The sequence below is a fragment of the Nitratireductor arenosus genome (genome assembly GCF_009742725.1).
GTDB classification, from domain to species: Bacteria; Pseudomonadota; Alphaproteobacteria; order Rhizobiales; family Rhizobiaceae; genus Mangrovimarina; species Mangrovimarina arenosa.
Genome location: NZ_WPHG01000001.1, coordinates 809399 through 863401, shown reverse-complemented (window position 1 = coordinate 863401; position 54003 = coordinate 809399). Strand labels below are relative to the sequence as shown.

General features: G+C 65.0%; 55 protein-coding genes and 1 riboswitch (1 of these 56 running past the window's edge). Of the genes, 29 read left to right on the top strand and 26 right to left on the bottom strand.

Annotated features, from left to right (window positions below):
* Positions 1-105: 105 nt before the first annotated feature.
* A complete protein-coding gene (gene ispG, locus GN330_RS04110; RefSeq protein ID WP_156711369.1) occupies positions 106-1359 on the top strand; it encodes a flavodoxin-dependent (E)-4-hydroxy-3-methylbut-2-enyl-diphosphate synthase in 1254 nt (417 codons plus the stop codon).
* Positions 1360-1398: 39 nt separating this feature from the next.
* Here ispG and GN330_RS04105 read toward each other — a convergent pair whose 3' ends face one another.
* Together GN330_RS04105 and GN330_RS04100 are read right to left on the bottom strand one after the other, a co-directional pair.
* Positions 1399-3930 carry a response regulator gene (locus GN330_RS04105; RefSeq protein ID WP_246188490.1) on the bottom strand — a complete coding sequence of 844 codons (2532 nt, stop codon included), beginning with the start codon at positions 3928-3930 and terminating at the stop codon, positions 1399-1401.
* A gap of 184 nt (positions 3931-4114) precedes the next feature.
* The gene (locus tag GN330_RS04100; RefSeq protein ID WP_156711368.1) at positions 4115-5032 is read right to left on the bottom strand and encodes a polyprenyl synthetase family protein; all 918 of its coding nucleotides are present in this window, start codon (positions 5030-5032) and stop codon (positions 4115-4117) included.
* 160 nt (positions 5033-5192) lie between these two features.
* Here GN330_RS04100 and mtgA point away from each other — a divergent pair, with 160 nt between their 5' ends.
* From mtgA to GN330_RS04085, 3 genes are all read left to right on the top strand, one after another.
* Entirely contained in the window at positions 5193-5894 is a 702-nt protein-coding gene (gene mtgA / locus GN330_RS04095; protein ID WP_156711367.1) for a monofunctional biosynthetic peptidoglycan transglycosylase, read from the top strand.
* A gap of 164 nt (positions 5895-6058) precedes the next feature.
* Positions 6059-6241 carry a 50S ribosomal protein L32 gene (gene rpmF / locus GN330_RS04090; protein WP_106570231.1) on the top strand — a complete coding sequence of 61 codons (183 nt, stop codon included), beginning with the start codon at positions 6059-6061 and terminating at the stop codon, positions 6239-6241.
* Positions 6242-6393: 152 nt separating this feature from the next.
* Positions 6394-6795, top strand: a complete 402-nt coding sequence (locus GN330_RS04085; RefSeq protein WP_156711366.1) for a hypothetical protein — start codon at positions 6394-6396, stop codon at positions 6793-6795.
* Between the two features lie 4 nt (positions 6796-6799).
* Here GN330_RS04085 and GN330_RS04080 read toward each other — a convergent pair whose 3' ends face one another.
* Together GN330_RS04080 and phaR are read right to left on the bottom strand one after the other, a co-directional pair.
* A complete protein-coding gene (locus tag GN330_RS04080; protein WP_156711365.1) occupies positions 6800-7231 on the bottom strand; it encodes a GlcG/HbpS family heme-binding protein in 432 nt (143 codons plus the stop codon).
* A gap of 231 nt (positions 7232-7462) precedes the next feature.
* On the bottom strand, positions 7463-8077 hold the full coding sequence (gene phaR / locus GN330_RS04075; protein ID WP_343040243.1) for a polyhydroxyalkanoate synthesis repressor PhaR: 615 nt from the start codon (positions 8075-8077) through the stop codon (positions 7463-7465).
* Positions 8078-8312: 235 nt separating this feature from the next.
* Here phaR and GN330_RS04070 point away from each other — a divergent pair, with 235 nt between their 5' ends.
* Positions 8313-9500, top strand: coding sequence for an acetyl-CoA C-acetyltransferase (locus GN330_RS04070; protein ID WP_156711364.1), 1188 nt, complete (start codon positions 8313-8315; stop codon positions 9498-9500).
* A gap of 129 nt (positions 9501-9629) precedes the next feature.
* Positions 9630-10352, top strand: a complete 723-nt coding sequence (gene phbB, locus GN330_RS04065) for an acetoacetyl-CoA reductase (protein WP_156711363.1) — start codon at positions 9630-9632, stop codon at positions 10350-10352.
* 52 nt (positions 10353-10404) lie between these two features.
* Here phbB and GN330_RS04060 read toward each other — a convergent pair whose 3' ends face one another.
* Positions 10405-11001, bottom strand: coding sequence for a DUF922 domain-containing protein (locus tag GN330_RS04060; protein ID WP_156711362.1), 597 nt, complete (start codon positions 10999-11001; stop codon positions 10405-10407).
* Positions 11002-11195: 194 nt separating this feature from the next.
* Complete coding sequence (locus GN330_RS23390; RefSeq protein ID WP_197435079.1) at positions 11196-11420, bottom strand: hypothetical protein; 225 nt, start codon at positions 11418-11420, stop codon at positions 11196-11198.
* Here GN330_RS23390 and GN330_RS04055 point away from each other — a divergent pair.
* The 8 genes from GN330_RS04055 to GN330_RS04020 all read left to right on the top strand — a co-directional run bounded on the left by GN330_RS04055 (position 11397) and on the right by GN330_RS04020 (position 20705).
* Positions 11397-14666: a helicase-related protein gene (locus GN330_RS04055; protein ID WP_156711361.1), complete on the top strand. Its 3270-nt coding sequence runs from the start codon at positions 11397-11399 to the stop codon at positions 14664-14666. The two genes, GN330_RS23390 and GN330_RS04055, sit on opposite strands and share 24 nt — an antisense overlap.
* Before the next feature lie 3 nt (positions 14667-14669).
* Entirely contained in the window at positions 14670-15047 is a 378-nt protein-coding gene (locus tag GN330_RS04050; protein WP_156711360.1) for an RNA-binding S4 domain-containing protein, read from the top strand.
* 130 nt (positions 15048-15177) lie between these two features.
* Positions 15178-15516, top strand: a complete 339-nt coding sequence (gene fdxA / locus GN330_RS04045; protein WP_156711359.1) for a ferredoxin FdxA — start codon at positions 15178-15180, stop codon at positions 15514-15516.
* A 361-nt stretch (positions 15517-15877) separates the two neighbouring features.
* On the top strand, positions 15878-16450 hold the full coding sequence (locus GN330_RS04040) for a CarD family transcriptional regulator (RefSeq protein WP_156711358.1): 573 nt from the start codon (positions 15878-15880) through the stop codon (positions 16448-16450).
* A gap of 173 nt (positions 16451-16623) precedes the next feature.
* Complete coding sequence (locus GN330_RS04035) at positions 16624-18024, top strand: adenylate/guanylate cyclase domain-containing protein (RefSeq protein ID WP_156711357.1); 1401 nt, start codon at positions 16624-16626, stop codon at positions 18022-18024.
* A 119-nt stretch (positions 18025-18143) separates the two neighbouring features.
* Positions 18144-18686, top strand: a complete 543-nt coding sequence (locus tag GN330_RS04030) for a Spy/CpxP family protein refolding chaperone (protein WP_156711356.1) — start codon at positions 18144-18146, stop codon at positions 18684-18686.
* A 42-nt stretch (positions 18687-18728) separates the two neighbouring features.
* Entirely contained in the window at positions 18729-19427 is a 699-nt protein-coding gene (locus tag GN330_RS04025) for a response regulator (RefSeq protein ID WP_156711355.1), read from the top strand.
* A 30-nt stretch (positions 19428-19457) separates the two neighbouring features.
* Positions 19458-20705, top strand: a complete 1248-nt coding sequence (locus GN330_RS04020; RefSeq protein WP_156711354.1) for a sensor histidine kinase — start codon at positions 19458-19460, stop codon at positions 20703-20705.
* A 49-nt stretch (positions 20706-20754) separates the two neighbouring features.
* Here the strand turns inward: GN330_RS04020 and GN330_RS04015 are convergent, their stop codons facing one another.
* Positions 20755-22545, bottom strand: a complete 1791-nt coding sequence (locus GN330_RS04015) for an acyl-CoA dehydrogenase family protein (RefSeq protein WP_156711353.1) — start codon at positions 22543-22545, stop codon at positions 20755-20757.
* Positions 22546-22710: 165 nt separating this feature from the next.
* Between GN330_RS04015 and GN330_RS04010 the strand changes: the two genes are divergently transcribed.
* On the top strand, positions 22711-23580 hold the full coding sequence (locus GN330_RS04010; RefSeq protein ID WP_156711352.1) for an RNA polymerase factor sigma-32: 870 nt from the start codon (positions 22711-22713) through the stop codon (positions 23578-23580).
* Between the two features lie 39 nt (positions 23581-23619).
* Here GN330_RS04010 and GN330_RS04005 read toward each other — a convergent pair whose 3' ends face one another.
* The 4 genes from GN330_RS04005 to thiB all read right to left on the bottom strand — a co-directional run bounded on the left by GN330_RS04005 (position 23620) and on the right by thiB (position 28689).
* Positions 23620-25080, bottom strand: coding sequence for a M48 family metalloprotease (locus GN330_RS04005; protein WP_156711351.1), 1461 nt, complete (start codon positions 25078-25080; stop codon positions 23620-23622).
* 248 nt (positions 25081-25328) lie between these two features.
* Positions 25329-26078, bottom strand: a complete 750-nt coding sequence (gene thiQ / locus GN330_RS04000) for a thiamine ABC transporter ATP-binding protein (protein ID WP_425487155.1) — start codon at positions 26076-26078, stop codon at positions 25329-25331.
* The gene (thiP, locus tag GN330_RS03995) at positions 26069-27670 is read right to left on the bottom strand and encodes a thiamine/thiamine pyrophosphate ABC transporter permease (RefSeq protein WP_156711349.1); all 1602 of its coding nucleotides are present in this window, start codon (positions 27668-27670) and stop codon (positions 26069-26071) included. Before thiP ends, thiQ begins: the two co-directional genes overlap by 10 nt.
* The gene (thiB, locus tag GN330_RS03990; RefSeq protein WP_156711348.1) at positions 27670-28689 is read right to left on the bottom strand and encodes a thiamine ABC transporter substrate binding subunit; all 1020 of its coding nucleotides are present in this window, start codon (positions 28687-28689) and stop codon (positions 27670-27672) included. Before thiB ends, thiP begins: the two co-directional genes overlap by 1 nt.
* Positions 28690-28731: 42 nt before the next feature.
* Positions 28732-28853, bottom strand: a riboswitch (TPP riboswitch).
* A gap of 134 nt (positions 28854-28987) precedes the next feature.
* On the opposite strand from thiB, the gene GN330_RS03985 reads away from it, so the two are divergent.
* The 3 genes from GN330_RS03985 to GN330_RS23680 are packed head-to-tail and all read left to right on the top strand — an operon-like array spanning position 28988 to position 31947.
* A complete protein-coding gene (locus GN330_RS03985; protein WP_156711347.1) occupies positions 28988-29635 on the top strand; it encodes a thiamine diphosphokinase in 648 nt (215 codons plus the stop codon).
* 6 nt (positions 29636-29641) lie between these two features.
* Positions 29642-31471: an ABC-F family ATP-binding cassette domain-containing protein gene (locus GN330_RS03980; RefSeq protein ID WP_156711346.1), complete on the top strand. Its 1830-nt coding sequence runs from the start codon at positions 29642-29644 to the stop codon at positions 31469-31471.
* A gap of 5 nt (positions 31472-31476) precedes the next feature.
* Positions 31477-31947, top strand: a complete 471-nt coding sequence (locus GN330_RS23680) for a GNAT family N-acetyltransferase (protein WP_343040239.1) — start codon at positions 31477-31479, stop codon at positions 31945-31947.
* Here GN330_RS23680 and GN330_RS03970 read toward each other — a convergent pair.
* Entirely contained in the window at positions 31944-32252 is a 309-nt protein-coding gene (locus tag GN330_RS03970; protein ID WP_156711344.1) for a DUF1244 domain-containing protein, read from the bottom strand. The two genes, GN330_RS23680 and GN330_RS03970, sit on opposite strands and share 4 nt — an antisense overlap.
* 14 nt (positions 32253-32266) lie before the next feature.
* Complete coding sequence (locus tag GN330_RS03965; RefSeq protein ID WP_156711343.1) at positions 32267-33064, bottom strand: N-formylglutamate amidohydrolase; 798 nt, start codon at positions 33062-33064, stop codon at positions 32267-32269.
* A gap of 283 nt (positions 33065-33347) precedes the next feature.
* Here GN330_RS03965 and GN330_RS03960 point away from each other — a divergent pair, with 283 nt between their 5' ends.
* The gene (locus GN330_RS03960) at positions 33348-33791 is read left to right on the top strand and encodes a DUF1036 domain-containing protein (protein WP_197435073.1); all 444 of its coding nucleotides are present in this window, start codon (positions 33348-33350) and stop codon (positions 33789-33791) included.
* Positions 33788-35224, top strand: coding sequence for a pyruvate kinase (gene pyk / locus GN330_RS03955; protein ID WP_156711342.1), 1437 nt, complete (start codon positions 33788-33790; stop codon positions 35222-35224). The genes GN330_RS03960 and pyk overlap by 4 nt, the downstream gene beginning before the upstream one ends.
* Positions 35225-35245: 21 nt before the next feature.
* Here pyk and GN330_RS03950 read toward each other — a convergent pair whose 3' ends face one another.
* The 6 genes from GN330_RS03950 to GN330_RS03925 all read right to left on the bottom strand — a co-directional run bounded on the left by GN330_RS03950 (position 35246) and on the right by GN330_RS03925 (position 39206).
* Positions 35246-36313, bottom strand: coding sequence for an alpha/beta fold hydrolase (locus GN330_RS03950; protein WP_156711341.1), 1068 nt, complete (start codon positions 36311-36313; stop codon positions 35246-35248).
* A gap of 71 nt (positions 36314-36384) precedes the next feature.
* Complete coding sequence (locus GN330_RS03945) at positions 36385-36975, bottom strand: tetratricopeptide repeat protein (RefSeq protein ID WP_246188489.1); 591 nt, start codon at positions 36973-36975, stop codon at positions 36385-36387.
* Positions 36976-37085: 110 nt separating this feature from the next.
* The gene (ykgO, locus tag GN330_RS03940) at positions 37086-37211 is read right to left on the bottom strand and encodes a type B 50S ribosomal protein L36 (RefSeq protein ID WP_156711340.1); all 126 of its coding nucleotides are present in this window, start codon (positions 37209-37211) and stop codon (positions 37086-37088) included.
* 104 nt (positions 37212-37315) lie between these two features.
* A complete protein-coding gene (locus GN330_RS03935) occupies positions 37316-38407 on the bottom strand; it encodes a 5-(carboxyamino)imidazole ribonucleotide synthase (protein ID WP_156711339.1) in 1092 nt (363 codons plus the stop codon).
* Positions 38404-38868, bottom strand: coding sequence for a 5-(carboxyamino)imidazole ribonucleotide mutase (gene purE / locus GN330_RS03930; protein ID WP_246188551.1), 465 nt, complete (start codon positions 38866-38868; stop codon positions 38404-38406). Before purE ends, GN330_RS03935 begins: the two co-directional genes overlap by 4 nt.
* Before the next feature lie 134 nt (positions 38869-39002).
* Positions 39003-39206 (bottom strand): YdcH family protein, encoded by a 204-nt coding sequence (locus tag GN330_RS03925; protein ID WP_156711337.1) that lies wholly within the window; start codon positions 39204-39206, stop codon positions 39003-39005.
* 217 nt (positions 39207-39423) lie between these two features.
* Here GN330_RS03925 and GN330_RS03920 point away from each other — a divergent pair, with 217 nt between their 5' ends.
* On the top strand, positions 39424-39603 hold the full coding sequence (locus tag GN330_RS03920; protein ID WP_156711336.1) for a YdcH family protein: 180 nt from the start codon (positions 39424-39426) through the stop codon (positions 39601-39603).
* A 60-nt stretch (positions 39604-39663) separates the two neighbouring features.
* Here GN330_RS03920 and GN330_RS03915 read toward each other — a convergent pair whose 3' ends face one another.
* From GN330_RS03915 to GN330_RS03905, 3 genes are all read right to left on the bottom strand, one after another.
* Positions 39664-39927 (bottom strand): ArsR/SmtB family transcription factor, encoded by a 264-nt coding sequence (locus GN330_RS03915; RefSeq protein WP_156711335.1) that lies wholly within the window; start codon positions 39925-39927, stop codon positions 39664-39666.
* 180 nt (positions 39928-40107) lie between these two features.
* Positions 40108-41379, bottom strand: coding sequence for an MFS transporter (locus GN330_RS03910; protein ID WP_156711334.1), 1272 nt, complete (start codon positions 41377-41379; stop codon positions 40108-40110).
* A 136-nt stretch (positions 41380-41515) separates the two neighbouring features.
* A complete protein-coding gene (locus tag GN330_RS03905; RefSeq protein ID WP_156711333.1) occupies positions 41516-41707 on the bottom strand; it encodes a DUF1192 domain-containing protein in 192 nt (63 codons plus the stop codon).
* Between the two features lie 99 nt (positions 41708-41806).
* Here GN330_RS03905 and GN330_RS03900 point away from each other — a divergent pair, with 99 nt between their 5' ends.
* Positions 41807-42811, top strand: a complete 1005-nt coding sequence (locus tag GN330_RS03900) for an NAD(P)H-quinone oxidoreductase (RefSeq protein WP_156711332.1) — start codon at positions 41807-41809, stop codon at positions 42809-42811.
* A gap of 114 nt (positions 42812-42925) precedes the next feature.
* On the opposite strand, the gene GN330_RS03895 is transcribed toward GN330_RS03900, so the two are convergent.
* The 3 genes from GN330_RS03895 to GN330_RS03885 form a co-directional block, all read right to left on the bottom strand.
* Positions 42926-43189, bottom strand: coding sequence for a DUF2312 domain-containing protein (locus GN330_RS03895; RefSeq protein ID WP_106570110.1), 264 nt, complete (start codon positions 43187-43189; stop codon positions 42926-42928).
* A 191-nt stretch (positions 43190-43380) separates the two neighbouring features.
* Positions 43381-43755 carry a cell division protein ZapA gene (locus tag GN330_RS03890; RefSeq protein WP_156711331.1) on the bottom strand — a complete coding sequence of 125 codons (375 nt, stop codon included), beginning with the start codon at positions 43753-43755 and terminating at the stop codon, positions 43381-43383.
* A gap of 13 nt (positions 43756-43768) precedes the next feature.
* On the bottom strand, positions 43769-44041 hold the full coding sequence (locus GN330_RS03885) for a DUF4164 domain-containing protein (protein WP_156711330.1): 273 nt from the start codon (positions 44039-44041) through the stop codon (positions 43769-43771).
* 271 nt (positions 44042-44312) lie between these two features.
* Between GN330_RS03885 and tkt the strand changes: the two genes are divergently transcribed.
* The 6 genes from tkt (at position 44313) to GN330_RS03855 (ending at position 52876) form a co-directional block, all read left to right on the top strand.
* Positions 44313-46307 carry a transketolase gene (gene tkt / locus GN330_RS03880; protein WP_156711329.1) on the top strand — a complete coding sequence of 665 codons (1995 nt, stop codon included), beginning with the start codon at positions 44313-44315 and terminating at the stop codon, positions 46305-46307.
* A 211-nt stretch (positions 46308-46518) separates the two neighbouring features.
* A complete protein-coding gene (gene gap / locus GN330_RS03875) occupies positions 46519-47529 on the top strand; it encodes a type I glyceraldehyde-3-phosphate dehydrogenase (protein WP_156711328.1) in 1011 nt (336 codons plus the stop codon).
* A 171-nt stretch (positions 47530-47700) separates the two neighbouring features.
* Positions 47701-49596: a potassium/proton antiporter gene (locus GN330_RS03870; protein ID WP_156711327.1), complete on the top strand. Its 1896-nt coding sequence runs from the start codon at positions 47701-47703 to the stop codon at positions 49594-49596.
* 75 nt (positions 49597-49671) lie between these two features.
* Positions 49672-50874 carry a phosphoglycerate kinase gene (locus tag GN330_RS03865; protein ID WP_156711326.1) on the top strand — a complete coding sequence of 401 codons (1203 nt, stop codon included), beginning with the start codon at positions 49672-49674 and terminating at the stop codon, positions 50872-50874.
* Between the two features lie 169 nt (positions 50875-51043).
* Positions 51044-51955, top strand: coding sequence for a fructose bisphosphate aldolase (locus GN330_RS03860; RefSeq protein WP_156711325.1), 912 nt, complete (start codon positions 51044-51046; stop codon positions 51953-51955).
* Between the two features lie 135 nt (positions 51956-52090).
* On the top strand, positions 52091-52876 hold the full coding sequence (locus tag GN330_RS03855) for an SGNH/GDSL hydrolase family protein (RefSeq protein WP_156711324.1): 786 nt from the start codon (positions 52091-52093) through the stop codon (positions 52874-52876).
* On the opposite strand, the gene GN330_RS23385 is transcribed toward GN330_RS03855, so the two are convergent.
* Positions 52823-52984 carry a hypothetical protein gene (locus GN330_RS23385; RefSeq protein ID WP_197435024.1) on the bottom strand — a complete coding sequence of 54 codons (162 nt, stop codon included), beginning with the start codon at positions 52982-52984 and terminating at the stop codon, positions 52823-52825. The two genes, GN330_RS03855 and GN330_RS23385, sit on opposite strands and share 54 nt — an antisense overlap.
* Positions 52985-53169: 185 nt before the next feature.
* On the opposite strand from GN330_RS23385, the gene GN330_RS03850 reads away from it, so the two are divergent.
* Positions 53170-54003 carry the 5' portion of an AMP-binding protein gene (locus GN330_RS03850; RefSeq protein WP_156711323.1) on the top strand. Its footprint extends 1074 nt past the window's final position, so only the first 834 of its 1908 coding nucleotides appear in the window; it begins with the start codon at positions 53170-53172; the stop codon falls past the right edge of the window.

Here is a 54003-nt window from a genome sequence, read left to right as displayed (position 1 = left end):
CTGCCTTCACGATTTTCGTGATAAGGATCATCGGCCGACGCGGTTGACATCGCCGTGCCGCTTCGCCAACTCGATATCAACAGCAATTCCCCATGGAGCCCGGCCATGACCGGCTATCTTTCCTCCCCGCTGCCGCGTCGCCGATCGGTCGGCGTGACGGTCGGTTCCGTCCTCGTCGGCGGCGAAGCGCCGGTCGTGGTGCAGTCGATGACCAACACCGACACGGCCGACATCGACGGCACAGTCGCGCAGGTGGCCGCGCTGCATCGCGCCGGCTCGGAGCTGGTCCGCATCACGGTCGACCGCGACGAAAGCGCCGCCGCAGTCCCGAAAATCCGCGACCGTCTGGCGCGCCTCGGCATTGAGGTGCCGCTGATTGGCGACTTCCACTATATCGGCCACAAGCTGCTCGCCGACCATCCGGGCTGCGCCGAGGCGCTGGCGAAGTACCGGATCAATCCCGGCAATGTCGGCTTCAGGGAAAAGCGGGACCGTCAGTTCGCCGATATCGTCGAGATGGCGATCCGGCACGACAAGCCGGTGCGCATCGGCGTCAATTGGGGCTCGCTCGACCAGGAACTGCTTACCCGGCTGATGGACGAGAACCAGAGGGCCGGCTCACCGAGGACGGCGGCGGAAGTCACCCGCGAGGCGATTGTGCAGTCGGCACTGTTGTCGGCCGAACTCGCCGAGGAGATCGGGCTCGGGCCCGACAGGATCATCCTGTCGGCCAAGGTGAGCCAGGTTCAGGATCTCGTCGCCGTCTATGCGGAGCTGGCGCGCCGCTCGGACCATGCGCTGCATCTTGGTCTGACCGAGGCGGGCATGGGCACCAAGGGCGTGGTGGCGTCGGCGGCGGCGATGGGCCTGCTTTTGCAGCAGGGGATCGGCGACACGATCCGCATTTCGTTGACGCCGGAGCCGGGCGGCGACCGCACGCGGGAGGTGCAGGTGGCGCAAGAACTCCTGCAGACCATGGGTTTCAGGCAATTCGTGCCGGTGGTGGCAGCCTGTCCCGGATGTGGCCGCACGACGTCGACCGTTTTTCAGGAACTCGCGCAGAAGATCGAGGCCGATCTGCGCCGAAACATGCCGGTTTGGCGCGACAAATATCCCGGCGTGGAGGAGCTGAAGGTCGCGGTGATGGGGTGTATCGTCAACGGACCGGGTGAATCCAAGCATGCCGATATCGGCATCTCGCTTCCCGGTACCGGCGAGACGCCGGCGGCGCCTGTCTTCATCGACGGCCGCAAGGCGGCGACGCTGCGCGGTCCGGCGATCGCGGCCGAATTCGAACAAATGGTCGCCGACTATGTCGAGCGCCGGTTCGGCCGTGCCGGCACCGACGCGGCCGAATAGGGCGGCGCCGGCACGGGACGCGGGAAGCGTCCCGCACTGTCAGGCGGTGCGGGCCATGTCGCCGCCGCGCAGCCAGGTCTCGATCTTGATCGACAGCTTGTTCGGCGATACCGGCTTGGACAGATAGTCGTCCATCCCTGCTTCCAGGCATTTGTCGCGATCGCCCTTGAGCGCATGGGCGGTGATGCCGATGATCGGGGTGTGTTCACCCGTTCCCGCCTCGGCCTTGCGGATGGTTCGCGTCGCCTCAAGCCCGTTCATTTCGGGCATCGACACGTCCATCAGTATTACCTTGGGGCGCAACGACCGGTGCATATCGACGGCCATGCGGCCGTTGGAGGCGATGCGGTAGGACAGGTCGAGACCGTCGAGAATCTGCCGGAAGACGAGTTGGTTGACTTCGTTGTCCTCGGCCACCAGTACGTCGAGATCAGGGGCTTTTCTGAGCGAGGCCACCGAGATGCGGCGCTCGACGGCCTGGGCCGGAACGAGGTTGGTCCGCACGCGGGAATTCAGCGTGACCGGCATTTCCTCGGGCATCGCGGCGGCTGCGCGGGCGGATTGCAACACCGAGACCAGCGCTTCGAGCAGCGCGGAGGAGCGGGCCGGCTTGGGCAATTGCGCGGCGATGCCGCATTCGGTGGCAAGCCGGCTGACATCGGACTGATCCACGGAGGTCAAGAGCAGCATCGGGATCGCGGCGGTGGCCGGATCGGTGGTGATCGCGCGCGCCGTCTCGACGCCGTTCATACCCGGCATCTGGTAGTCGAGCACCACGCAATCGACCCGCGCGCCAAGTTCCGATGCCCTTTTCAGGAAGGCGATCCCGGTTTCGCCACTTTCGACGGCAGCGCATTCGAAACCCCAGCTGTGCATCTGCTCGGACAGGATGTCCCGATTGATCGGGTTGTCGTCGACGATCAGAACCCGGGCGCCGGAGACGTCGTAGGGAACGGGCTTGTTGCCGATGTCGGCCTCGTCGACCGGAAGTCTGATCGTGAACCAGAAGGCTGATCCCTTGCCGAGCGCGCTTTCAGCCGCGATTTCGCCGTCCATCAGTTCGACGAGGCGTGAGGCGATTGCGAGGCCGAGTCCGGTTCCTTCGTGCTTGCGCGTGGATGAGGCGTCGACCTGGGCGAATTTGTCGAAAACGCAGGCGAGCTTGGCCTCGGGAATGCCGATGCCGGTGTCCTCCACCCGTACCGTCACGCTGGCTACGCCCTTTTCGACGGTGCCCGAAACGTCGACCAGTACGTGGCCCTTTTCGGTAAATTTCACCGCATTGCCGACGAGGTTGGTGGCGATCTGGCGGAAACGACCGACATCGCCAGTGACGGAGGAAGGCAGATGCGGATCGACGCGCACGATCAGCTCGAGGTCCTTTTCGGCGACCCGAGCCGAAACGAGCGTGGCGACATCCTCGATCGCTTCGCCGAGACGGAAGGGCGCGGGGTCGAGTTCGAGCTGTCCCGCGTCGATCTTGGAAAAATCGAGAATGTCGTTGATGATCGTCAGGAGCGCGCTACCCGACTTCAAGATCACGTCGACGAACATCGCCTGGCGCTTGTCCAGCTCCGAGCGCGACAACAGTTCCGCCATGCCGAGCACACCGTTCATCGGCGTGCGGATCTCGTGGCTCATATTGGCCAGAAACTCCGACTTGGCCCGGTCGGCGGATTCGGCTCGTTTGAGGGCGGCCTCGATCGATTCATGCGCCTCGCGCAGATTTTCGTGCGTGGTGGCTACTTTGTGCATCATCGGATCGAGGACGCGCAGGCCAACCAGTGCGCTCGCCAGCACGATGGTGAGCCCGACCAGGACCATGAACCACTGTAAGGTGGTGTAGCTGTAGGCCATGTCCTCGTGCAGATCGTCCTGGATCAGCGCCAGATGCGGCTTGATGGTGCGGTTGGCCAATTGCTGCAGCTCGCGGAAGACGCGCTGCGCGCTCGGCGCGGTATAATCGGAGAAAATCTCCAGGCGGTTGGCGAGCGTCAGCACCTGGCGGATTTCCGCTTTCAGCGACACGCCGTTGCCGGTGTCTTCCCAGACCTGGCGGATGGCCGCCGGGACCCGGAGGCCGGCGATGGCGTCGAAGACGGTGTCGATGCGCTCCAGCGGCGCCTGGATCGCGTCGCCATCCTCCGCGATGGCGATACGGCGGCTTTCGAGCATCTGGCGCTCGGCGCCGGACGACCTCTCCAACGTGTCGTAGGCGTGCTCCAGCCGCTTGAGAGCCGCGGCCAGCTCGGCGTGAACGGCGTCGACATCGGCCGGCCCGGCCGCCCCGAGCGGGGTCGGACCGGGGGCCGGCGCCATGGTCACGGTCACACCGTTTCGCGCTTGCGATTGCAGATTGGCGCTCAGATGTTCCAGTCGTAGCGACTGGTAGATGACGTCGCTGGTGGCTTCGGCCATATAGCCGATCACCGCGCCGAATTTGACGTCGATCTTGGCGTTTTCGAGTTTCCACAAAATGAAGCCGGTGCCGACGGCGACCGCCAGGACGAAACTGATCAGAACCGTATAGAGGCGCCCGCGCATATAGGCGCGCGTAATCTTTGAGGACATCGACACGTCCACTCCGCACTCAGACAGATGGTTCAAATTGAATGCGTTGAATTAAATTCAGCTTAACGCTGTGCTGACCGGGCAATGCAACTCGGGGTGGGCGTCAATCGAGCCGAATGCGAAGGGCCGGCTCGCGTTCGAATATCCGCCTTGTCAGGAAACCGGATTGCTCAGCCCGAGCGCGCTAAGATTTGCGGTCGGCGATGAAACGCGCCGCCGCCGTCAGCATCGCGGCGTCGGCGCCGAACGGCTCAAGCAGCGTTTCGGCCTGCAGGATCAGGCCATCGAGCTGGCGGCGCGCCCAGGCCGGTCCGTTGAGGCCGACAAGCGTCGCCTTGCCGGCGCCGGCGTCCTTGCCGGCGGCCTTGCCGAGGGTCGCCACGTCGGAGGTCAGGTCGAGCAGGTCGTCGGCGAGCTGGAAGGCGAGACCGACAGCCGCGCCGAATTCGGACAGGCGCTCCCGATCGGCCGCGCTCGCGCCGGCGACGACGGCGCCGGCCTCGCAGGCGTAACGCAGCAGCGCCCCCGTCTTCATGGCCTGCAGCGTGATGACCCCCGTTTCGTCGGGCGGGGCCGCGGCGGCGGCCAGATCGAGCATCTGTCCGCCAACCATGCCGCCGATGCCGGCGGCGCGCGCCAGACCCCGTACCAGGATCAGGCGTGTCGTGTCGGCGAGCTCGAAATCGCTGCTGGACAGGATATCGAAGGCTGTCGTCAAAAGCGCGTCGCCGGCAAGAATGGCGGTCGCTTCGTCATAGGCGCGGTGCACGGTCGGCTGGCCGCGTCGCAGATCGTCGTCGTCCATCGCCGGCAGGTCGTCGTGGATCAGCGAGTAGCAATGCACGCATTCCAGCGCCGCCGCGACATGGGCCGCCGCCTCGGGTGCTGCGCCGAACAGGGCCGCGCTTTCCATGACCAGAAAGGGACGCAGGCGCTTGCCGCCATTGAGAACGCCGTGCCGGATCGCGGCCATCAGCCGGGGCGGCCGCGCTATCTCGCCGTTGCGCGCGCGATCGTCGAAAAGCCCGCGCAGCACCGACTCGACGGTTTCGGCGCGCATGGCGAGGCTCTGTTCGAACAGGGCGGAAAGCTCGGTCGTCATGAGGGTGCGATGGCGACAATTTCGCGCGCGGTCAAGTCCATCGGCCGCGGCAATCCGCAGGGGCGCCCGCGGTTCCATGGATGGTAGCGCCGATTTATGTGCGCTAGACAACGTTGATCCGGCCCGGAGTCCGGACAAGCGGCCGCTGGCGGAGGAGCGCATGGCACGGCGCAAACGGCGCAAATCGAGATGGACGACATGGCTGCGGCGCGTGGTCGCGGCCTGCATGGCGATCGCCCTGCTACCGCTGGCGCTGTCGCTGCTTTATGTCTGGCCGGCAATCCATCCGGTCTCGACGCTGATGGTCCGGGATCTGGTGACGGGCACGTCATACCAGCGGCGCTGGGTGCCGATCGAGGACATCGCGCCGGTGCTTATCCACTCGGTGATGATGTCGGAAGACGGGCAGTTCTGTTCCCATCGCGGCATCGACTGGGGCGAACTCAACGTGGTCATCGACGATGCCCTGTCGGGGGAGCCGACGCGCGGGGCCTCCACTATTCCCATGCAGACGGTGAAGAACCTGTTTTTGTGGCACGGCCGGTCTCTGCTGAGAAAGGCGATTGAGGCGCCGCTCGCGCTGGTTTTCGACGCAATCGTGCCAAAGAAGCGCATCATGGAGATCTATCTCAACATCGTCGAATGGGCTCCGGGCGTCTATGGCGCCGAGGCGGCCGCTCAACATCATTTCAACCGCTCGGCCGGCAAGCTGACGCGCCGCCAATCGGCCCTTCTCGCCGTCACCCTACCCAATCCGGTCGAGCGAAACCCGGCCAAACCCAGCAAGGGGCTGAACCGGCTCGCCTCGATCATCGAAAAGCGCGCGGCGGGCGCCGGCGATTATATCGGATGCGTGCGCTAGGCGGGGCAGGGCTGCGGCGCCGCGCGAAAAAAAGTGACGGTTTCGACTGGTCAAGTGCCGTGGCAGCGTGTATAGGCACGCGACTTTCCAGATGTTGACCTGTCGAAATACGGTCCTTTCCTGAAGGGCGCGGCGGGCATTGATTTGAGTGATGGAGCAGGTCCATGGCTGTACCGAAACGAAAAACTTCGCCGTCGAAGCGCGGCATGCGTCGCGCCGCCGATGCGCTCAAGGCACCGACCTATGTCGAGGATCGCAATTCCGGCGAATTGCGGCGCCCACATCATATCGACCTGAAGACCGGTATGTATCGCGGTCGCCAGGTGCTGGAGCCCAAGGAAAGCTGAGGCTTTTCTTTCGCGCCGCATGTCGAAGACCGGCTCCGGCCGGTCTTTTTGCGTCTGCATGGGTGCAAGCGATGCGTCGCGGCGGCATGATCGTCTTGACGCCGGTCGTGTGGTGGTGACACGAAGGGGTCTTTCCGCAACGGAGCCGCGCCATGCTGGGCATCGCCCCCCTGCTGATCATTCCCTTCATTCTCTACAATCTTGGCCTTGCCGGCATGTTCGGCGGCGGCGACGATCCCTGGGCGCAGGAGATATTCTCGCTCGCCATGATGTCGGGCGGCGTTTTCGCCATGACGCTCGGCGATCTGATGATCGTGATCGGGCTGGTGTTCCTGTTCCTGGAAATCATGAAATCGACCCGCACCTCGAACGCGTCGGTCGTCGATCATCTGTTGTCCACTTTCGTCTTCGTCGCCTTCCTGGTCGAGTTCCTTTTGGTGCGCGGCGCCGCGCACTCGGTGTTCTTCATCCTGATGGTGATCACGCTGGTCGATCTGATCGCCGGGTTTTCGGTGTCGATCCGCTCGGCCGGCCGCGACGTCAGCTTTCACTAGTCCCTCAGCCGCCATCCGCGACGAGGCCGGCGGCCTCGATGCCGGCGACCGCGGCGGCTTCGTCATTGTCGGACGTGTCGCCGGAAACGCCCACCGCGCCGATAAGTCGGCCGGAACCGTCGCGCATCAGAACGCCGCCGGGTACCGGAACGAGGCGGCCGCCGGCGACATCCGATAGCGCGGCCATGAAATGCGGCCGCTCGCGAGCCATCGTATCCACGGCGCGCGTGCCCATGCCCAGGGCGAGTGCGCCATAGGCCTTGCCGAACGCGATCTGGAAACGCATCAGCGAGGACAGGTCTTGGCGCTGGAAGGCGACGAGGTGCCCGCCGGCGTCGAGTACGGCGACGGCGAGCGGTTTCAGACCGGTCTCCGCCCCCTTGGCAAAGGCGGTTTCGATGATGGTGTTGGCGGTTTCGAGTTTCAGGTCGCTCATGGGGCTCTCCCGTTTCCATGTGCCGACAGCTATATTGGACCCGCCGCCGGTTCTGTACGGAGCGTTCGGTCGAAATAGTTTCACCGATCGGGAGGGGTCGGGTCGGTGCGGTCGTCCGCCATCGTCGCAGACGGCACGGCCACCGAAGCGGGGGCGCCCGCCGCCGTGGTGCCGCACAAAGCAGTATTTGAAAGAGGGTTTTGCGATCGCCGTCGAACCAGTCGGGGAGGTTCAGCCCTTGTCCATTGAATCGATCTTGCGCTGCATGGCGGCGATCTGTTCCTTCAGGTCGCGCAGATCGTCGGTCGCTTCCTCCGTTTTGGACGCTGCCTGTTCGGATGTTTCGGGCCCTTCCTGCGACACGGTCGCGGGAAAGGGCGTGAACATGCGCATCGCGTTCTGGAAGATTTCCATGTTGCGGCGGGTCTGTTCCTCGATCGCCTTCATTGGCGTCGACATGCCCATCATGTCCATCGGAGCCTTACCGATGGCATCCTTCATCTGTTCGCGGAACCGTTCCTGCTCCTTGGCGAAGGCGAACATCGACTGCTCGAGGAAACTCGGCACGATCATCTGCATCTGGTCGCCGTAAAACGAGATCAGTTGCCGCAGGAAGGAAACGGGCAGCATGTTCTGCCCATCCTTGTTTTCGAGTTCGAAAATGATCTGTGTCAGCACGGGATGGGTGATGTCTTGGCCGGACTTGGCGTCCTGAACGGTGAAATCCTCGCCGCGCTTGACCATTTCGGCCAGATCCTCGAGCGTCACATAGGTGGATGTGCCTGTATTGTAGAGGCGACGGTTGGCGTATTTCTTGATGATCACCGGATCGTCCTTGCCAGGCACGCGAACCTCCCAGATTGCCGAAACGATGCTTCGTCAGCGGTCGCGACATGTCGCATATTTCAGGATATGCGCAAAACCGCATCAATGAAAAGCGATTTGTGCACTGCAGGAAACAGCGTCCGGATCGGCGGGGCATTTGCCGGGGCGGATGCGCCCCGCGACACATTTCGAATTTGACTCGCGCCATGCTAAGGGCAACAAAGTTGCGATATGCCCCGCACACAGGGAGACCAAGATGTCCGTTTCGCCCTCCATCGTCATTGCCAGCGCCGCGCGCACGGCGGTCGGTTCCTTCAACGGCGCGTTCGCCAATACGCCCGCGCACGATCTCGGCGCGGTCGTGCTTAAGGAAGTTTTGGCGCGTGCCGGCGTGGAGCCGGCCGAGGTCGACGAGGTGATCCTCGGCCAGGTGCTGACGGCCGGCCAGGGTCAGAACCCGGCGCGTCAGGCGTCGATGGCCGCCGGCATGCCCAAGGAAACCAGCGCCTGGGGGCTGAACCAGGTATGCGGATCGGGCCTCAGGGCGATCGCGATCGGCATGCAGCAGATCGCTACCGGAGACGCCCGGATCATCGTCGCGGGCGGACAGGAATCGATGTCGTTGTCGCCGCACTGCCAGCATCTTCGTGCCGGCGTCAAGATGGGCGACTACGCCATGATCGACACCATGATCAAGGACGGATTGTGGGATGCCTTCAACGGTTATCACATGGGCGTGACGGCGGAGAACGTGGCGCGCCAGTTCCAGATTACCCGCGACGATCAGGATCGGTTCGCGCTCGCCTCGCAGAACAAGGCGGAGGCCGCCCAGAAAGCCGGCAAGTTCAAGGACGAGATCGTCGCCGTCACGATCAAGACGCGCAAGGGCGACATCGTAGTGGATGCCGACGAATATATCCGCCATGGTGCCACCATCGAGGCCATGCAGAAGCTGCGGCCGGCCTTCGACAAGGAGGGTTCCGTCACGGCGGCAAATGCCTCGGGAATCAATGACGGCGCGGCTGCCGCGGTGCTGATGAGCGAGGAAGAGGCTTCGCGGCGCGGCGTCAAGCCGCTGGCGCGCGTCGTGTCGTGGGCAACCGCCGGCGTCGACCCGAAGGTCATGGGTACAGGCCCGATCCCGGCCTCGCGCAAGGCGCTGGAACGGGCCGGCTGGAAGGCCGAGGATCTCGACCTGGTCGAGGCGAACGAGGCCTTCGCCGCGCAGGCCTGCGCGGTCAACAAGGATATGGGCTGGAACCCGGATATCGTGAACGTCAATGGCGGCGCGATCGCGATCGGCCATCCGATCGGCGCGTCCGGCGCGCGCATCTTCAACACTTTGGTTCACGAAATGCAGCGGCGTGGGGCGAAAAAAGGCCTAGCCACATTGTGCATCGGCGGCGGCATGGGGGTCGCCATGTGCGTGGAAGCGATGAACTGAGCAACATAACAGGGAACAGGGAGCGGCGCGCGGGATCTGCGGAAAAAAGAAGAGCGAAGCGGCTTCCGACCCCGATTTCGCCAGCCACCATGACCCGCTTGCCCCTCCGCCGCCAAGGAGGAGAACAAAATGGCCAGAACGGCGATCGTCACAGGAGGAACACGCGGCATAGGGGCGGCAATAGCCGTCGCGCTCAAGGAGGCTGGCTGCACGGTTGCGGCCAACTATGCCGGCAATGACGAAGCGGCGCAGAGCTTCAACGCCGAGACCGGGATTCCGGTCTACAAATGGTCCGTGGCCGATTACGAGGCCTGCGCGGGCGGCATCGCCCAGGTGGAGGCCGATCTCGGGCCGGTCGACATCCTGGTCAACAATGCCGGCATCACCCGCGACGCGCCGTTCCACAAGATGACCAGGGACCAGTGGACCGACGTCATCAACACCAATCTCAACGGCGTCTTCAATATGACACATCCGGTGTGGAACGGCATGCGTGAGCGCAAATTCGGCCGCGTCATCACCATCTCCTCCATCAATGGTCAGAAGGGTCAGTTCGCCCAGGCCAACTATTCCGCGTCCAAGGCCGGCGATCTCGGCTTCACCAAAGCGCTGGCCCAGGAAGGCGCGCGCAACGGCATTACCGTCAACGCGATCTGCCCCGGCTATATCGGGACCGACATGGTTATGGCCGTGCCGGAGAAGGTACGCGAATCCATCATCGCGCAAATTCCGGTCGGACGCCTCGGCGAAGCGGCCGAGATCGCACGCTGCGTGGTCTTCCTCGCATCCGACGATGCCGGCTTCATCACCGGTTCGACGATTACCGCCAATGGCGGACAATATTTCGCCTGAAGGTTGAGGCTGGATTTCGCCTGAGAGCCCAGTCTTGCGCGCCTGCGAGGTGTTAGAGAAGCCGTTTTATGGCCTTGCGGGTGCGCCGATCGAAGGCGGCCTGGCTGGCGCGATGCGCCTGCTTGTGGCGGTCGATCAGGGCTTGCGCGGTGTCCCGCAATTTCCGGCAATCTCCGGCCGGTTTGAGTCGTGCAAGCTGGCGCGCCATGCGGCTTGCGTGGCGCTTGGCGATGCGGACATGCTGAAACTCATGCGCCTTGATCGCGCGCTCGAAACGGTCGGCGAGCCGCCTCACCGAACGAGGTGTGTCCTTGGCCCCGTTCCAGCGCGGCAGGCGCAGCACAATCCTTAGACCGACCTCAGCCTTGTCGATACGGCAGCCCTTGGCGGTCGGCGCGAGCGTGTAGCGCGGGTAAAAATCGATGAAGCCGATGCCGTAGGCCGATCCGGCGCGGGGCGCGTTGCGCCGCACCGAGGCGAGCAGTTCGGCGTGGGAGCGGCCGCTGATGAAATAATAGCGCTGGGTGATCCGGGTGTCGTCGCCCGCCCAGCTCGCGCTTGGCGCGATCGCGACCAGCAGCAAAGCCGCCGCAAGCAGCCATCGCGGCGGTGTCCCAGATACTGCTGTATTACGACGGTGCCCGCGCATGTCCGGCTCCACCCCGGATCCGTCCTGCAGCCGTTTGGCCGACAGGTCGCATCCTGCACCGGCTGCGCCCTGAGGCCAAGTCTCATGGCCGACGGTGTACGCAACACCGGCAAAGCGGCTGAATCACGATCTGGTGTCCGGTGGTTGGGGCGACACCATATGGGGGCAAGGAACAAAACCTGAATCAGGCCGAGTCAGCGATTCGTCGCCGATTCGTTCCAGTCCCGTTCCAATTGCGGCGGCGTGCCCGCCGCCGCTTGCCGATTGTGTTCGGGCGTGAAAGTCCCTATGTCTTGCTGGCGAAAACCGCCTTCAATTCGCCCACAGCGCCTGGCGCCGGAACCACCAAACGGCAACAGGCGGGGCATTGGCGCGAAGGGCCTGATTGCCATTCCATGAATATCCAGCCGAAACAGCATGGTCCCCTGATTCTGTCTGGGCGCGACGTGACCGCGATTCTCGGACCGACCAATACCGGCAAGACCCATCTCGCCATCGAGCGCATGGTTGCGCACGAAACCGGCGTCATCGGCCTGCCGCTGCGGCTTCTGGCGCGCGAGGTCTACGGCCGGGTCGCCGAAAAGGTGGGCGCCGACAATGTCGCGCTGATCACCGGCGAGGAGAAGATCCAGCCGCCCGGCGCCCGCTTTTCGGTCTGCACGGTGGAGGCTATGCCGCGCCAGACCGACGCCGCCTTCGTGGCGATAGACGAGGTTCAGCTCGCCGGCGATCTGGAACGTGGCCACATCTTCACCGACCGTATCCTGCATCTGCGCGGCCGGCAGGAAACGCTGCTTCTTGGCGCGGCCACGATGCGCGGCATCCTGGAAAAGCTGCTCAAGGGCCTGTCGGTGGTGACCCGGCCGCGCATGTCGCACCTTGCCTATTCGGGGTCCAAGAAGATCACGCGGCTGCCGCCGCGCACGGCGATCGTTGCCTTCTCTGCCGACGAGGTCTATGCGATCGCGGAGCTGATCCGCCGCCAGCGCGGGGGAGCGGCCGTCGTGCTCGGCGCGCTCAGCCCGCGCACGCGCAACGCGCAGGTCGCGCTTTATCAGTCGGGCGACGTCGACTATCTGATCGCCACCGACGCGATCGGCATGGGGCTCAATCTCGACGTCGACCATGTCGCCTTCGCGCAAAACCGCAAATTCGACGGCTATCAGTACCGTCAACTCACCGCCGCCGAGCTTGGCCAGATTGCCGGGCGCGCCGGTCGTCACATGCGCGACGGAACGTTCGGGGTGACGGGCCAGGTCGATCCGTTCGACGAGGAACTGGCCGAAAAGATCGAGGCGCATGATTTCGAGCCGGTCAGGGTGCTGCAATGGCGCACGGCCGAATTCGACTTCGCCAATCTCGAGGCGCTGCGCCGGTCGATCGAGACCCTGGCGCCGGTCGAGGGGTTGACCCGGGCGCCGCCGGCGGTCGACCAGCAGGCGTTGGAGACGGTGATCCGCGATGCCGACATCTGCGATCTGGCGACGACGCGCGAGCGCGTCGCGGCATTGTGGGACGTGTGCGCGCTGCCGGACTATCGCAGGATCGCGCCGGCCCAGCACGCCGATCTGATCGGCACGATCTATACCGACCTCGTGCGCCGCGGCCATGTCGACGAAAACTATATGGCCGAACAGGTGCGCCGGGCAGACACCACCCAAGGTGAGATCGACGCGCTGTCGCAGCGCATCGCTCAGATACGCACCTGGACCTTCGTTTCCCATCGTCCCGGCTGGCTTGCCGATCCGGCACACTGGCAGGAAAAAACGCGCGAGATCGAGGACCGGCTGTCCGATGCGTTACATGAGCGGTTGACGAAACGCTTCGTTGACCGCAGGACATCCGTGCTCATGAAGCGGTTGAGAGAAAACACGATGCTTGACGCTGAAATCAATCCGTCCGGACAAGTCCTCGTCGAGGGCCATCATGTCGGCGAATTGCAAGGCTTCCGCTTTACCGCCGACCAATCGGCCGGCGGCGAGGATGCCCGCGCGGTGAAGGCGGCCGCGCAAAAGGCGCTGGCGCAGGAATTCGAGGCCCGGGCTGAACGCTTCGCCGCGACCGGCAATGGCGATCTCGCCCTCGGGTCGGACGGTGTCGTGCGATGGATCGGCGCGCCGGTGGCCACGCTGGTGGCCGGCGAAGATATTCTGCGTCCGCGCGCGGTGCTCCTGGCCGACGAGCAGGTGACCGGTCCGGCACGCGACAAGATCGCGGCGCGCATCGAGCGTTTCGTCGCCTTCCAGATCGGAAGCCTGCTCAAGCCGCTGGTCGATTTGCGCGACGCCGAACAGCTTTCCGGCATCGCCCGCGGCATCGCCTTCCGCCTGGTTGAAAATCTCGGTGTGATCGCCCGCCGCGAGGTCGCCGACGAGATACGTGGGCTCGATCAGGAGGCGCGCGGCGCGCTGCGGCGGCTCGGCGTGCGTTTCGGCGCCTATCACATCTTCGTTCCGGCGTTGCTGAAACCCGGCCCGGCCGGGTTGGTGACGCTGTTGTGGGCGCTGCAAAACGACGGCAAGGACAAGCCCGGTTTCGGCGATGTCGTCCATGGGCTTGCTACCGGACGTACCTCGCTGGTGATCGAACCGACCTTCGAAAAGGAGTTCTATCGCCTTGCGGGCTTCCGCCTGCTCGGACGGCGCGCGGTGCGCATCGACATTCTCGAGCGTCTGGCCGATCTGATCCGTCCCGCGCTCGCTTGGCGGCCGGGCACCGGATCGCGGCCCGATGGCGGTTTCGACGGCAACGCCTTCTTGGTCACGCCGGCGATGATGTCGATCCTCGGCGCGACCGCAGAAGACATGGACGAGATTCTCAAGGGCCTCGGCTATCGCGGCGAGGCCAAGCCGGCCGAAGAGGTCAAGGGGCGGCTCGATGCGCACGAAGCCGAAGCCGCCGCGAAGGCTTCCGCCGCGGCGCAAGCCGACGCGACCAGCGGCCAGGCGCCGACCGCGCCGGTGGCGGACGCGAACGGTGCCGATGTCGGCTCCGATGCGGTCGAAGGCCAGTCCAAGGCGGTTGCCGTTGCGCCAGAGGCAACCCCAGTTGCCGTGAGCGACACCGCGCCCGAGGCCGCCGGCGAGACATTGGCGGTTGCGGGCGGTGGTGAACAAGTAGCAAGCGCGCCCGTTGCCGCGCCGGAAGCCGTCGAACGCGAAACGGCTGAGCCGGTCGCGGCCGCCGACGCCGGACGCCAGGTTTCCGACGCCGCCGCGCCAGGTGAAGGTCAGACCGCGGAGACTGTCGGCACCGTCGAGCCAGCCGTTCCGGCGGATGAGAGCGGAACCCGGCCGACGGCCGACGCGGAGCCGGACGAACCGAAGCTGGTGACGCTCTGGCGCCCGGGCCGCATCGGCGGGCATCGCAACCGCTCCGGCCGCGACGGCAATGCGCGCAGACACCGCCCCGCGGCGGGCGAGGAGGGCGGCAAGCCACGATCCGACAAGCCTGCCAAGGGAGGGCAGGCGAAGGCCGGGCGCCCCCAGGGCGGCGGCGATGGCGACGGGACCGGAAAGCCCGGTCGCAGGGGAGGCGGCAAATGGCGTGGCGGCGGCAAGGACAAGCCGCATTTCACGCCCCGCCGGGAGGAGAAGCGGGATCGCGTCGATCCCGATTCGCCGTTCGCCAAACTGGCCGCGCTCAAGGAGCAGCTCAAGAAATAGACCATGGCCGGGCCCGAGCGCCAACGTATTGACAAATGGCTGTTCTACGCCCGCGTGGCCAAATCGCGCTCGTTGGCGGCGAAGCTTGTGCAGTCGGGAAGTGTCCGGGTCAATCGCGAGAAAGTTGGCCAGGCCGCACACCTGATCCGCGCCGGCGACGTGCTGACCATCGCCCGCACGCGCGATATTTTGGTCTACCGAATACTCGATACCGGCACGCGGCGCGGACCGGCCGTGGAAGCCCGTCTCCTTTACGAGGACATGACGCCGAAACCGGTGGTAGTCGAAAAGCCGGTCGCGGCCGCCTTTCGCGAAGCCGGCGCCGGTCGCCCGACCAAGAAGGAGCGGCGCGCCATGGACAAGTGGCGCGGCGAACCCTAGCGCCCCAGCGGTCCGCGCAAAACCATTCCGCAGGGTCCCTGATTGGCGACAAGGCGCCTCTTGCACGGCTACTGCAAAGGCGCTACCTCACCGGCAAACGTTGCAGGCCGAATGGCCCCGGAGTGCCTTCATGACTTATGTCGTCATCGACAATTGCATCAAGTGCAAATACATGGACTGTATCGAGGTCTGTCCGGTCGATTGTTTTTATGAAGGCGAAAATATGCTCGTCATCCATCCGGACGAGTGTATCGACTGTGGCGTGTGCGAACCCGAATGCCCCGCCGACGCGATCAAGCCGGATACCGAGCCGGGCCTCGATTCATGGCTTAAGGTCAATGCCGATTACGCCGAGAAGTGGCCGAACATCACCGCCAAGAAGGAGCCGCCGGCCGACGGCAAGGAGTTCGACGGCGTCGACAACAAGTTCGAGAAGTATTTTTCTTCCGAACCGGGCGAAGGCGACTGAGCGCGCGCCTGCCGATGCGGTGAATTCGCCGACTTAACGTTTTGCAGCCTTAAGCATAAGGTTGACGGAGCCGTTCGCTGTTGCGGCAAGTTGTTGATTCTTTCGCATAATTGTGTTAGAAGTGACCATCCTACAGGCGTTACCTCGTCTTTTGATGGCGCAAAAACCTTAATCATCGAAAGGTGCTTACAGTTTCCGGTCCGAGGCGACTTGGCCAGGTTAAACGCCTGTGCGCCGATCGCCTTCCGTTTGCCGGAAACGTTACTTTTTGCGCCCCTATCAGGGTTTCGGACGTCATTTCGTCGTTCGGGGCAGGAATCCGGCACAAAAGCCGGAGCCGCAAACAAGGAGTTTAGGGCGTATGGCATCCCAGCAGAAGAAAAGCGCAAGCCGCCAGGGCTTCAAGACCGCGGAATTCATCGTCTATCCCGCGCACGGCGTGGGACAGATTGTCGCGATCGAGGAGCAGGAGGTTGCCGGACATAAGCTGGAACTGTTCGTGATCGACTTTCAGAAGGACAAGATGCGGCTGAAAGTGCCGGTCGCCAAGGCCACGTCGGTAGGCATGCGCAAGCTAGCCGAAACCGATTATGTCGAGCGTGCATTGAAGGTCGTGCAGGGCCGCGCGCGCGTCAAGCGCACCATGTGGTCGCGCCGCGCGCAGGAATACGACGCGAAGATCAATTCGGGCGATCTGATCTCGATTTCGGAAGTGGTGCGCGACCTCTATCGTGCCGAGAACCAGCCGGAACAGTCCTATTCGGAACGCCAGCTCTACGAGGCCGCGCTCGACCGCATGGCGCGCGAAATCGCCGCCGTCAACAAGATGTCGGAGACCGAGGCGGTTCGCCTGATCGAGGCCAATCTTGCCAAGGGTCCGCGTCGCGGCGCCAAGGCCGACAATGAGGATTCCGAACAGGAAGAAGCAGCTTAAGCCCTCCTTCTCGCGCTTTTCCAAATAAGCCCGGTCGGATCCGACCGGGCTTATTTCGTTCCGGGCGGAGGCACCGCGCCGATCACGGATACCCGCACCGATGTGAACTCCGGTGAAGCGGATCGGCTGTAAGATCACTTGCGACCAGGATCGGTTTTCCGGGAGTTCGGACCTTGCTGAGCGACGCGCGCCGAACATTTCTCTCCACACCGGACCTGTCCTCGCTTCCGACGCGCATCCACGACCGGATTCGCGAGCGGGACTGGGCCAACGAGCTTCTGTTGCGGTCGATCCAGCTCACCATCATCGCGATTTTCTGCGTGATCTACGCCGTTTCGCCCAAAACACATCCCGACGGCGCGATGGCGATCGCACCCTATGTGCTCGCCACCTATCTCGCGCTGTCGTTGATCGGCATCGTATGGTGCTATTTTCGTGAGCCGCCGGACTGGGCGAGCTATGTTTCCATCATTTTCGATTTCGCCCTGCTCTACGGGCTGATGGTCAGCTTCCACATCCAGTACGAGCAACCGGCGACTTTTGTCCTCAAGGCCCCGGCCCTGCTTTACGTCTTCATCTTCATCGCCATCCGTGCGCTGCGCTTCAACCCGAAATTCGTGCTGTTCGCAGGCTTTGCCGCGATGGCCGGCTGGGCCGCGATCATGGTGTATGTCACGCGCATAGATCCCCATGACAGCATGCTCACGCGTTCTTACGTCGACTACCTGACCTCGAATTCAATCCTGATCGGCGCTGAGATCGACAAGCTCCTGTCCATCTTGTTGGTCACGGCGGTGCTGGCCTTGGCGGTGAACGGGTCGCGCAATTTCCTCGTTACCGCCATGACGGAGGGGATTGCCGCCGCTGAGTTCGCGCGCTTCTTCGACGCGCCGGTCGCCCGCAACATCCGCTTTGCGAACGAAAGGCTGGTGCCGGGCAAGGCCGAGCGCCAGCACGTGGCGGTATTGACCGTCGACATTCGCGGCTTCACCAAGATCGCGGAACGATGCGACCCCGACACTGTTATGCGCATTCTTGCCGCCTATCAGGGTCGCGTACTTCCGCTCGTCCATGCCGAGGGCGGCGTCATCGACAAGTTCATCGGAGACGGCATCCTGGCCGGCTTCGGGCTTGGGCGGATCAGCGAAACCTTAGCCGCCGACGCATTGAGGGCGGCGGAGGCGATCCTGCGCGACGCGCGCAGTTGGTTGCTGGAGCCTGACTTTGCCGGTTGCGGCGGCCCGCTCGAAATCGGTATCGGCGTCGCTTCCGGCCCCGTCAGTTGGGGAACGGTCGGGCGCGACGAACGTCTGGAGATGACCGTGATCGGCTCGCCTGTCAACCTTGCGGCGAAGCTCGAAAAGCTGAACAAGCATCTCGGGAGCGTCTGCATCGTGGAAGCCGCGAGTTGGCGGCTGGGGATCGAGCAGGGTTACGACGGGCGGTTCAGCGCTGCGCCGCGCCGCGTGGCGGTCGAGGGAATGGACAACGAGGTCGATGTCATGGTGTTGTCGCTTCCCGCGCTCGACACGGTGCCGATCCTGGAGGCCGGCGGCGGTCGGGTATCGCGATAGGCCCGCACGGGCACGATGCGGCTTCACATTTCTTTACATTGGCCGGGAAGGAGCGAAACGTTGGCGGCCTAGTCTGATCCCATCGCAGCGATGATGCTGCCGAACAGAGGATCAAGACCATGCAAGACGACAATCATCATTTCGACGATTCGATCAACGGCGGCACGCCGCGCTCGGGCGGCTGGATGCGCGGTGCGATCGTGGGCGGGCTGGCGCTGGCTGCGATCGCCGGGACCGGCCTTGTAGCGACGGCCGGTGGCGGTTTCGGGGCTTCGGACGGACACATGGGCGGCCAGGTCCTGAAGGCCCGCATGGGTGGTTTCATCATGGAACGGCGGATGGGTCACATGCTTGACGAGATTGGCGCGACCGACGAGCAGCAGGACAAATTGTGGGAAATTATCGACGCCGCGCGCGCCGAATTGCGGCCGATGATCCGCGAATTCCGTGACACGCGCAAGGATATAGTCAATATCATCAGCGCGCCGACCATCGATCGCGAGGCGGCCGAAAAGCTGCGTGGCGAGCGGGTGCAGGCGATGGACGAAGCCTCGCGCAAGATGACGGCGGCAATGCTCGACGCCGCCGAGGTTTTGACGCCGGAGCAGCGCGCCAAGCTCGCAGAGCATATCGAGAAGCGCGGCAAGCATCATCGCCGCTGACGGAACGGCTTTGGGGCCGGTGGTCATGGAAGGAAGCCGGGCATGACGGAACAGGTGTTGATCGTCGACGACGATACCCGCCTGTCCGCCATGCTGGCTGATTATCTGGCCGGAAACGGATTTGACGTGCGGACAGCCGAAACCGCGGCGGAAGGGCTGTCCGACCTGCAAAGGCGGGCACCCGACGCCGTCATTCTCGACATCATGCTTCCGGACGTCGACGGGTTCGAGGCCTGCCGACGCATCCGCGCCGTGTCAGATGTGCCGGTGCTGATGCTGACGGCGAAGGGCGAGGAGACCGACCGTATCGTCGGGCTCGAGCTCGGTGCGGACGACTATCTGCCGAAACCGTTCAACCCGCGCGAATTGCTGGCTAGACTCAAGGCGATCCTGCGCCGGCGCCATGGCGGCGGGACCGGCGCCGAGCGCGTGCTGCGCTTCGGGCGGTTGGAGATCGATCCGGGCTCGCGTGCGGTGCGGCTCGACGGGACCGAAAGCAGGTTGACCAGCCACCAGTTCGACCTTCTCCTGACGCTGGCCAGGAACGCTGGGCGGACCCTGTCGCGCGACCAGCTCATGGACATGACGCGCGGCGAGGAACTTGAGGCGTTCGACCGATCGATCGACGTGCATGTTTCGCGCATCCGCGCCGCGATCGAGGCTGATCCGAAACATCCGCGCCGGCTGATCACCGTGCGTGGGGCCGGCTACGTCTTCGCGCGCTACCAGGACGATATCTAGTTTTCTCGTTGTCTCGACCGGAATCGGCTCATGCGCGGCAGTCTTTTTCTCAAGATATACCTGACCTTGCTGGCGAGCCTCGCGGTCGTGGCGGTCGTTGGCGCCGTCGTTGTGCGTATCGGCCTGGACGAACGCGACACTGGCTGGCGCGCCCAGCGTGACCTGTTCGTGGCGGCGATCCTGCCAGCCGACGGCAGGCCGGAGGAAATCGCGGCGACGCTAAGACGTCTTTCCGAGACGTTCGATACCGATCTTACCCTGTTCGACCGGGACGGCCTCGTTCTGGCTCGCGCCGGCGCGCCGATCGACGCGGTGGTGCTGGACCGGCACGGTCGGCACGCGCGGCGCGAGGATGGACATGTCTTCGTCATGCGGCTTCCTGACGGGCGCGCGCTGGCCGCGCGCATGGACAGGCCGTTCGGACCTTCCGGCCGTAATCCGATCGCCTATCTGGCATTGATCGCCGGCGTGATCGGTATCGCTGCCTACCCGGTCGTGCGGCAATTGACGCGGCGTCTGGAACGGCTGCGACGGGGGGTCGACGCCTGGGGCGAGGGGGCGCTGATGACGCGCGTCGACGATCGCGGCCGCGACGAGGTCGCCGCCGTGGCAAAAAGCTTCAACCGCGCAGCGGCCCAGATCGAGCGTCTGATCCTCGCCCACCGCAGCCTGCTCGCCAATGCCAGTCATGAACTGCGCTCGCCGCTCGCCCGGCTGCGCATGGCAATCGACCTTTACGAGCGTTCGCCGGCAGAGACCACCAAGCAGGAAATCGTTCGCAACCTGGCCGAGGTCGACGAACTGGTCGACGAGATTCTGCTGGCAAGCCGGCTCGCCCATCTCGAGCGGCTGGAAAACAGCCAGACGCTGGATCTGCTGGCACTGGTCACGGAAGAGGGCGCGCGCCAGCAGGTTTCGGTCGGCGGCCGGCCGGCGCAGATCACCGGCGAGCCGCGCCTGATCACTCGTCTGGTGCGCAATCTTATGCAGAACGCGCTGCGTCACGGCGCCCGCCCGGTGACGGCCAGTGTGGTGCAGACGCCGGAGTTTGTCCGGTTGAGCGTCGAGGATCATGGCAAGGGCGTTCCGGAGAGCGAAAGCGCAAGGGTGTTCGAGCCGTTCTACCGGCCGGCCGGCCGCAGCGAGACGGCGGGCGGCTGGGGGCTCGGTCTGTCGCTCGTGCGCCAGATCGCGAATCATCACGGCGCGAGCGTGCGGCTCGAAACGCCGGAGGGCGGCGGGGCGCGGTTCGTGGTGGACTTCCCGCATCGGGCGTAACGCCGAGGCGGGTTTTGAGGCGGCTCCTACGGGCGCTCGGCCAAGACGTTCAGAACCAGTCGGGTTTCATTGACAGCGTCGTGTCGTCGAGACTGTCGAGAAGGTCGCGCTTGACGCGCGTGGCCGGCAGTTCATGCGCGAAGAAATAACGGCAGGCGGCGAGTTTGCCGTCGAGGAAGTCGGGATCGCCGTCGCCGTTCGCGCGCTTTCCGACGGCGGCCACCGCCTGCCTCAGCCACATCCAGGCGATCACGACATGACCGAGCATGTCGAGATAGATCGTCGCATTGGCAAGCCCCAGCCGCGGATTTTTCCCGACGGCGTGGGCAAGTCTGCCGGTGGTGGCGACCGTTTCGGAGAGATGAGTGGCCAGCGTCTCGGCGAAGCCGGCGAGCCCGTCCAGCGTATGCGCCATCTTAATGTCGGCCATGACGCGCTCGGCCAGCGTCCTGACGCCGGCACCACCGGCTTGCGTGATCTTGCGGCCAAGGAGATCCATGCCCTGGATCCCGTGCGTGCCTTCGTGAATCGGGTTCAGCCGGTTGTCGCGATAAAGCCGCTCGACCGGATAGTCGCGCGTATAGCCATAACCACCCAGCACCTGGATCGCGTGTTTGTTGGCCTCAAGACAATATTCGGAGGGCCAGGATTTCACGAGCGGCGTCAAGAGGTCGAGCAGGAGTTCGTCCTCGCGGCGGGCCTGCTCATCCTCGGCCTCGCGGATACGGTCGACCAGGTCGGCCGAATAGAGCACCAGCGCGAGCGCGCCTTCGACGGCCGCCTTCTGGGCCAGAAGCAGGCGTTTGATGTCGGCGTGCTCGATGATCGCCACTGGCGGGCCGGATGGATCCTTGCCGTCGGGATGGCGTCCTTGCGGGCGCTCGCGGGCGTAAGCAAGCGATGCGCGATATCCCGCCGCGGCCAGCGCCACCGCGCCGAGGCCGACGCCGATCCGCGCCTCGTTCATCATCTGGAACATGTAGGCGAGGCCGCGATGCGGTTCGCCGAGCAGATAGCCGATCGCGGGCTCGTCCTCGCCAAAATGAAGCAGGGTGTTGGTCGTGCCGCGATACCCCATCTTGTGATTGAGGCCGGCCAAGACGACGCCATTGCGCTCACTGGCCATGCCATCGGGGTCGAGACGATATTTGGGTACGATGAACAGGGATATGCCCTTCACGCCGGGCGGTGCGCCCTCGATGCGGGCGAGCACCATGTGGACGATATTGTCCGAAATCTCCTGGTCGCCGCCCGAAATCCACATCTTGCGGCCGGAAATCCGGTAGCTGCCGTCGTCGGCCGGCGACGCGCTGGTGACGATGTCGCCAAGCGAGGAGCCGGCTTGCGGCTCGGACAGGCACATCGTTCCGTAGAAGCGGCCCTCGACCATCGGGCGCAGAAACCGCTCTTTCTGCTCGACGGTTCCGAAACTGGCGAGCAGATTGGCGGCGCCCGCGGTCAGAAAGGGATAGCCGGAGGTGCCTATATTGGCCATCATGAATATGAACGAGGCCGCTTGGCGGACCGTCTCCGGCATTTGCATCCCGCCCCATTCACGGTCGAAGGCGGCGCCGAAGAAGCCGGCCTCGCGAAAATGCCGTAACGCTTCGCCCACCGCGTCATCCATGACCACCTTGCCGTCGACGAAGGCGGGTTCGTTTTCGTCGAGCAAGGCCGCGTGCGGTAGGAAATGGTTGATCGCGATCCGTTCCGCCGTGTCGAGGACGCCATCGATCGCGGCGCGATCATAGTCGGCGAAACGCGAATGCGCGGCAAGCCGCGCCGTGTCGAGCAGGTCGTGCAGTTGAAAGGCGAGGTCGGTCCGGTCGATGGTGATCATGCAACGAATGCCGTTTTTCCGCGTTTTACCACAAACCGACCGGCTCGCCCCTGGCACCAATAATCCCGGCAAGGGCAACGCTCTCTAAACGCGCCGCGTTCGGCTGATCCAGACTGGCCGCGGAAGCGTAGAACGTGGCGTATGCCATCGCAAGCGGAGGGCCGCATGAGCAGACAGATCGCGAACAACAGCCTGGTGCGGGCGGCGATGAAGGCACCCTATCTTCAGCGCGAACACGAACACGCGCTCACGGTGCGCTGGAAGGAACGGCAGGACCAAGAGGCGCTGCACGAGGTGGTCGTGGCGCATATGCGCCTCGTCATCTCGATGGCCGCCAAGTTTCGCCGCTACGGGCTGCCGATGAGCGAACTCATCCAGGAGGGGCACGTTGGGTTGCTGGAGGCCGCCGCCAGGTTCGATCCCGGTCGAGGCGTACGCTTTTCGACCTACGCGGCGTGGTGGATCCGCGCGTCGATGCAGGACTTCATCCTGCGCAACTGGTCGATCGTGCGCGGCGGCACCAGCTCCTCGCAAAAGGCCCTGTTTTTTGGCCTCAGACGTTTGCGCGCCAAGCTCGCGCGCCTGGTCCCCGGCGCGCCCGACAGGGTCCTGTTCGATCGAATCGCGAGTACGATCGGCGTGTCGTCGGCGGATGTGGCGCTGATGGATGCGCGGCTTTCCGCCCCGGACCAATCGCTCAACACGCCTGTTGGCGACAGGGATGACGGGCCGAGCGGGGAGCGTCAGGATCTTCTGGTTTCGGACGCGCCTTTGCAGGATCAAACCGTCGGCGGCACGATTGACGGCGAGCGCCGCAGCCGTTGGCTCCGTGAGGCGATGGAGTTTCTGGACCCGCGCGAGCGCGAGATCATCGAAAGGCGTCGCCTGCGAGAGAGCGGAGCGACGCTGGAAAGCCTCGGAGACAGGCTCGGCGTTTCCAAGGAGCGCGTGCGTCAGATCGAAAACCGGGCGCTGGCGAAACTGAAGATCGCCTTGCTTGAGCGCCATCCGGATGCAGCGCCATTCGTGACGTAAAGTTCTCGGCGGCCCAGCTCCGGGGCCGATAAGACAATATCAGCGGTCGGTGATGATCTTCACCCGGTCGCCGGCCGAAACGCCGGCGCCGGGCGGCATCGCGTTCAACAGTCGGAACATCTCAAGCGCACGCCCCACACCGTTCATGCCCGCGGCGAGCGTTCCCGCCGTCTCTCCGGGCTTGACCGTCACCACCCGCACGCGCAGAGGCTTGAGGTTGCGCCGTTCGGAGGCGCTGAGAATCCGGAAGCTACCGGCCACGGTGTTCGCCGTCGGCAGCAGGGCGCTGCTTGCCTGCGGTGCGGCCGTCAGCAGGCGGTATGCCTGACCGCCGGCGCGGAAGACTGCGATGTGGAACTGCCAGCCCTCGGCGCGCGCACGGGCGGTCGCGGCCTCGTTGCCATTGATTTTGATCGAGCGGATGCTGCCTTGATCGAGTCCGGTGACCCAGCCGGATTTCAGATAATCCTCGAGCGAAACGCTGCGCTTAAGCGTCACGCCGTCGAAGCGGATGGCGACATCACCCGGACCGGCAGCGGTGACGGCGGTGGCAGAATTGTCGATAACGAAGCCGTCGGGAACGGTGAAGGCTATGCCGAGGCGCGGATGCAGGAAGTCACTGCCGCGCACGAACCCTTCTTCGGGTGTATCGCCGAACAGCATGCCGTCGATCCCGTCGAGGAAGGAATCGCGATCACGGCCGTCGGCGCCGGCCTGCGCCTGGCGCTGCGCATGGCCGCGCGCCAGATCGATGCGTTGGGGTGCGTTCGGATGCGAGGCGAGGAAGTCGAGGCTGGCGTCGGTGGCGCCGCTTATGCTGCGGAAATCGGAATAGGAAGCCATCGACTGTAGAAAGCGCGCGGCCGCATAGGGGTCGTACCCGGCTTCAGCGATCATGCCGATGCCGATCTTGTCGGCCTCCAGTTCCTGGTTGCGCGAGAATTGTGCCAGACGCAGCTTGCCGCGCACCAGGGCGGCCTTGGCGACCTGATTGCCGCCGAGAACGTCGCTGACAACCTTGGAAGCCAACAGTTCTTCGGCTTCCTTCTGCTGTCGCTGAAGACCGTGATTGGCGGTAACATGACCCATTTCGTGTGCGATGACGGCGGCTAGCTCGGCCGAATCATTGGCGAGCGCCAGCAGCCCGCGCGTCACGTAGAGGAAGCCTCCAGGCAAGGCGAAGGCGTTGACGTTGGGAGAGTTCAGGATAGTGATCTGATAGGTTTGGTCGGGGCTGCCGGAAACCAGCGTCAGGCTGCCGACAACCTTGGCGACCATACGCTCGAGCTTCGGGTCGGAATATTCGCCGCCATAGGTCGCCAGGATGCGGGGGTGCTGGGCGCGCGCCAATTCCACCATCCGGTCGTTGCGCGTTACCGTGTCGACGGTCACCGGATTGGTGGAAGGAACGAAAGCCTGCTCGCTTATGCCGCCATCCAGGCTCTGGCAGCCGCCAACCCACAGTGCAAGCGCGAGCACGCCGGCGAGACGGCGCGCCATGCGGGCGGGGAACACCGGCAGATGCCCCGCTAGGGTTGGCTGACATGTCGTGGACAGAACGATCCCTTTCCTGGCCTGGCGAAACGCGGCGCTTTCAAACGATATGCGATGCCCGGTGCGGGTCATACCCGTTTCGGCCATGCGCCATGATCAACGATATCGCCAGCGCTTTTTTTGCAACGCCACATATGTGGCGTACAATTTTGGCGGCATGCGGGCAACTTTCCGTTACCGGAGGCCGATATTCGTCATTTTGACGGCGTATCGCCGAGATAACGTCCCAGCGCCGCGCCGCCTTTGTGTGAAAACATGTGGTCGGTCGCGCCGGTTTCAACCACCTGGCCATGCTCGAGGAAGGCGAGATGCGGCGCGATGGCGCGCGCGTCGTCGGGATTGTGGGTCACCATGACCACTGTCATGCCGGTTTTTCGCTGAAGGTCGGCCACGATCGCGAGCATATCCTGGCGCAGGGCCGGTCCCAGCGAGGCGAAGGGCTCGTCGAGCAGCAGGACGGGGCGATTGCGTACGAAAACCCGGGCGAGCGCGACGCGCTGCCGTTCGCCGCCCGACAGCTCGCGCGGCAGGCGCTTTTCCTTGCCGGCAAGGCCGACCTGGGCAAGGGCCGCGGCCACGTCGACGTGGTCAGACTCGGTGAGGCGCAGATTGGGCGCGCGGCCGAGCCCGACATTCGCGGCGACGTCGAGATGGGCGAACAGGTTGTTTTCCTGAAACACCATCGTGACCGGCCGCGCGGCCGGCGACAATGCCGTGACATCGCGGCCGCCGATCAGGATGCGGCCGGATCGCGGCGTCTCGAAGCCGGCAATCAGCGACAACAGCGTCGACTTGCCCGACCCGCTGGGGCCCATCAGGGCGAGAACCTGCCCGGCGGGCACGTTAAGATCGAAAATCATCTCCGTACCGCCGGGATAGGCGAAGCCCACCCGGTCGAGAACGATGTCGGTGGGGGGACCGGTGTCGGTACGGGTCAGGGTGATGTCCTCCCGCGCTGGTCGACCAGCAGCATTAGAGCGAAGCACAATACCGCCAGCACCAGCGCGAGCCCGGCCGCGTCGGCGGTGCGGTAACTGCCCAGACGCGCGAACAGCAGATAGGGCAATGTCTGCACCTGGTCGCTGCCGAACAGCGCGATCACGCCGAGGTCGCCGAGCGACAGTGCCATGGCGAAGGCGAAGGCGGTCAGAAGCGGGCGTCTCAGCGCGGGCCAGTCGATCAGCCGCAACCGGGTGAAGCCGGTGATGCCCAGACTGGCGCAGAGCCGGTCGTGGCTTTCGGCCGCCGCATCGTGGGCCGGGCGCAGCGCCCTGAGCGCGAACGGTATCGCCATCACCGCATTGACGGTGATCACCATGATCGGAGCGATGGCGAAGGCGTTGGCGAAGTGGCGCAACAGGACGAACCAACCCGCGCCCAGGACGATCGGCGGCACGACAAGCACCAGGCTGGCGCCCTGGTCCATGGCGCGTTCGGCGAGCGAGGCCGGGTTTGCCGCGCGCGCGCCTGCCAGCGCGTGGCGCGTCCTGACGAGCGCGTAAGTCAGCATCAGGCATAAGACCGCAGCGCAGACCGCCAGGACGAGGCTGGTCGCGGCGGCACGATGAACGGCTGCCTCGCCGGCCAGGCGCGGCAGGTCGGCCCGCAGCCCGGCGACCAGAACAGCCGCCAGCGGCGCGGCGACATAGGTGGCGGCGAGCGCGATCAGGCAGAGATTGGCGAGGCGTTCGCCGGTTCCGGGCGCGGAGAAGCGCCGCGCTGAAACCGAAGGATTGGCCTCGGCGGTCAGGTCCGCGCCGAGGCGGAAAAGCAAATAGAGGGCAAATCCGGTCAGGGCGAGTTGCAGCGCGGTCAGGACCAGAGCGCGCGCGGGATCGAAATCGAAGCGCAGCGCCTGGTAGATCGCCACTTCGAGCGTGGTCGCGGCCGGCCCGCCACCCAGTACCAGGACGATGGTGAAGGAGGTGACGCATAGCATGAAGACGATGCCCGCAACGCCGCCGAGGCTGGCGCGGATCGCCGGCCATTCGATGAAGCGAAAACGGGCGCGGGCGTTCATGCCGAGCTGACTGGCCAGCCGCCACTGGTCGGCCGGCACGGTGTCGAGCGCCTGCAACAGGAAACGGGTGGCGAGCGGTAGGTTGAAGAAGGTATGGGCCACCAGGATCCCGGCCAGACCGTAGGCGCCCGGCCAGCGCCCGACGCCCAGCGCGGCATAAAGATCGGCGATCAGGCCCGAACGGCCGAACAGCGCCAGAATGCCGAGAGCGGCGACCAGCGGCGGCAAGGCCAGCGGCAGCGCGAACAGCCGCAGCACTAGGGTGCGGCCGGGAAAGGCTGGATGACGTGCCAGCGCGCGCGCCACGAAGATCGCCGGCACGACCGACAGCACGGTCGACAGTAGGGCTTGCCACAGCGTGAAGCGCACAACGCGCAGCAGATAGGCGTCGGGCGCGGCGACAAGCGCCTGTGGCGCGCGCATCGCCTCTAACAGCAGACCGGCGCCCGCGCCCGCCACCAGCAGCGCGATGAAGGCGAGCGCGGCGAAGCCGGCCCGGGGAGGGCCGGCTGTCATCAGCGGCTCATGACGGCGAGCCACTCATCGACCCACGCGTCGCGGTTTTCGGCCACGTCCTCGGGGCTGAACAGCAGGCTCTCTTGCGGCTGAACCAGCTTATCGAAGGCCGGATCGAGCGGTTTCGAGGTCTCTCCGGCCGGAAACATCCAGTTGGTCTCGGGAATGACATCCTGGAAGGCGGGCCCGGTCATGAAGGAAAGAAACGCACGCGCGAGCGGGTTTTCCGCTCCTTTACGGGTCAGGCCGGCGATCTCGATCTGCAGATAATGGCCTTCAGAGAACGCTGCGGCCCGGTAGCGGTCGGCGTCTTCGGCGATCATGTGATAGGCGGGCGAGGTCGTGTAGGACAGCACCATCGGCGCTTCGCCGCTGGTGAACAGCCCATAGGCCTCGCTCCAGCCGGGCGTCACGGTCAGAACGCGGTCGGAGAGCTTCTCCCAGGCCGCGGCGGCGTCTTCGCCATAGACCGACTTCACCCATAACAACAGGCCAAGGCCGGGTGTGGAGGTGCGCGGATCCTGGATGACGATCTTTTCCTCGCTGTCGCCCTCGACCAGCGCCTTCAGGCTCGCGGGCGGATCCTGGATCACCTCGCTGTCGTAGACGACGGCGAAATAACCGTAATCATAGGGCACGAAAAATTCGTCGGTATAACCGCCGGGAACCGAGACGGCCGCGGTGTCGATCCCGTGCGGGGCGAACAGTCCAGTCTGCTTGGCGTCGACGACGAGATTGGTATCGAGCCCGAGCACGATGTCGGCCCTGGCGGCGTCGCCTTCCAGGCGCAGCCGGTTCAGCAGGGCGACGCCGTCGGCGACCGAGACGAATTCCAGATCACAGGCGCATTCGGCCTCGAAGGCATTTTCCACCAGCGGGCCGGGCCCCCACTCGGCGGTGAAGCTCTCATAGGTGTAAACGGTGACCTTGTTTTTGACGTCCTGCGCGGCTGCCGGCTGGGCAAGCAGCAGGGCGGTCAGGCCGGTTGTCAACATCGTCATGGGTCTTAGTGCGCGCATGAGCGCCTCCTCTCGTTCGTGTTGAAAGGGAAATCAGGCGCTTTGCAACGAGCGTCTAATCCCTCCGCCGGTACAAACCGGATCAGGTTCGGCGGGTTGGCCGGGACGTACCCGAATGCCTCTCAGCCCCGGCAAAACATGCCGTGGCACCCCGTTAGAGCACCGGCTTCATAAGACGTCGCGAGACCCCTTGCAAGCCGGCCGGGAAAACCGCACGCGCGGTTTGGTCGCTCCGAAACAGTCGAGTTGACCCGCGTGGGCTTCCTCTCGGCACCGGTCCTTGATACTGGGGCTCGGCATGAGCCGATTTGCCATCCTTCTCGGCGGCGACGTCGTTCGCACGCCGCGCCTCGACGCCGCGCTTGCCGGCACGCGCGTGCTCGCAGCCGATTCCGGCATGCGCCACGCGGCCCGGCTCGGGATCGAGCCGGAACTGTGGGTCGGCGATTTCGATTCGGTCTCGCAAGCCGAGATCGCCCGCCACGGCGCGGTTGCGCGCGAGGTCTTTCCGCCGGACAAGGACCAGACCGACGGCGAACTCGCCATCGAGGCGGCGCTGGCCAGGGGCGCGACCGCGCTGGTTCTGGTGGGTGCGTTCGGCGGTCCGCGCGCCGACCACGCTTTCCTGCACATGACGGCGGCGATCAGGCTGGCCGAACGCGGCGTGGCGACCATGCTTACAAGCGGCGTTGAGGAGGGCCATCCGCTTCTTGCCGGGGCGGAGGCGCATTACGACTACGCGCCCGGTACGCTGTTCAGCATCCTCGCCTTTTCCGGGTTGTCGGGTCTCAGCGTCAAGGGCGCGAAATGGCCGCTCGACGATGTCGAGATCGCGTTCGGGTCTTCATTGACCCTGTCGAACGAGGTGGCCGGGCCGCTTCGCCTTTGCCTCGACACGGGGCGCGCGATGCTGCTCGCCCATCCGCAATCGACAAAGGCGGACTGACCACTCATGGCTCCACCGCTGCTGCGCCTCGACGCAATCCGACTTACCTTCGGCGGCACGCCGCTGCTCGACGATGTGACGCTTTCGGTCGCGCCGGGCGAAAAGATTGCGCTTGTCGGGCGCAACGGTTCGGGCAAGTCGACCTTGCTGAAGATCGCGGCCGGCCTGGTAGAGCCGCAGGACGGCGAGGTGTTTCGCCACCCCGCAGTGACGGTCCGTTACCTGCCGCAGGCGCCGGATTTCGAAGGATTTTCTACCGTCGAGGCCTATGTCGAGGCTGGGCTCGGCCCGGCGGATGATCCGTATCGCGCGGCCTATCTGATCGAAAGTCTGGGCCTTGAGGCGGGTGCGGATCCGCAGCGGCTTTCGGGCGGTGAGGCGCGCCGGGCCGCGCTTGCCCGGGTTCTTGCACCCGAACCGGACATTCTCCTGCTCGACGAGCCGACCAACCATCTCGACCTGTCGACGATCGAATGGCTGGAAGACGAGCTGTCGCGGACCACTTCGGCGGCGGTCGTGATCTCGCACGACCGGCGTTTCCTGGAGACGGTGACGCGCGCGACCGTGTGGCTCGACCGGGGCGCGGCGCGGCGCCTCGACAAGGGGTTCGCCCATTTCGAGGCCTGGCGCGACACGCTCCTGGAGGAGGAGGAGCGTGAGCAGCACAAGCTTGGCCGCCAGATCGTGCGCGAGGAGCATTGGCTGCGCTACGGCGTGACCGCGCGGCGCAAGCGCAATATGCGCCGCCTTGGCGAATTGACCACGCTGCGCGAGCGGTTTCGCAGTCATCACGGCGCGGAGGGCGCCGCCAAGCTGGTCGCCAGCGACGCGGCGGATTCGGGCAAGCTCGTCATCGAGGCCAAGGCGATCGCCAAACGCTTCGAAGGCCCGGCCGTGGTCGACAATTTCTCGATCCGCATCCAGCGCGGCGATCGGATCGGCCTGGTCGGCCCGAACGGGGCCGGCAAGACCACGCTCCTGAAGATGCTGATCGGAGACCTCGCGCCGGACAGCGGCACGGTCCGGCTCGGGGTCAATCTGGAGATCGCCACGCTCGACCAGCGGCGCGACGCGCTCGACCCGGACGAGACCCTGGCGCATTTTCTGACTGACGGTCGCGGCGAGACGGTCTCCGTCAATGGCGAGGAACGCCACGTCGTTTCCTATATGAAGGATTTCCTGTTCAAGCCGGAACAGGCGCGCACGCCGGTGCAGGAACTCTCGGGCGGCGAGAAGGCGCGGCTCATCCTGGCGCGGCTTCTGGCGCGGCCGGCTAATCTGCTGGTGCTCGACGAGCCGACCAACGATCTCGACATGGAGACGCTCGACCTATTGCAGGAACTCGTCGCCGGCTTCCCGGGCACGGTTATCCTGGTCTCCCACGATCGCGACTTCCTCGACCGTACGGTGACCAGCACGATCGCCCCGGAGGGAAGCGGCCGCTGGGTCGACTATGCCGGCGGCTACACCGACATGCTTGCCCAGCGCGGTAGCGCGCGCTTTTCGCTTCGCGCCGCCGACAAGAAAGGCGGAACCAAATCCGAGAGCAGTCCGACGTCTCCCGCCGTGCGTTCACAGCCGGCCAGGCAACCGGCCCGGAAACTCTCCTACAAGCAGAAATTCGCACTCGAGACCTTGCCGGGCAAGATCGATCAGGCCGAAAGTGAGATCGAAAAACTGGAAGTCCGGCTCGCCGATCCGGAGTTTTATGTGCGCGATCCGGAAGGATTTGCCAGGATTGCCGCAAAGCTCGATGGTAAGAAGGCGGAACTGGCCGCCATGGAGGAGGAATGGCTGGAACTGGAGATGCTGCGCGAGACGGTCGAGCAAGGGTAAGGCCGGTGCGCGGGTCGGCCTCCGCGGTGACGTTGCGGCCGCCGCGACCGGGCGAGGTCGGATTGCTGACGGCTGTGTGCCTGCGGTCCAAGGCGCATTGGGGCTATGACCGGGCGTTCATGGAGGCCTGCCGCGCGGAACTCACGCTGACGGAGGCAGACCTCGAAATGAACCGGCTGCAGGTTGCCCTGCGCGACGGCGCGATCGTCGGCGTTGCCGAGATCGCGCTTGCCGATGACGAGGCGGATCTGGAAAAACTGTTTGTCGCTCCCGAGGCGATGGGCTGCGGTGTGGGAGGCATGCTGTTCGCATGGGCGGTGGCGGCGTGCCGGCAAGGCGGCGCCCGGCGCATGATCATCGAGGCCGACCCCGATGCGGCGGCCTTTTACCGCAGGCACGGCGCGCGCGACGCCGGCCAGTCGCCCTCGGGCTCGATCCCCGGCCGGTTCCTGCCGCGCCTGGTGCTTGACTTCTAATCGTGCCGTGGGTGGCTTTTTTTGAAAGCGGCCTTCTGACCGGCGGACGCCTCGGTCTGGTGTTTCGCGCGCCATTCCTCGTAGGGCATGCCGTAGACGATCTCGCGCGCGTCTTCCTTCGACAGCGTGACGCCGTCGGCCTCGGCCGCGTCGCGGTACCAGTTCGACAGGCAGTTGCGGCAGAAGCCGGCCAGATTCATCAAGTCGATATTCTGCACATCGGTGCGCGCGCGCAGATGATCGCGCAAGGCGCGGAACGCGGCGGCCTCGAAGTCGCGCTGTTGTTCTGGCGTCAATTTATTCATGTGATCGCTCCCTGTCAGACTGGGCCGGTTCGTGAACCGAACTGCTTCACCTGATGGATATCGGCCCGGCTGTCGACCGCGTCAAGGATAGGAGCCAGCCGCTCGGCCCAGCGCGCCGCGCTGACCTCGGTCGCGATCAGGTCCTGGCGCAGCTCGATCAGCACATGCGCGTAGCCGTTGACGATGGCATGGCGGAACATCGTGTCGCCGCGCAACGCGCCGTCGTAAGGCTCGTTGTCGCCGACCACGAGGTCGTTCTCGGCGCGCAGCGCCTCCAGCACCGGTTTGACCGCGCGGTCGTCGCTGTCCCACAGAATGCCGACATGCCATGGCCGGCGCCGACCCTGCATGGCAGGGGTGAAAGAGTGGATCGAGACGATGAAGGGCGCTCGGCCGCTTGCCGCGGCGACCGAGGCCGTCATCGCGGCGACGGCGTCGTGGTAGGGACGGTAGAACCGGTCGAGCCGCTGTTCGCGTTCCCGCCGGCTCATCGGATAATTGCCGGTTATGACGGTGCCGTCATAGAGCTGGCGAATCAGTGTCGGGTCGTCCTCGCCGCGATTGGGATCGATCAGCAGCCGCGAGAAGCCGGCCAGAACGGCCGGAGCGCCGATCAGGGCGGCAAGGCGCCGCACCACCCATTCCACGCCGATATCGTAGGCGATGTGGCGTTCGAATTCGGCGGCCGCAAGACCGAGATCGCCATATTCGTCGGGCACGGCGTTGCGGGCATGGTCGCCGATCAGGACGATGCCGCGGTCGCGCGGGCCGTCTACGATCTCGACGGGGGAAAAGAGGGCGGAGCGGGTCATGGGCGTAGCAAACCGAAAAGTGGGAACCTGTCCGATTGACCGAATGGAAGAGGCGGTGCATGTCCTTTCACGACCGGTGGCGGATGGCAATGCCGTTGTTTCGACACTGTTGTGGCTGATGCCAAAGGCGATCGTGCCGCCATGGGGCGACCGATGGCGGCGCAGCCGCGTTGACACGGGCGTACAGTTTTCCGAAAAGGAGGAACGGACAATGTTTCGTTCACGGGTGAGGGGCAGCTTTATGGATTTTGCAGGCGTTCGATCTGCAGTCCGCTGCGCAAGCATGTCGCTTCCCGTTCTGGTTTTCCTTTTTCTCGCGGGCACCACGCAATCGGCGAGGGCCGATTTCCGCGTTTGCAACGCCACGCAGAACCTCGTCGGCGTGGCCATCGGCTATCGCGCCAGCGCGGGCTGGATCACCGAGGGGTGGTGGCATATCGAGGGCTCGACCTGCAAAACCCTGATCGAGGGACGGCTGTCGTCACGCTATTATTATCTTTATGCGGAAGATGCCGAACGGGGCGGACGCTGGGACGGGCCGATCAACATGTGCATCGCCGACAAGGAATTCAAAATCGTCGGCGTGCGCGACTGCATCCCGCGCGGTTTTCAGCGGGCCGGGTTCCAGGAATATGATACCGGTCAGCAGGCGAGCTGGATGGTCCAGCTCACCGACGAACCGGCAACCGACGGTACCGCCGCCGTCACGGGAACGGGTAACCAATGAAACGCAGCCGCAAGGTCCGGATCCTCGCGACACTCGGCCCGGCCTCCTCCGACGAGGTCATGATCCGCAAGCTCTACGAGGCGGGCGCGGACGTTTTCCGCATCAATATGAGTCATGCCGACCATCCGCTGATGCGCACGCTTGTCGAGCGTATCCGTTCGGTCGAAAAGGCCGTCAGCCGGCCGATAGGCATTCTGGCGGACCTGCAGGGACCGAAATTGCGGGTCGGCAAGTTCGCCGACGGCGCGGTCGAGCTGGAAGTCGGCCAGACGTTCATCTTCGACGATAATCCGGAACCGGGCAACGCCAAGCGTGTCGAGCTGCCACACCCAGAAATCCTGCGCTCGGTCAAAAAAGGCGACCGGCTGCTGATCGATGACGGCCGGCTGCAGCTCAAGGCGGTCAAGACGACCGGAACCGCGATCGAAGCCGAGGTGGTCGCGGGCACGAGAATATCCGACCGTAAAGGCGTGAGCCTGCCCGATACCGATCTGCCCGTCGGGGCGCTTACCGACAAGGACCGGCGCGACCTCGACGCCGTGTTGCAGGCCGGCGTCGACTGGATCGCGCTGTCCTTCATCCAGCGGCCCGAGGACCTCGCCGAGGTGCGCAAGGTGGCGCGCGGTCGCGCGGCGCTGATGTCGAAGATCGAAAAGCCCCAGGCGGTCGCACGGCTGGCTGAAATCATCGAGCTTTCGGACGCGCTGATGGTGGCGCGTGGCGATCTTGGGGTGGAAATGCCGATCGAGGCGGTACCCGGCATCCAGAAGCAACTCACCCGCGCGGCGCGGCGCGCCGGCAAACCGGTGGTGGTCGCCACGCAGATGCTGGAATCGATGATTTCAGCCCCGGCGCCGACCCGGGCGGAAGTGTCGGACGTTGCCACCGCGGTCTTCGAGGGCGCGGACGCCATCATGCTGTCGGCCGAATCCGCTGCCGGCGACTATCCGGTCGAGGCGGTGGGAATGATGAATGCCATCGCCGAACAGGTCGAGAAGGATCCGACCTATGCCGGCATCGTCCATGCCCAGCGCGCCGAGCCGGAAGCGACCGGCGCGGATGCGATCTCGCTGGCCGCGCGCCAGATCGCCGAGACGCTTAAGCTGTCGGCGATCGTGTGCTACACTTCGTCAGGGACGACGGGACTGCGCGCGGCGCGCGAGCGGCCGCAAGTGCCGATCATCGCGCTGTCGCCGGTGGTCGAGACGGCGCGCCGCCTGTCGCTCGTGTGGGGCACGCATTGCGTGGTCACGCCGGATGCGACCGATCTCGACGACATGGTCGACCGCGCCTGCCGGATCGCCTTTTCCGAAGGCTTCTGCCGTCCTGGCGACCGTATCATCGTCACCGCCGGCGTGCCGCTCAGGACGCCCGGCGCCACCAATATGCTCAGGATCGCCTATATCGGCTCGGACGGGCTGAGCGGCATCTGATCCGCACGGGATCGCTCAGTTCTACCGATTCGCGGCGTTCAAAGGCGGTTTCTCGTCGGGACAGTTCTCAATCGGGCCGAACGCGTCGCCGGCGATGCGGGCTTCGACCTGGCGTGCGACCGCATCGAGGTCGCGGTCTAGGCCGGCGACCTTTTCGATCGCCGCCAGGGTGAGATCGGGCGCGATCCAGTCGGGTTTGTGACCGAGAGTGTCGATCCATACCGCTTCCGCGCCGGGAATGTCGCGCGCGAGCCCGGCCGAATGAATCTCTTCGTAGACGACGGTGTCGCGTGTGCCCGATATCACAACGGCCGGGACGTCGATCTCGCTATAACGGGGGGCCACCCGCGTGACGTAATCGTAGAGACCGGCGACGTCGCGGGCATTGGCGCGGAAGGTCCCTGGCCGCAGGACAAGGCCGATGCCGACCTTGCTTGCGTAGTCGTCCGGGACGCGGTTGGGGGCGAAGACGCAGGATGTCGCGGCCGTCATGCGCAGGGCTCCGCCCGGAAGCGCGAGCGTTTCGGAAAACAGACGGCCGATCAGAGGGGTGGCGGTCAGTTCATAATACCAGGAGGTGCCGGCGCCCGGCCATGGATGCGACACCGCCGCCAAAAACACCAGGCCGGCTGCCTTTCGCGGATGATCGAGGGCGAATGTGGCGGTAACCGCGCCGCCGAAGGAATGGCCGACCATGATCGCCCGGCCGATCCCGAGATGGTCCATCAACGCCGCGATGGTTTTCGCCTGACCGGCCGGCGTGGCGTTTTCCGCCGGCCCGCGCGCCGACCAGCCGTGACCGGGGCGGTCGACGAACAGCATCTCGGCCCGACCCTCCAGAAGCCCGCGCAGGGGCAGCATCGTGTCACGCAGATTGCCACTGGCGCCGTGGATAAAAACCACCGGCGGAAGCGGCGCATCGGCGGCGGCCGGCACATGGACGAAATGCATGCGCGTGTTGTCGATCGTGGCAAAAGTCCCCGATGGCGGGTTCTTTCTCTCCGTCATCCACACGCCGACGCGGGTGACGCCGGCGGCGACCAGGATCAGGGCCAGCAAGAAGGCGCAGAACGCGTAGACGAGGTTCATCGCAAGCAAAATTCACCGTAGGTGTGGACGGGAGTGCCTTGCCGGTGGAAGCGGGCGAGGCCGAGCGTCGGTCAAATGCCTTCGCCGGCCAGTTCTTCGGTTAAAGTGACAACTTCGTTCTGCGCGTTGCGCATCATCGGATAGACCGCGAGCACGCGTTCGTAGGCGCGCAGGGCCAGCTTCTTGCGTCCGGTCGCCTTAAGAATCGCGCCCATGCCGGACAGGGCGCCGAAATGGCGCGGCTCCAGATTGAGCGCGCGTTCGATATCGGCCATCGATTTAGAATAGCTGTTCATCATATAGTGAACGGTCGCCCGCCTGTTCCAGCCTTCGGCGTAGCCGGGTTCGAGCATGACGATCTGGTCGAGGAAATCGAGCGCGACGGCGAAATCCTGCTTGCGTGTCGCCTCACTCGACCATTTCAGCAGAAGATCGACGGTGGCGCTGCCGGATTTCATCCATTCGTCCCAGATGCGCTGGGCGATGCGCTCGGCCGCCTTTTCGTTGCGTTCGCGCTTCAGTTCCAAAAACAGCGTGTCGAGACGTGAAGTCTCGACCTTGTCCAGCGGCGCTGGTTCTGTGGCCGCGGCCGGGACAGCGAGCAGCAGTGAAGCGCCCAGGAAGAGGAAATGAGGTCCAAAGAATCGAAAAACGCTCCGCATGGCTGGGAATCTAGCCCTCAGCCGCGGAACGTCAAACTGAAAAAACCGTGATGGCGCGACGGTGCATCTGTCCGGAAGGCGGCTTCGCCCTTCGGTTCGATGCCTCGGCTTCAGCCCTGGCGCGCCTTGAAGCGCGGATTGGACTTGTTGATGATGTAAATCCGACCCTTGCGACGAACCATGCGGTTGTCGCGGTGACGGCTCTTCAACGCCTTGAGCGAGTTCTTGATCTTCATTGTTCCGGTCCGTCATGCCGACCCGAAAGGGTCTAACGTGAAAGGCGCGCCGGAAAGGCGCGCCGTAAACTCGGGCGGTCCTTAAACGATCCTGCGGCGCCGTGTCAACCTTTCGCCGACAGCGGCGCTAGCCGGGTGACGTGGCCCATCTTGCGGCCGGGCCGCGTTTCGGCCTTGCCGTAAAGCGTTAGCACCGCGCCCGGCTGACGCATAAGGTCGGTCGCGTCGTCGATCTCCGCCCCGATGAGGTTTTCCATGACGGCGTTTGAATGCCGGCCGGGGTTGCCGAGCGGCAGGCCGGCCACGGCGCGGATGTGTTGTTCGAACTGCGAGACGGCGCAGGCGGCGTCGGTCCAGTGGCCGGTATTGTGGACGCGCGGCGCGAATTCGTTGACGAGGAAACCGCCATCGGCGATCGCGAAGAACTCGACGCCGACGACGCCGACATAGTCGAGCGCGTCCATCAGAGCGAATGCCGCTTTGCGCGCGCCTGCAAGGGTGGACGGATCGAGGCCGGCGGGAACTATGGAACGGCGCAGGATGCCGTTTCGGTGTTCGTTGCGGGGGGGATCGTAGGCGTGTCCCGTGCCGTCGGCGCCGCGCGCCGCGATCACCGAAAATTCGAAGCTGAAATCGACGAGCTGCTCCAGGATCAGCGGTACGCCGCCCATTGCGTCGAACAGGCCCCGGCAATCGGCTGCGGCGAGGCCGCGCAGCACCCGTTGACCCTTGCCGTCGTAACCGAGGCGGCGCGTCTTGAGCACTCCGCTTCCGCCGAGCCTGTCGAGGGCGGCGGCGAGGTCGGCGTCGCTGTCCACAGCAAAATGGCGGGCTGTGGATATGCCGGCGCCGTTGAGGAAGGTTTTTTCCGTAAGCCGGTCCTGGGCGATTTCCAGCGCCTTGGGCGGAGGTAGCACGGCAAGCCGCTCAGCCAGCGCGCGGGCGGCCGCGACGGGCACGTTTTCGAACTCGTAGGTGACGACGTCGGCGCGGTCGGCGAGGGCGGCAAGGGCTGCCCGGTCGTCATAGGCGCCGACGATCTGGCTTGATGCCAGTTGCGCGGCCGGGCAGTCGGGTTGCGGGTCGAGGACCACCGTCTCGTAGCCCAATCGCGCGGCCGCCGCCGCGAGCATACGGCCAAGCTGGCCGCCGCCGATAATGCCGATGGTCGCGCCCGGGGAAAGCGGCGCTGTCATGCGTCGTCGGCGGGACGCGCCGCGACCTGCTCGCTTTGCTGGCTGCGGTAGTGGTCGAGCCTGGCGGCGAGGTCGGTATCGCCGAGGGCAAGCACGGCGGCCGCAAGCAGCGCCGCGTTGACGGCGCCGGCGCGTCCGATCGCCAGCGTTCCGACCGGGATGCCGGCCGGCATCTGGACGATGGAAAGCAGCGAATCCTGACCCGAAAGCGCCTTCGATTCAATCGGCACGCCGAAGACGGGCAAGGGCGTCATCGACGCCGTCATGCCGGGCAGGTGGGCCGCGCCGCCGGCGCCGGCGATGATGATGCGATAACCCTTGTCGCGTGCCGTGCGGGCGAACTCGTAAAGCCGCTCCGGCGTGCGGTGCGCCGAGACGATCAGCGCGTCGTGGCCGATGTCGAGCTTCGCCAATGTGTCGGCGGCATGACGCATGGTCGGCCAGTCCGACTGGCTTCCCATGATGATGGCGACGTCGCGAGCGGGGCTTTGCAAGGGCTGGTCCCGTGTGAAGAAGGCAAAAGGCGCCATAGCCGAAACGCCCCGTCGCCGCAAGCGAGGGACGCCGCGCGCCGCCCGGCGGGTGCCCGCGCCGGTTAAGCGATGATATCGGGAATGATGCAGTCTTCAAGCTCGCGCAGGCGATCCTTGAGCGACAGCTTCTTCTTTTTCATGCGCTGCACCTGCAGGGGGTCGCAGCCCGTGGAGATCATGGCTTGTATCGCGGCATCGAAATCGGCGTGTTCCTGCTTCAAGCGCGCAAATTCGAGGCGAATTTCGGCTTGTTCCTGATCTTGCATCAAAGGCTCCCGGCGCTGAATTCCCGCCTTTCCGGCGAGCCCGACGGGCGCCGCATCGCCTTCCGGCCATAGCACATTTCACCCGTTCAGAAAATGCTACTACCCGGCATTCGACTTGTCGGCAATCAGGTGGCACACTGTCATGGCACCGTCACGAGTCGCTCAAAAAGCACCCGAGACGGACGCTTCGAGGACCAGATGAAAGGGAACGATACACATGTCTCTAGCATCCCATCTTGAGGAATTGCGGCGCAAGCATGGAGAGCTCGAACGCGCGATCGACGAGGCTCTGGCCCATCCGTCGGTCGACGACCTTGAAATCAACAGGTTGAAGCGCAGGAAATTGGCGCTGAAAGACGAAATCGAAAAGATGGAATCGCCGCCGACTAGGCACTGATTGACGTGTGCCGCGGGCCGGCGTGACCCGCAGGCCCGTGGCCCCATCCTCGGCAACCGCCTATCCTTCCCAGAATTGATCGAGCCACAGGTTCAGCCCGAGAAAACCGTTATAGTCGACGGTATAGACGCGTTTCGTTCCCGCTGCCCGAGCCACGACCAGCCCGGCATCGAGCAGGATTTTCAGGTGCTGTGAAACGGCCGGTCGCGAAATCGGCAATCCGGCCGCCAACTCGCCGACCGTTCTGGGACCGCGGCGCAGTTCTTCCAGCAGATGGCGCCGGTTCGGATCAGCGATCGCGGCAAAGGCATCGGGTGTGCTCATCGCCATCATGGTAGAACATTGAACGAAAAAGTGGGAGCCGGCTTGGGAGATTGACGGTGCCGGGGTGGCGGTTCGCGCTTTGGCGACATACCCCGGACCGTGAAGCGAATTCATAGCTCCTTCATTCGACGGCACTCTCGACCAAAAATATCGGCTTCGTTCGGCGGGCGGCGCGCCGACCTACGGGTTTGACGCGGCTGCCGCTCCCGCTTCCGCGCCTGCTTCGCTGCGCGGATCGAGATGCAGTCCTTCCGGGGTCAGCGCGCGCTCGGAGGGATGTGAGGTGAAGGTCTCGCGCTCCTCGACGGGGATTGGCGCGCGGCGGCTGATGCGCAGCATCGTGTAGCCGGCGAGCGCCAGATGGGCGAGGCCGGTGGCCAGAAACAGGCTTTCGGGCCGCCAGGCGGCCATCAAGACGGCGCCCAGAACCGGGCCGATCATGGTGCCGAAGCCGTAAAGCAGCAGCAACCCACCCGACACCTTGACGAAATCCTCGGCATCGGCGTGGTCGTTGGCGTGAGCGACGGCGATCGAATAGAGCGTGTAGGCGAGAGCGCCGTAAGCGGCGGTGAGTGCGATCACGACCGTGCCGGTGCGCGCGGCCAAAAGGAAGATCACCAGTCCGATCGCGGCCGCCCCACAGGAGGCGCCGGCCAGAACGAAGCGGCGGTCGGTGCGGTCCGACAGACGCCCCGCCGGCATCTGCAGTGTGGCGCCGGCGATCACCGCGATGCTCATCATCAGCGCGATTTCGGCCGTGGAAATGCCGATACGCGCGCCGTAGACAGCGCCGAGCGTGCCCCAGGCGCCGTTGGCGACGCCGATCAGCAGGCAGCCGGCGAAGGCGACCGGCGAATTTCGGTAGAGCCCCTTGAGGTCGAGCGAGACGTTGTGCAGCGGGCTCGGGCTGGCCTGCACCGACACGGTCGTGGGGATCAGCGCCAGGCAGAAGAAAATGCCGGTGATCATGAAAAAGGTCGGTGTGGCGACGGTTCCGCTCGCCAGCATTATCTGCCCGGCCATTAGCGAGGCGTAGGTGACCATCATGTAGAGGCCGAACACCGTGCCGCGGTTTTCGTTGGTGGCGCGCTCGTTGAGCCAGCTTTCGATGACCATGAAAGCGCCGGCCATCGCGAATCCGGTGAAAACGCGCAGGAATATCCAAAAATATTCCTGCACCACCAGTCCGGTCAGAAGCGCGATGATGGCTCCGGTGGCGGCAAAGGCACCGAAGGAGCGCACGTGGCCGACACGGCGCACGAGATGCGGGGCGACGATGCAGCCGGCGACGAAGCCGCCTGCCCAGGCCGTGCCGAGCAGGCCGAGCGATGCGGTGGAGAACCCCTCCATCTGGCCGCGCAGCGGCAGCAGCAGGCCGTGCAGCCCCGAGCCGATCAGCAGAAAGGCGGTGCCGCCGAGCAGGGCGAGGATCGGTCCGAAACTGGCAAACATGGCGGGCTCCACGAAGGGCTGGCGGGTGTCGGTTGAACAGGGATGATTGCGGCGGATTTGGGGCCTCGGCCGGCCTCGCCGCGCGCCCGCCGCGCCCCTCCTTTTCAACTGTGCGCCCGGTTTGCGTCAAAGCGGCTCAGCCGCGCCGGAAAAGCGCCTCGGCCGCCGCCTTGGTCGAGCCCCGCTCCTTCATTTCAGCCTCGAGCCGCGCGATTTCGCCGCGCAGTATCTCCACACGTTCGGCAAGTTCGTCTTCCGACAGCAGCGACACATCCTGTCCGATCGCGTGGGGTCGTGCCTTTTTCGGTTCGTCGTCCGCGAAGATCATCGTCCTCTCCTGATTGGCCGGGCGGCGATTGGAGGATACATTCGCTGACGCTGGAGAATCAATTCGCGCCGTGCGCGCCGGCAGGAGGCGAAATCGGACATGTCGAGCAAGATTCCCGAAACCATGACGGCGATCGCCATCACGGAACCCGGCGGGCCGATGGTGCTGAAGCCGGAAAAGCGAGCCGTGCCGCGGCCGGCCGCCGGCGAGATCCTGATCAGGGTCCGCGCCGCGGGCGTCAACCGGCCCGATATCCTGCAACGCAAGGGCGCCTATCCACCACCGCCGGGCGCCTCCGATCTGCCGGGCCTGGAAGTTGCCGGGGAGGTCGTCGCGCTCGGCGAGGGGGCGACACGCTGGTCGGCGGGCGACCCGATCTGTGCGCTGGCACCCGGCGGCGGCTATGCGCAATATTGCGTGGTGCCGGCAAGCAACGCCCTGCCGGTGCCGCATGGCTTCACGCTGACGGAGGCGGCGGCGTTACCGGAGACCTTCTTTACCGTGTGGCACAATGTCTTCGAGCGCGGCGGGTTGAAGGGGGGCGAGCGGTTCCTGGTGCATGGCGGCTCGTCGGGGATCGGCACTACCGCGATCCAGCTTGCCTCGGCCTTTGGCGCCTATGTCATCACCACGGCGGGATCCGACGAAAAATGCGCGGCGTGCCTTGAACTCGGCGCCGACCGTGCCGTCAACTACCGCAACGAGGATTTCGTGGCCGTCGTGGCCGAGGCGACGCAGGCCAAGGGGGTCGACGTGATCCTCGACATGGTCGGAGGCGACTATATCGGGCGCAATTACCAGGCGGCGGCGATCGACGGCCGGATCGTTCAGATCGCCTTCCTGAACGGTGCTGTCGCCAGCGCGGATTTCTCCAGGCTGATGCTCAAGCGGCTGGTCCATACCGGCTCGACCTTGCGGCCGAGAACGGCAGAATTCAAGGGCGCGATCGCGGCGGCGCTGGAACGCCAGGTGTGGCCGCTTCTGGCCGAAAGGCGGGTCGCACCGGTCATGGACATGATCTTTCCGCTACGCGACGCCTGGCGCGCGCATGAGCGGATGGAGGAAGGCCAGCATATCGGCAAGATCGTGCTCGATGTGGAATAGCGCACGATGCGGAAAGGCGGATACCGGTTTTCGGAAGACGCCGGCCTCTATTTTTGGAGGAAGTGCGGGCCGGCGCGCCGGCGCGGCACGCCCACACTGTCGATCACGGGCGCCTCAGGCCATGCCGAGGGCGGCCTTGTAGAGGTCGAGGATCGCTTCGGCTTCCTGGCGTTCGGCCTGATCCTGCTTGCGCAGCCGCACCAGCGTGCGCACAGCCTTGGTGTCGAAGCCCGTGCCCTTCATCTCGGCATAAACTTCCTTGATGTCGTCGGCGATGGTCTTTTTCTCCTCCTCCAGACGCTCGATGCGCTCGATGAAGGCCCGCAACTGACCCGCAGCGACGGTTTCGGTGGTGGGCTCGGTGATGTCGTCGGCCATGTCGATCTCCGCAACGATTCGCAAACGTGCCGCCGGGGATGCCGGCACGGGTCGGGCGCGTGGATGCCCCAGCCGGGCGCGCGGGTCAAGCGGTCTGTCGCGATGTAACCGCCACGCCGATCACGGAATCCGTATCGCGCGGGACGCGAAGATCCGGCGGGATCACGGGTCCGTTAAAAGCGTGAGTGAAACTAACCTTCAGCCTTGGTCTTGACGGACAGGCGCGCAGACAGCGCCTCGATGCGCTCGGCCAGTTCGGCCAGCGTGCCGATCAGGGCGGCGTCGTTCTTGTCGGCCTTTACCAGAGCGTCGTCGCGGGTCTTGCGTAAGGTGCCGACCTCGCTCTCCAGTCCCTTCATGCGTCGCTGCAGTTCGGAAAGTTCGTCCATCACCATGATGCCGGCCATAACCGCCAGCCGGTGATCGCCGATCTCGCCGAAGGAGCCCCTCAGATGGCCGATATAGCGGTCGAAGCGGCGGGCGAGCTCGACGAGATGCTCCTCCTGGCCCTCGTCGCAGGCCATCCGGTAGGATTTTCCATCGATCGTGACGGTGACCTGCGCCATCTCTCGCCATCCGTTATCGGTCAAGCACGGCGCGGATCGTTTCCATCGCCGTGACGAGGCGCCGCGACACCTCCTTGTTGGCGTCCGCGAGGCGTTCGGCGCGCGCTTCGGAGGCGTCCAGCTCCTGGGCCAGGCGCGAGCGATCGGCATTCATGCGCTGAACCTCGGCTTCAGCCTCGGCATAGTCCTGGTCCTGTTCGAGACGGGCCGCGGCAGCGTTTTCAAGCGAGTCCATCGCTCTCGCGAGACGCGCCAGAACCTCTTTCAATGTGGCTTCGCCGGTCATTCCCTTGGGACAATCCCGAATCAAGGCGTATTCCTAACGCCTTATCGTCGAAAGATTAGACGGCGCGTGAATGGTGCGTCAACAAAGACCGACCGGCCTCCCCAGCTATTGGCCCGAAAGGCGCGGAATCCGGCGTCGCGGTGGCCGGATGGGGCGGGTTTGTTGACTCCCGGTTGCCACCTGCTATGTGGAGCCTGCCTTTCACCAGGGGTGGTTTTTGGGGATTTTCCCGCCCCCATTGCGCGGCGGCTTCACGAACTAGAGAGCAAACATGTCTTCACGCGATAAACACGACCGTATGGCGAACGCGATCCGGTTCCTGTCCGCCGATGCGGTCGAGAAAGCGAAATCCGGCCATCCGGGCCTGCCGATGGGCGCAGCTGACATCGCGACCGTTCTGTACAAGAAGTTTCTGAAACATGACCCGCATCATCCCGGCTGGCCCGACCGCGACCGCTTCGTGCTGTCGGCCGGACACGGCTCGATGCTGCTTTATTCGCTGCTCTACCTGACCGGCTACGAAGACATCACGATCGACGAGATCAAGAATTTCCGCCAACTCGGCTCCAAGACGGCGGGGCATCCCGAATTCGGCCACGCCGCCGGCATCGAGACCACCACAGGCCCGCTCGGCCAGGGGCTGGCCAACGCGGTCGGCATGGCGCTGGCCGAGCGCATCCTCAACGCGCGGTTCGGCGACGCTCTGGTCGATCATCACACCTATGTGCTGGCCGGGGACGGCTGCCTGATGGAAGGCATCAGCCAGGAGGCGATCGCGCTGGCCGGCCATCTCGAGCTCGGTAAGCTGATCGTCTTCTTCGACGATAACGGGATTTCTATCGACGGGGCGGTGTCGCTTTCCGATTCGACCGACCAGTGCGCCCGCTTCGAGGCGTCCGGCTGGCACACCCAGCGTTGCGACGGTCACGATCCCGACGCGATCGCCGAGGCGATCGAGGCCGCGCGGGCCTCCGACCGGCCGAGCATGATCGCTTGCAAGACGACGATCGGCTTCGGCGCACCCAACCGGGCCGGCACCAGCAAGGCGCATGGCTCGCCGCTCGGCGCCGAGGAGATCGCCGGCGCGCGCGCCGCGCTCGGATGGGACGCTGCACCCTTCGAGGTGCCGTCCGACATTCTCGACATGTGGCGCCTGGCCGGCCTTCGTTCGGTCAAGGAGCGCAAGGAGTGGGAGGGTCGGTTGGCCGAAGCCGAGGCCGAGATCCGCAGCGAGTTCGAACGGCGCATGCGCGGCGAGCTGCCGGGCGGTTTCGAGGCGGCGATCGCCGACTACAAGAAGGCGCTCGCCAAGGACAAGCCGAAAGTCGCGACCCGGAAATCTTCGGAGATGGCGCTCGAAATCATCAATGCGGCGCTGTCGGAAACGATCGGCGGTTCGGCCGACCTGACCGGATCCAACAATACCAAGACCAGCCAGACCGCCCCGATAGCGCCCGGCGACTATTCCGGCCGCTACATCTATTACGGCATTCGCGAACACGGCATGGCGGCGGCGATGAACGGCATGGCGTTGCACGGCGGTATCATCCCCTATGGCGGCACCTTCCTCGTCTTCACCGACTATTGCCGTCCGGCGATCCGGCTGTCGGCGCTGATGGGCCAGCGTGTCATCTACGTGATGACGCATGATTCGATCGGGCTCGGCGAAGACGGGCCGACCCATCAGCCGGTCGAGCACCTGTCGGCTCTCAGGACAATCCCCAATCTGCGCGTCTATCGCCCGGCGGACGCGGTCGAAACCGCCGAGTGCTGGCAACTGGCGCTCGAGGACACCAAGGCGCCTTCTGTCCTTGCCCTGACGCGCCAGAACCTGCCGGCGGTGCGAACCGATCACACGGAAGAAAATCTGTGCCGTTTCGGCGCCTACGATCTGGCGCCGGCCAGCGACAATGAGGTGGTGACGCTGTTCGCCACCGGGTCGGAAATCGAGATCGCGCTCGCGGCGCGGCGCCTGCTGGAGGCGAAGGGACATCCCGCGCGTGTCGTGTCGGTGCCGTCGATGGAGCGCTTCGCCATGCAGAGCGCGGAATATCATGCCGCAATCGTCGGATCGGCGGCGGTGAAGGTGGCGATCGAAGCCGGCGTCCGCCAAAGCTGGGACCGGCTGATCGGATCCGACGGTATTTTTGTCGGGATGGGCGGTTTCGGCGCGAGTGCTCCCTACGAACAACTCTATACCCATTTCGGCATCACCGCCGAAGCGGTGGTGCAGGCCGTCGAGGCGCGTCTCGCCGACCGGGACTGAGTGCGGCCGGCAAAAATCGGCCCTGCCGACGCGGCACAGGCGTTGAATCCACCGGTCCAGACGCGGTTGCGGCTGGATTCTTTGCCGTACCGCCGCTATGAAGCGCCTCGTCCGCAGGCCTTGGGCGCGATCGCTGCGCGCCGTCCGGGTCGGCGGCGTTCGAACGATCACCGGCGTGCCCTCCGCGCAAGAGCTCCTGAAGGAAATATCGATGACCGTAAAAGTCGCCATCAACGGATTTGGCCGCATCGGCCGGAACATTGTCCGGGCCATCTACGAATCGGGTCGCAAGGATATCGACGTCGTGGCTGTGAACGACCTCGGGCCGGTGGAGACCAACGCCCATCTTTTGCGCTATGACAGCGTGCACGGGCGTTTCCCCTCCGAGGTGAAGGTTTCCGGCGACACGATCTCGGTCGGCAGCGACAGCTTCAAAGTGACGTCGGAACGCGACCCGTCGAAACTGCCCTGGAAGGAGCTCGGCGTCGACATCGTGCTCGAATGCACGGGTATCTTCGCGTCCAAGGAGAAGGCTTCCGCGCATCTGACCGCTGGCGCGAAACGGGTCGTGGTATCGGCGCCCGCCGACGGCGCCGACCTGACAGTGGTCTACGGCGTCAATCACGACAAGCTGACCAAGGACCACATCGTCATCTCCAACGCCTCGTGCACCACCAACTGTCTGGCGCCGGTGGCCAAGGTGCTCAACGACGCTTTCGGCATCGAAAAGGGTTTCATGACGACGGTACACGCCTATACGGGCGACCAGCCGACGCTCGACACGATGCACAAGGATCTCTATCGCGCGCGCGCCGCGGCAGTGTCGATGATCCCGACATCAACCGGCGCGGCCAAGGCCGTCGGCCTCGTGCTGCCCGAGCTCAAGGGTAAGCTTGACGGCGTGTCGATCCGCGTGCCGACGCCGAATGTATCGGTGATCGACTTCAAGTTCATTCCCAAGCGCGATGTCACCGTAGAGGAGGTGAACCAGGCGCTGGTTGCGGCGGCGGACGGGCCGTTGAAGGGCATTCTCGCCTACACCAACGAACCGCTGGTCTCGATCGATCTCAACCACAATCCGGCGTCCTCCACCTTTGCGCTCGACCAGACCAAGGTCGTCGAGGGCAATCTGGTGCGGGTGATGTCGTGGTACGACAATGAGTGGGGTTTCTCCAACCGCATGGCCGACACTACGGTCGCGCTCGCCAAAACCATGGCCTGAGCGCGCATCGTCGCACCAGACAAGCCGATCGGCGCCCGGGCTTGCCCGGGCGTTTTTTTTGCGTAATTCGTTCGCGCGCCTTGAAAAAACCGACTTGCGGCTTGCGTCCTTCCCCGCCTTCGCCGCACTCTGTGCGCTGAAGTTATCCGGGAGGTCGAGCGGAGCGGGCGTATGGAAGGCATTTATGTGGTGGTTCTGGTCGGTACGGCGCTGATCCTCGCCGCCGCCTTTTCCAGCCTCATTGCTTTCCGCTTTGGCGCGCCGCTGCTGCTTCTTTTCCTGGGCATAGGTCTTGTCGCCGGCGTCGATGGTCTCGGGATTTTTTTCGACAACGCCCCGGTCGCCTATTTCGTCGGTTCGCTGGCGCTGGCGGTGATCCTGTTCGATTCGGGCTTCGGCACCCGGCTGGCCTCGTTTCGCCAGGCGGCGGGCCCGGCGCTGTCCTTGGCCACATTTGGCGTGGCGCTGACGACGGCGCTTTTCGGCGTCGCAGCCCGTTATCTCACCGGGCTCGGCTGGATGGAATCCTTTCTGCTCGGGGCGGCCGTGGCTTCCACCGACGCGGCGGCGGTATTTTTCCTGCTCAGGGCCGGCAATCTCAACATCCGCGACCGGGTCCGCTCCACGCTGGAGGTCGAATCGGGCTCGAACGATCCGATCGCCATCTTCCTGACCATCACCTTCGTCACGCTGATCGCCACTGGCAGCGATCCGAAGGCCGAAGTGCTGTTCGTCGATATTCTGACCGGATTCGCCGTCCAGATGGGGCTCGGCCTTGCTGCCGGCGTCACCGGCGGCTTCGTGATCGCGCGGCTGGTGGAGCGGCTGAAGCTCGATCGCGGTCTGCTGCCGATCTTCACCATAACCTTGTCGTTGCTTCTGTTCGGCCTCGCCGGTGCGATCGGCGGTTCAGGGTTCCTTGCGGTCTACGTGGCCGGACTGATCGCCGGCAATTCCGGCGTGCGCTCGGCCGCGCATCTGAAGCAGTTCCAGGATGGGCTTACCTGGCTGGCGCAGATCATCATGTTTCTGGTGCTCGGGCTTTTCGCCACGCCGTCGCAATTCCCCGCCATCGCGCTGCCGGCGGTCGCGCTCGGCCTGTTCCTGATCTTCGTGGCGCGCCCGATCGCTGTGTGGCTATGCCTGGCGCCGTTCCGCTTCACCCGCGCCGAGACGGCCTTTGTGTCCTGGGTGGGCCTGCGCGGCGCGGTCTCCATCCTGCTCGCGCTGACGCCGCTGCTGGAGAATCTCGCTGTCGGCGGCATCATCTTCAATGCCGCCTTCATCATCGTGCTTGTCTCGCTGATCGTGCAGGGTTGGACGATCGGGCCGCTGGCCCGCCGGCTCGGCCTCGTGGTGCCACCACGGATTGGGCCGCTCGACAAGGTCGAACTCGAACTGCCCGGCGCGGCCCACCACGAACTGCTCGCCTATCGCGTCGTCGCCGGCAGCCCGGTCGCGACCGGCGTACGCATACCGCGCTGGGCGCGGCCCTCGCTGGTGGTGCGCGACGGGCGTTCGATGACCTATCAGTATGCCGGCCGGCTGGAGGCTGAGGACCACGTCTACATCTTCGTCTCCGACCGTTATCCGAGGCTGCTCGACCGGCTGTTTGCAAGCCGGGCCGAACTCGACCCGGAGGATGCCGACTTCTTCGGTGCGTTCGCCATCGACGCGACGCGGCCCGCCGCCGATCTCGACGCGGCCTACGGTCTCGGCCTGTCGGAAACCGACGCGGCAAAGCCGATCGTGGAACTGATGGTGGAGCGGCTCGGCGGCAAGGCCGAATATGCCGACCGGGTCACGATCGGTTCGGTCGAGTTGATCGTGCGCGACGTCGACGACAAAGCGAGGATCGCCGAGGTCGGGCTTTCCTTCGAGCCGCATCTCGAAGCACCGAAAATTCCGGTTTTCCTGAGCGCGGGTGAGATCCACGATCGCCTGGTGGAGGCCGTGCGGTCCTGGCGTCAGCGACGCCGTGAAAAGCGGTTGCGGGCGGCGGACAAGCCACGGAAGGACACGTCCGGCAAGGACGACGAACCGCCACAAATGGGTTTGCCGCAATAAGACGGCCGGGCAGCTTGCGCCCGGGCCGGCAATCGTTATGGTCCGGCGCGATTTCTGCACGGGAGAATCGCGGCGATGCCGGCTTTCAAGACACTCGATGACATCGGCGACGTTTCGGGCAAGCGGGTGCTTGTGCGCGTCGACCTCAACGTGCCGATGAAGGACGGCAAGGTTGGCGATATCACGCGTATCGAGCGTGTTGCGCCGACACTCATCGAGCTGTCGGACCGGGGCGCGAAGGTGATTTTGCTGGCGCATTTCGGCCGGCCCAAGAACGGTCCGGAGCCGGCCCTGTCGCTTGCGCCGATCGCGACCGCGACCGAAGCGGTGCTGGACCGTCGGGTTCATTTCGCGGCCGACTGCATCGGCCCGGTCGCGGCGGCGGCGGTGAACGCGATGGCCGCCGGCGATATTCTGGTTCTGGAGAACACGCGGTTCCACAAGGGCGAAGAGGCCAACGAACCCGGATTCGTTGCGGCGCTGGCCGAAAACGGCGATCTTTTCGTCAACGACGCCTTTTCGGCCGCGCACCGCGCCCACGCTTCCACGGAGGGGCTCGCGCATATGCTGCCGGCCTATGCCGGGCGAACCATGCAGGCCGAGCTGGTTGCGCTCGAACAGGGGCTCGGCGATCCCGCCCGGCCGGTTGTGGCGATCGTCGGCGGGGCCAAGGTCTCGACCAAGATCGACCTGTTGATGAATCTGGTCGGCAAGGTCGACGCGCTGGTGATCGGCGGGGGCATGGCTAACACGTTTTTGGCCGCGCGCGGCACGCAGGTCGGTAAATCCTTGTGCGAACACGACCTTGCCCAAACGGCCAAGCAGATCATGACCGAAGCCGCTTCGGCGGGCTGCGCGATCGTGTTGCCGGTCGACGCGGTGGTGGCGCGCGAATTCAAGGCGGGCGCGGACAACGAAACCGTCGCTATCGATTCGGTGCCGGCCGATGCGATGATCCTCGATGTCGGTCCGAAGACGGTCGAGACGGTGACCGACCGCATCGACCGTGCTGCGACGCTGGTGTGGAACGGACCGCTGGGCGCGTTCGAGATCGCGCCGTTCGACGCCGCCACCGTGGCGGCCGCCAAATTCGCCGCGGCGCAGACCGTCGACGGTCGGCTGATCTCGGTGGCCGGTGGCGGCGATACGGTTGCGGCCCTCAACCATGCCGGGGTGGCCGACGCTTTCACCTATGTCTCGACCGCCGGCGGCGCCTTCTTGGAATGGATGGAAGGCAAGGTGCTGCCGGGGGTGGACGCGCTCAAGAAGAGCGGTTGACCCGCCGCCAGGGCGGGTACGACGGCGCGTTAAGGCTGAGGCAAAATGCCGGCGGGCTAAACCGATTGAAATTCTTTCAATCGATTCAAAGCGCTGACGGCACAGTTCCGTTTCCGCGCCCGCTCTGCTAGAGCGCCAATCCAGTTGAAGAGACAGGATGAGACGGATAATGAGTGAGCGTCTGAAAGACAACGTGCAGGCCATGGCCGCACAGGCCGAGAACAAGGACGGCTTCATCGCGGCGCTCGATCAGTCGGGCGGCTCCACGCCGAAGGCGCTCAAGCTCTACGGGATCGATGAGGGGGCCTGGTCGAGCGATGCCGAGATGTTCGACCTCATTCACCAGATGCGCGCCAGGATCATCAAGTCGCCCGCCTTCACCGGCGACAAGGTGATGGGTGCGATCCTGTTCGAGCAAACGATGGACCGCGACATCGACGGTACGCCGACCGCTCAGTATCTCTGGGAAAAGCGCAGCGTCGTTCCGTTCCTGAAGGTCGACAAGGGCCTTGCCGATGAGAAGGACGGGGTCAAGCTTATGAAGCCGATGCCGAACCTCGACGCGCTTTTGGAACGCGCCGTCGCGAAAGGAGTCTTCGGCACCAAGATGCGGTCGGTTATCGACGCGGCCAATGCCGACGGTATCGCGGCGATCGTTGCCCAGCAATTCGAGGTCGCCAGACAGATCCTGGGCCATGGCCTTGTGCCGATCATCGAACCCGAGGTCACGATCTCGATCGCGGACAAGGCGCAAGCAGAGGAGATTCTGCTGTCGGAAATCCGCAAGCATCTCGACAGCGTGCCGGCGGGCAAGCAGGTCATGCTCAAGCTGACACTGCCGACGAAGGCGAACCTCTACGAGTCGCTGATCGACGATCCGCGCATCATGCGGGTGGTGGCGCTGTCCGGCGGCTATTCGCGCGAGGAAGCGAATGAAAAGCTGGCGCAGAACACGGGCATGATCGCCAGCTTTTCGCGCGCCCTGACGGAGGGGCTTTCCGTGCGCCAGAGCGATGCCGAGTTCGACGCGGCGCTGGCTTCGGCGATCGACAGCATCTTCGAGGCGTCGCGCAGCAACTGACGTTCAGCGCCGCGGGGAACGCGCCGGGTTCCAAATGAAAAGGCAAACACCTGAAAAGTCCGGACGACAGCGTTCGGGCTTTTTCTTTTGGCCGCGGCGCACTATTCGGGATGCGAGACCCAACGGACCCGCGCCATGTCACGTTTGCTGCCCCTGCTTTCCTGGCTCGCCTTTCCAATCTATGTCTGGCAAGGGCTCGCGGTCAGGCGTCGGACGGAACGTTTGACGCCGCCGGAGGGGCCGATGCTGCACACGCTTGCCGGGCGCGGCGAGCCGGTACGGCTTCTGGTGCTCGGTGATTCCTCGGCGGCTTCGGTCGGCATCGACGACAGCGAGAAAGGGCTGGCCGCGCGGCTGGCTCACGCGCTCAACCGCGACACCGGCCGGCCGGTCGCCTGGCGTGCGGCCGGCTTCAATTCCGCGACCTCGGGCCAGTTGCGCGACCATGTCGTGCCGAACCTTGCGCCTGAGCCCTGGACCCATATCGTGCTCTCGGTGGGTACCAACGACACCAAGAACTTTCATTCCGTTTTGCGTTTCAAGAAGGAGTTCGGCGGCCTACTCTACGCCGTCAAGGCGAAATGGCCGCTGGCGCGGATCGTGTGGTCGCCGGTGATCGACATGACGCTGGTTCCCGCGCTGCCAGCTTTGCTCGGACGCATCCTGGAAATCCGGGCCAACGCGATCAACCGTGTGGGAACGGAACTGTGTCTCGAGCGCGGCGCGGTGCCGGCGGCACCGCTGCCGGTCGTCGATCCGTCCGCCGGGTTCTCGCGCGACGGTTTCCACGCCTCTGTGGCGGGTTACCAAGCATGGGCCGATCATCTCCTGCCGCTGATCGCGCTTACCGAGGCAGAAGTCGCAGCCTCAGCGGCCGTGGCTCAGCGCGACGGTGAGCGAGATCGCGGCCAGCGCCAGTAGCGCCAGCTTCCAGAAATCGCGGCGGTGGCGTAGGCCGGGCAGGCCGAGCGGCTTGATGAGCTGAACCACCATCATCAACACGATCACCAGCGAGAGGATTTTCGTCATCGGACCTCCGCGACGCGCTGTCGGTGCGGCGCTTGTCTCGACCTTTGACCAGTATCAAGGCACCATGTCAAAGCCCGCGCCATCGTGACGCGTCCACACGCTGTTAGATCATAGTCAAATGGACGCGAGCGGCGGGGCCCGGCTAAAAGTCGGCAAACGGGCGTGGCTCGATCGGGAGGTGAACAATGGCTTCGCGCTATCACGCGGTCTATGCAGGCTGGAAACAGGATCCGGACGGCTTCTGGGCCGATGCGGCCGCGGCGATCGATTGGTTTTCGGCGCCGGACAGGATTTTCGACGCCGAGGCCGGCGTCTACGGCCAGTGGTTCCCGGACGCCACCTGCAACACCTGTTACAACGCCGTCGACCGGCACGTCGCGGGCGGGCGCGCCGACCAGGCCGCGCTGATCTATGACAGCCCGATCACCGGCCGGAAAAAAACCTTCACATACGGCGAACTGAAGGCCGAGGTGGAGGCGCTCGCCGCCGTCATCGCCGACCAGGGCGTGAAGAAGGGCGACCGCGTCATCATCTATATGCCGATGGTGCCCGAGGCGGTTTTCGCCATGCTCGCCTGTGCGCGGCTGGGCGCCGTCCATTCCGTGGTGTTCGGCGGCTTCGCGGCGAAGGAACTGGCGACCCGCATCGAGGATTCGCAGCCGAGGCTGATCGTTTCGGCCTCCTGCGGCGTCGAGCCGGGGCGCATCGTGGCCTACAAACCGCTGCTCGACGGCGCGATCGCGATGGCGCGTCACACGGTGGAGCGCTGCATCGTGCTGCAGCGACCCGAGCAGGGCTGCGCGCTTGTCGAAGGGCGCGATGTCGATTTCGCCGACGCGGTTGCCGCGGCCAAGGCATCGGGGCGCACGGTGCCCTGCGTCGAACTGGCGGCAGCCGATCCGCTCTACGTGCTCTACACGTCCGGCACGACCGGCCAGCCCAAGGGGGTGGTGCGCGACAATGGCGGCCACATGGTCATGCTGGAATGGTCGATGGGCCATGAATACGGCATCGAGCCG

What these genes read in the sequence shown, in the direction of transcription:
- ispG (WP_156711369.1), top strand. Translation starts at nt 106, where the DNA reads ATGACCGGCTATCTTTCCTCCCCGCTGCCGCGTCGCCGATCGGTCGGC.
- GN330_RS04105 (WP_246188490.1), bottom strand. Translation starts at nt 3,930, where the DNA reads ATGTCCTCAAAGATTACGCGCGCCTATATGCGCGGGCGCCTCTATACG.
- GN330_RS04100 (WP_156711368.1), bottom strand. Translation starts at nt 5,032, where the DNA reads ATGACGACCGAGCTTTCCGCCCTGTTCGAACAGAGCCTCGCCATGCGC.
- mtgA (WP_156711367.1), top strand. Translation starts at nt 5,193, where the DNA reads ATGGCACGGCGCAAACGGCGCAAATCGAGATGGACGACATGGCTGCGG.
- rpmF (WP_106570231.1), top strand. Translation starts at nt 6,059, where the DNA reads ATGGCTGTACCGAAACGAAAAACTTCGCCGTCGAAGCGCGGCATGCGT.
- GN330_RS04085 (WP_156711366.1), top strand. Translation starts at nt 6,394, where the DNA reads ATGCTGGGCATCGCCCCCCTGCTGATCATTCCCTTCATTCTCTACAAT.
- GN330_RS04080 (WP_156711365.1), bottom strand. Translation starts at nt 7,231, where the DNA reads ATGAGCGACCTGAAACTCGAAACCGCCAACACCATCATCGAAACCGCC.
- GN330_RS04070 (WP_156711364.1), top strand. Translation starts at nt 8,313, where the DNA reads ATGTCCGTTTCGCCCTCCATCGTCATTGCCAGCGCCGCGCGCACGGCG.
- phbB (WP_156711363.1), top strand. Translation starts at nt 9,630, where the DNA reads ATGGCCAGAACGGCGATCGTCACAGGAGGAACACGCGGCATAGGGGCG.
- GN330_RS04060 (WP_156711362.1), bottom strand. Translation starts at nt 11,001, where the DNA reads ATGCGCGGGCACCGTCGTAATACAGCAGTATCTGGGACACCGCCGCGA.
- GN330_RS04055 (WP_156711361.1), top strand. Translation starts at nt 11,397, where the DNA reads ATGAATATCCAGCCGAAACAGCATGGTCCCCTGATTCTGTCTGGGCGC.
- GN330_RS23390 (WP_197435079.1), bottom strand. Translation starts at nt 11,420, where the DNA reads ATGCTGTTTCGGCTGGATATTCATGGAATGGCAATCAGGCCCTTCGCG.
- GN330_RS04050 (WP_156711360.1), top strand. Translation starts at nt 14,670, where the DNA reads ATGGCCGGGCCCGAGCGCCAACGTATTGACAAATGGCTGTTCTACGCC.
- fdxA (WP_156711359.1), top strand. Translation starts at nt 15,178, where the DNA reads ATGACTTATGTCGTCATCGACAATTGCATCAAGTGCAAATACATGGAC.
- GN330_RS04040 (WP_156711358.1), top strand. Translation starts at nt 15,878, where the DNA reads ATGGCATCCCAGCAGAAGAAAAGCGCAAGCCGCCAGGGCTTCAAGACC.
- GN330_RS04030 (WP_156711356.1), top strand. Translation starts at nt 18,144, where the DNA reads ATGCAAGACGACAATCATCATTTCGACGATTCGATCAACGGCGGCACG.
- GN330_RS04025 (WP_156711355.1), top strand. Translation starts at nt 18,729, where the DNA reads ATGACGGAACAGGTGTTGATCGTCGACGACGATACCCGCCTGTCCGCC.
- GN330_RS04020 (WP_156711354.1), top strand. Translation starts at nt 19,458, where the DNA reads ATGCGCGGCAGTCTTTTTCTCAAGATATACCTGACCTTGCTGGCGAGC.
- GN330_RS04015 (WP_156711353.1), bottom strand. Translation starts at nt 22,545, where the DNA reads ATGATCACCATCGACCGGACCGACCTCGCCTTTCAACTGCACGACCTG.
- GN330_RS04010 (WP_156711352.1), top strand. Translation starts at nt 22,711, where the DNA reads ATGAGCAGACAGATCGCGAACAACAGCCTGGTGCGGGCGGCGATGAAG.
- GN330_RS04005 (WP_156711351.1), bottom strand. Translation starts at nt 25,080, where the DNA reads ATGGCGCGCCGTCTCGCCGGCGTGCTCGCGCTTGCACTGTGGGTTGGC.
- thiP (WP_156711349.1), bottom strand. Translation starts at nt 27,670, where the DNA reads ATGACAGCCGGCCCTCCCCGGGCCGGCTTCGCCGCGCTCGCCTTCATC.
- thiB (WP_156711348.1), bottom strand. Translation starts at nt 28,689, where the DNA reads ATGCGCGCACTAAGACCCATGACGATGTTGACAACCGGCCTGACCGCC.
- GN330_RS03985 (WP_156711347.1), top strand. Translation starts at nt 28,988, where the DNA reads ATGAGCCGATTTGCCATCCTTCTCGGCGGCGACGTCGTTCGCACGCCG.
- GN330_RS03980 (WP_156711346.1), top strand. Translation starts at nt 29,642, where the DNA reads ATGGCTCCACCGCTGCTGCGCCTCGACGCAATCCGACTTACCTTCGGC.
- GN330_RS03970 (WP_156711344.1), bottom strand. Translation starts at nt 32,252, where the DNA reads ATGAATAAATTGACGCCAGAACAACAGCGCGACTTCGAGGCCGCCGCG.
- GN330_RS03965 (WP_156711343.1), bottom strand. Translation starts at nt 33,064, where the DNA reads ATGACCCGCTCCGCCCTCTTTTCCCCCGTCGAGATCGTAGACGGCCCG.
- GN330_RS03960 (WP_197435073.1), top strand. Translation starts at nt 33,348, where the DNA reads ATGTCGCTTCCCGTTCTGGTTTTCCTTTTTCTCGCGGGCACCACGCAA.
- pyk (WP_156711342.1), top strand. Translation starts at nt 33,788, where the DNA reads ATGAAACGCAGCCGCAAGGTCCGGATCCTCGCGACACTCGGCCCGGCC.
- GN330_RS03950 (WP_156711341.1), bottom strand. Translation starts at nt 36,313, where the DNA reads ATGAACCTCGTCTACGCGTTCTGCGCCTTCTTGCTGGCCCTGATCCTG.
- GN330_RS03945 (WP_246188489.1), bottom strand. Translation starts at nt 36,975, where the DNA reads ATGCGGAGCGTTTTTCGATTCTTTGGACCTCATTTCCTCTTCCTGGGC.
- ykgO (WP_156711340.1), bottom strand. Translation starts at nt 37,211, where the DNA reads ATGAAGATCAAGAACTCGCTCAAGGCGTTGAAGAGCCGTCACCGCGAC.
- GN330_RS03935 (WP_156711339.1), bottom strand. Translation starts at nt 38,407, where the DNA reads ATGACAGCGCCGCTTTCCCCGGGCGCGACCATCGGCATTATCGGCGGC.
- purE (WP_246188551.1), bottom strand. Translation starts at nt 38,868, where the DNA reads ATGGGAAGCCAGTCGGACTGGCCGACCATGCGTCATGCCGCCGACACA.
- GN330_RS03925 (WP_156711337.1), bottom strand. Translation starts at nt 39,206, where the DNA reads ATGCAAGATCAGGAACAAGCCGAAATTCGCCTCGAATTTGCGCGCTTG.
- GN330_RS03920 (WP_156711336.1), top strand. Translation starts at nt 39,424, where the DNA reads ATGTCTCTAGCATCCCATCTTGAGGAATTGCGGCGCAAGCATGGAGAG.
- GN330_RS03915 (WP_156711335.1), bottom strand. Translation starts at nt 39,927, where the DNA reads ATGAGCACACCCGATGCCTTTGCCGCGATCGCTGATCCGAACCGGCGC.
- GN330_RS03910 (WP_156711334.1), bottom strand. Translation starts at nt 41,379, where the DNA reads ATGTTTGCCAGTTTCGGACCGATCCTCGCCCTGCTCGGCGGCACCGCC.
- GN330_RS03905 (WP_156711333.1), bottom strand. Translation starts at nt 41,707, where the DNA reads ATGATCTTCGCGGACGACGAACCGAAAAAGGCACGACCCCACGCGATC.
- GN330_RS03900 (WP_156711332.1), top strand. Translation starts at nt 41,807, where the DNA reads ATGTCGAGCAAGATTCCCGAAACCATGACGGCGATCGCCATCACGGAA.
- GN330_RS03895 (WP_106570110.1), bottom strand. Translation starts at nt 43,189, where the DNA reads ATGGCCGACGACATCACCGAGCCCACCACCGAAACCGTCGCTGCGGGT.
- GN330_RS03890 (WP_156711331.1), bottom strand. Translation starts at nt 43,755, where the DNA reads ATGGCGCAGGTCACCGTCACGATCGATGGAAAATCCTACCGGATGGCC.
- GN330_RS03885 (WP_156711330.1), bottom strand. Translation starts at nt 44,041, where the DNA reads ATGACCGGCGAAGCCACATTGAAAGAGGTTCTGGCGCGTCTCGCGAGA.
- tkt (WP_156711329.1), top strand. Translation starts at nt 44,313, where the DNA reads ATGTCTTCACGCGATAAACACGACCGTATGGCGAACGCGATCCGGTTC.
- gap (WP_156711328.1), top strand. Translation starts at nt 46,519, where the DNA reads ATGACCGTAAAAGTCGCCATCAACGGATTTGGCCGCATCGGCCGGAAC.
- GN330_RS03870 (WP_156711327.1), top strand. Translation starts at nt 47,701, where the DNA reads ATGGAAGGCATTTATGTGGTGGTTCTGGTCGGTACGGCGCTGATCCTC.
- GN330_RS03865 (WP_156711326.1), top strand. Translation starts at nt 49,672, where the DNA reads ATGCCGGCTTTCAAGACACTCGATGACATCGGCGACGTTTCGGGCAAG.
- GN330_RS03860 (WP_156711325.1), top strand. Translation starts at nt 51,044, where the DNA reads ATGAGTGAGCGTCTGAAAGACAACGTGCAGGCCATGGCCGCACAGGCC.
- GN330_RS03855 (WP_156711324.1), top strand. Translation starts at nt 52,091, where the DNA reads ATGTCACGTTTGCTGCCCCTGCTTTCCTGGCTCGCCTTTCCAATCTAT.
- GN330_RS23385 (WP_197435024.1), bottom strand. Translation starts at nt 52,984, where the DNA reads ATGACGAAAATCCTCTCGCTGGTGATCGTGTTGATGATGGTGGTTCAG.